A 57,671-nucleotide genomic window follows, 5' to 3' on the forward strand; every position below is an offset into this window, starting at 1 on the left:
GTCACAACAGAACAATTATCGGTAGCAGTTGAACCATCGACTAAGTTTGGAATAGTCACCAAGCAATTGGCATCCAGAGTTACATCCTGATTGGTTTCCGGAGTTAAAATTGGTTTTTCTATATCACTTATTGTCACCGTAAAACTACAGTTTACAGCCGCATTTACTCCGTCAGAAGCGGACCATGTTACAGTAGTTACCCCTTTGTTGAATACTACTCCGGCGAGAGAAGTTCCGCTTCCGGTAGTGTCTCCACTCAGAGCATAAGTTAAAGAAGTTACCGCACAATTATCTGTAGCAGTAGCGTTGAATTCAGTTTCATCAGCCGTATAGGTGCAAAGATTAGCATTGGTGTTTCTATTCGCATTAGAGGTAATCGGACAGTTAATAATTGGCGCCTGAGTATCTTCAATAATAACTAAATTAGTAACAGTATTAGAAAAGTTAATTCCGCTAATATCTGTGGAAACTGTAAATGATATTAAATAATTTCCGAAAATAGTTGGTGTAAATGAAGTTGAGGCTAAATCGGAATTATTTGATAAGATTCCGTTGGCAATTGTAATGGGATCTCCATTTGGATCTGTAGCAGTCCATTGATAGTTTACAGTGCTACCGGCCGCTCCTTCATAATGTCCTTCTAAAGTTATTGGTTGGTCTTTACAACTTGTAGCATTGGAAGGAGGTAAATTTATAACTGCATTTATTGTTCCTCCTGAGGTTGCTATTTCACCAAAGGTTACATAATCACTGGAACCTGTTGTTTTGCAAACAGCATATACATTATTACCTATTAAAATTTCATCGTTATGGGTACAGCTTCCGCCAATTGTCCCTCCGTTTTTTATCTCAATATACGGACTAGGGTTAGGAGAAGCTCTTAGTGGCAGATTTAAACTTATTTGTGGACCATTAAAATTTAATACTCCACCATCTATAAATAAATGTAATGTTGAAAGTGTAATATTAAAAGGGGATGGAGGATTTAAATCCAATGTACCATTAACAATTACACTACCCATTTCTGCTGTTGTCAGATTTGAAGTAATGGAAATAGTGTTTCCGTTGGAAATAGTTACCGTATTAGTAGTTCCTGTATTTTCTCCAGGATAAAAAGTAGCGGAATCCCAGTTTGAAGTAGTACCATTATAAACTTCCCATGACGAAAGTGATTCCCAATTTCCGTTTGCAATAGATCTAAAATCACCAGTATTTTGAGCGAAAATTTGGATGAAATTAAAAAACAGGTATAGAATGAATAAGTATTTTTGTTTCATAAGTTTAGTGATTTAGATTCAAAAAATAACTTTCAATTATTTTACAAGGCTCTTATTTTATTTGTTTTTTGAGCCGAAATATTTTTAGATAGAGACTTATAATTAAATGTTCTGTTCTTAGGAAAAGTCGAATGTTTTTAGAGTTTAAAAACTCAAAAACAGCAGGGATCATTTGTTCGGGAATTACCGTTTCGGTAATAGTGGTAAAATTAAAGAATAGCCATGTTTTATTATACTTTAATCGATGAGGTGTAGGATAACTCGATTAAGTACAGAAATTTAGAAGTCAGTAGATTTGAAAGTATTGTTTTACTTTATTTGAGTTGAAAAAAGAGATTTTTAATACTTAATAAATTGTTGGTTAATTTCAAATGAAGAGTTGAATGAAATTATTTTTTGAAGTAAAAATTTTTAGTTATCTGTATTTTTTTAACAGTCGTTTCGGGAAGTTTTTAGAGAAGATAGTTTTGCCCGAATCGGTAATCATCATAAAATAGTAATCCGGAAATTGATTTAAAAATGGAATAGCAGCTTTTTTGCCCAAAACCATAGCCGAAGTACTAAAACCGTTAGCAGTTTCAGCATTGGGGCCAAAAACAGTAACACTGCACAGTCCGGTTGAAGGATATCCGGTTGCGGGATTAATAATGTGCGAATAGCGTTTGCCGTTCAAAACAACAAATTTTTCGTAAGAACCCGACGTGGTAACTGCTCCTTGTTTTAAAGGCATTGTAGCCAGAATTTTATCGGGATGAAAAGGATTCGTAATACCAATGTTCCAATGTTTACCGTTAATTTGCGTTCCCCAAACACTCATATCGCCGGAGGCATTTATAATACCCGAATGGATTCCTTTAGTAAGCATCATTTCCTGGCATTTATTAGTTGCATAGCCTTCACCCAAAGCGCCAAAACCAATTTTCATTCCTTTTAGTTTTAGGAAAATTGTCGAATGAATGCTGTCGAGAATAATGTTTTTATAGCCCACTTTTGCAACCGATTTTTTGATAGCTTCCGGCGAGGGCATTTCGGTCATGGAACCGTCAAATTTCCAAATTCTGTCCATCGCAGCAAAACTAATATCAAATGCTCCTTTAGTAATTTCAGAAAGCTGCAAAGCTCTTTTGGTTAATTCGAATACTTCTTTATCTACTTTTACCGGACGGATTCCCGCATTTTGATTAACTTCAGAAACCTGAGAAGTTGGTTTCCAATCGGAAATCAGGTTTTCAATCCGACTGATTTCGGCAATGATACAATCTATGTTTTCTTCGGCGGTGAGCGAATCTTTTGCTACAATACTAATATCAAAGCGTCCGCCCATAAGTAAGGTGGTTTTTTTTCGTAAAATTTGAGCCTGACAAGTGAAACTAATTAATAAGTTTAAAAAGAAAATTATATTAAAGTGTTTTATTGTCATTGGAAATTAAAAAAAGAATTGCTTAATAACAATCGGTCAAAAGTTGTCCTTGTGTTTTGTAGTAACTAAGTGGTGTGTGGTTTATGGAAAGACAAATTTGGTCTAAAACTTTTTCAACGTCAAATAGCATGGCTAATGCACCGCAAATCATAATAATGCCACCGTTTTTTAATAAATCGGCAAAGAAATCAGCGTCCATCTGAATCAAATCCATTACATAATGTTTGTCTGCTTCACGAGAGTAAGCCAAATGGAAATTTTTCAGATGTTGTTTTTGCTGCATTTGCAAAGCAAAATCCTGATAATGTTGGGTGATTTCGGTTTTTTGGCGAAAGCCGGAATACAAATGAATTTCGGTTTTTTTCTTGTTTTGTTCAATCATTCCCAAAAAGGGAGCAATTCCGGTTCCGTTAGAAATCAGTGCTACTTTTGTCGCTTTTTTAGGGAAATGAAACGCATGATTGTTGATTATTTGTGTTTTGATAACTTCGCCCGCTTTTAAATTAGATAAAAAGCCGGAACCTAATCCATTCGGGTGTAATTTTACAGCCAGTTGAATGTTACCATTATGTTTCCCGATGGAATACAAACGTTCCTGATTGTCATTGGCAGGATAAATGGCTAATAAATCGCCGGAAGTAAATTGGCTTCGCATTCCAGCCCTTAGAGTCAATAAAAAAGTCTGTTCGTTTTCTAAAACCATGGTTTTGTCCAAAACCATGAGTTGTTGCAAACCTTTTGGAATATGATTATAAACGGATGGAGTAGTACTTAGCGAAATTTCGGTTTTAGCGCTCCACAATTTTACCCAGTTTACAAATTCTACAGCCGATTTATCATTTACAGTTTGTAATTCTAAAAAGCGATGAGCCCATTTTTGTTTTTCTAAAATCGAATCTATTTTTCGGGCAAAACCGCAAAAATCCGGATAGGATTTGGAACCAAAACCAATTACCGAATAATTTACAGCATTTGTTTGCGGATATTTGGCTAAAAGCGATTCAAATTTATTGGCATTCGAAGGCGCATCACCCAAACCGTAAGTCGAACTAAAAATCAATAAATGTTCGGCTTTTGGAAAGTTTTTATAATCGTTGAGTTGTGTCATAAAAGCTTTTTCACCTTGCTCGGTGAGTTGTTTCAAAATGGCATTGGCAAAACGCAGCGAACTTCCGTTTTCTGAACCCACTAGCAAAATATATTTACTTTCTTCGGCTTTGAATTTGTTTTTTATGCGGCTGGCTCTTCTTTTGAAAGTCATCGCAAAACCCGAATAGATAAAAAACAAAATGTTTAAAGAAGCTAATCCAAGTACAAAAGCCCAAAAAGAATTGGCTCTTCCGGTGTGTAAATCCAAACTTAATTCGGACAATATTTTTGTAGTCGGGAATAATTCTTCCGAAATTATTTTATTCGAATATTGTTCGACTTCTATTTTTCGGTCTTTTAATTCGAAAGTGTAATAATCTTCGGAATCATCCGAAAAAGGGAATTCTATTTTTGTGATTTCAGCAAAAGAAGTTTTTTTGAAATCAAAAGATTTTTGTTGTGGTTTCGAATTTTCTGTTTCAGTTTTATTTTCATTTTCAAAAAGATGAAAACGGTCCATAGATAAATAAGTCCCGGAAAGAGCCAAAATTAAAATGGGAATCAAAGCCAGTCTTCCAAAAACCACGTGGTAATATTGAGCAAAATAATCTTTGATGATTTTGGAGAAAAAATTACGGATTCCTTTTTGTCTTTTTAAGACTAATACAAAACCGGAAGTGGAAATAAGTAACAATAAAAAGGCGTTAATTCCAATAAAAAGACGTCCTGTTTCGTGCAGAAACAGCGAACGATGCAAACTGGTAATCCAGTTAATAAAATCGCTTTTTTTTTCGGGTTTACCAATTATTTTTCCGTTTGTTGGATTGATGTATGCATTAACATCGTTCCCGTTCTTATCAATAGCCTGTAAAGTAACAAACTGATTGTGGTCGATACTGATTTCGGTTATTTCTGGATATGTTTTTTTTAGAATTGGCAAAGTTTCTGCCAATGTTATATCGTTGAAATTAGTTACCCGATGAGACGGAATTTTCTCCTGAATAGCATCTACTGCGAGGATAATTCCTGTTGCGGCAGCCAGAAATAAAAATGCAGCAGAAAATACCGCCAAAGTAAGGTGGGCGTATCGCCAGACAGAAAGCGTCATTTAAATAATTTTGGATTATAATTTACTGAATCGTACATAACGAATATAGCCTTTTCCTTCCGTTTTGTCGGCTAAAGCCGCAGTGGTCAGAGGCATTTCTAAATCGGAAACATGGTATTTTTGGTCTTCCACTGCCGATTCAAAACGCAATTTATATCCGCTGTTGATTTTAGAATCCTCAATTTCGATAGTCGTAATGCTTCGGTCTCCTCCGGTTACTGAAGCTCCGGTAATGGCACTGATATTAGAAGGTTTTTTAGAATAAAATTTATGCCATTCTTTTAAGGTTTTGTACCATTTTTTATCGTCGCCCATAACGTAAAGTGTTTTTTCATAAGCACCTTTGGGATTGATTAATGAAACCACTACATAAGCGCCTTCACCCATGTAATTAGACATTTGCAACATGCATTTGTATTTGCTGCTTTGAGCGAAAGACTGGAAAGAAATAAGGCAGATAAAAGCACTCAAAAGCGCTGTCTTAAAAATTGAATTCATGGTATTATTTTAAAATTTCGATGGAAATATTGTTTTTAGATAAGGTTTCGTTTTCTTTGGCTAAGTCGTAAGCACTTTCGTCAAAATCGGTTTTGATATCTTTTTTGGCACCATTGGACAATAAATAGTTTAAAATGTTGTCGTTTTTTGCAATCATAGCAGCTTTGTGCAAAGCAGTTAAACCGTCTTTGTTTTTGGCGTTGATATCGATGTTAACGGCGGCTAATTTTTTCAGCAAAGTTATATCATTTTTCAGCACAGCAAAATGATATAAAGTATTTCCGTCCTGTTGAGGCTGAGAAAGATTCAGTCCATTTTGTTGCAACAGCTTTAATTTTTCTGTAAAAGGATCTTCTTTTGCAGCCGTTTCGCCTTGTGGTCCGCGTGCATTCATTTCACGATCCCCCATTTGTGGACGATAGGATTGAATTAAGTAATATCCTAAATTGTTGTTGTCTTTGTCGGTTACCTTGATATCTGCTTTTTGTTTTAACAAAAGTTCCACAGCTTTCGGACTTCCGTTTTGAATAGCTAATGATAATGCCGATTCTCCTTTGGCATTTTTAGCATTGATATCTTTGGCTTTTGGTAATAATAATTCTAAAGATTCGGTGTCTCTACCCGAAGCGGCGTTCATTAAAGCGGTGTTACCATCGTTATCCGCTTTATTTGCATCCACTCCTTTGCTTAAAAAATAATTGATAATCTCTGTTTGATTGGATTTACGAACCAGATTGTGTAAAACCGTTTCACCCTCTTTTGAAACCGCTTTAGGATTCAGTTTCAATTCGTCTATTAAATATTGGTACACTTCTAATGTATTTGCTTCACGACGAGAACCCTGTGAGGCGATAAGTAGTGCATTATCGGTATATTTTACTCCTTTTTGTACTAATGTTTTTAAAAGTTCGATATTTCCTGTTCGGGCGGCATAATCAAATGCGGTTGCTCCGTTGGCATCAGTGTCTTTCAAAGAAAGCCCTTTGGAAATAAAATAATTGGTTAATGTCAAATCTTTATCATTTGGGATTGCCAATAATAAAAGAGTTGTATTGTCTTTGTATTTTTTCTTTGGGTCTAAACCGGCTTTAAAAAAGGCTTCGTAAACGACCGTGTTTTTTTGACCATTATTTGCTGCAAAAGTAATTGGAGTTGTGCCATGACTGTCTTCCAGATTGATGTTAGATCCTTTGGCTATTAAGTAATTTACAACTTCAGCATTTCCTTTATTGGCGGCCCAATGCAGGTAAATACGATTGTCATGCGTTGGTTTATTAACGGTATTGCCGGGTTGGTCTAATAAAAATTTAATTGTTTCCGTTGGCGCATCGCTGTTTATAGCATAAACCACTGCGTCAAAGGCATTTCGTGTACTTTCGGAAGGATTATTTCCTTTGTCAATTTCTGTTTTTACAGCCTTAACATCCGGAGCAGATTTCCAGAAACTTTGTTCTAAAAGTGTATTTTTTTGTTGGGCTGTAGCCAAAAAAGTAGTAGCCAGCGCAAGGGATGCAAATAGATTTTTCTTCATTATTTAGACATTTTATCGATTAGATAATTATTAGTTGTTTTGGTTTAATTTAATTTTCTATTTAGAATAAATAAAAATAAGTAAAAGTAAAAATTAAAAGAGAATATTTGTTCCTGAAGGAAAGATTTTTTTATAAAATTTTTATAGTCATTTTTCAAATAGAAATAAGTACTATAAAAAAAAACGTTCTGATTTTATGGTCAGAACGTTTTGTAATTTTACGTTAATTATCAATTATTCGATAAGGATTTTTTTAGTGAATTCACCTCGGGTTGTTTCTACTTTTACGATATAAACCCCCATTTTTGTTTTCTTGATATGCATCTGGATGTTAGATTGATCTCTGTTTTCCTGAATTTTCCAGTTTTCAATTTCAATTCCGGAATCATCATAAAGGCGAACTTTAGTAACGCTGCAATCTTCAATACGATTATTGATATTGATGAGGTTTGTTTTTTGAATATGAATAATGTCAATTTTATTAGCTTTCAATTGTTTTTCCGTCAGTTTGTCTTCTTCCTCGGTTGTTTTGGAAAAACGTAAAGCAAATTGGCTGTTGTTAGTTCCTGTTGCTACATTGATTTCAAAAGGAGTGCTTCTGATATCATTGTAAGTGTTGGTGGTGGCATCGTAAATATAAACGCCTTGACTGCTGTCGAAATTTTCAATATCATCAATCATGAATTTGATGGTTCCTTCGGCATCTGTTTTAATACCAATCGGGTAGGAAGCATATTTGTTAAAAGAACCTACACCCTGAATGACAAATTGGTCTTCACCGATTAGGAAATACATATCATTTGGAATGTTGTCAAGGTTGTAGGCATCATAACCAAAATCCATTTGGTCTGTGGCTTTTTCATCCATAAAACCTAATAAAATTTGACGATGATAATCATTTCGGGAGTTAAAACCTAAACGGATTTTTTTGTGATTTTCATTTACAACTTCATCATTATTGTTGTTTTGCCACAATTGTTTGGTTTGAGTTGTAATTTTATACATCACGTTCGAATTTGCAGCATCGTTTTCTTTATGGAAACTTCTTTGATTGTTGTTGTAAGTAATAGTTCCGCTTCCGTCAGGTTTTCCAATGATAAAGAATGCCTGTCCAACAGGGATAAAACGATTAGGAATTCCGCGGGAAGGAGTGCCTAATTTGCTGATATAATCCACATTGGTGGAAGAAGGTGCTACCCCTCCGGTAAGGTTTCGGGTGGCATAACCGCCTTGGTAATCCCTTAAAATATGAGTATTGTTAGTCGCATAATGTTCCCAATAATAAATAGTTCCATTCATGGAATTCGCATTATCATTGATGAAAACTTCACTATCTAAAGAAGACGGATACGGATTTCCGGCTAATAATAATTGATTGGCAGAAACCGTGTTGGATGTGATCGCTCCATTGTTTGGTTTTCCAACAAAAGTATAGTTTTGCGTACTGCTTGCAGCTCCGCTTCCTTTCATGGTGTAACCCTGTCCGACTCTTATAGGAGAATTTTCGTTGAATTGCACCCAATTTGCGTAAGCATTGGTATAATTATCAAATTTGAAAAGCCAATATCGGGCAAGACTAATAGGAGTTGTTGGCGTACCATTATAACCGCCAATCCATTTGATATTTTGTGGCGTACTGGTGGTACCGTCTTTCATAACGCCACCTACTGTATAGGTTACATTATTGGTTGTGGTATTTATGGTTCCAACAGGTGAACTCCAATAATTGTAGTTGTACAAATTGGATTGTCCTTGTTGGTCTCGTTCTAGAGAACCAGAGCTGTTTACGTCTAAATCGCTGTCGAGAGTTTGAATTAATTGTGATTTTCCAACCAAATCAATTTTTCCGTCTAATTTTAAATAGCTCGAAATTTCAATTTTAGAATCATTGTTGGCACTAATAGTATTGCTGTTTACTAATAATCCTAAAACCGTTTTATTTCCCGTTGAACTAATATTGTGGGATGTTTTTACAATATTCCAGTCGATAGGAGTCGAATTGTCAATTCCTAGGCTATATGGAGGATCCCAAACCTCATAATTAGTCCAGGTTTCATCAGTTTCCCAGGCTCCATTTGCTCCGGATGTATAAGGAATTGGCGCAGTGTCCGGTTCCGGAAGATAAATTCCTTTGAGTTTTCCGTTATTATTGTTTCCTGATTTGTCAACCAAATAGCCATTGCCAATGTCGTCGCTATTGTTCATTTGATAATAACCTGAGAGATTACTCCAGTTTATACCGCTGATATTTTTGGGAACAATTACTCCTTTTACATCATTGCTGCCGTCATTTATAATTTCCTGATTCATCATACGACGAATTTGATCTTCGCTTAAAGTTGTATTCCATAAGCGAAGTTCGTCTATCCATCCGTTAAAATAATTATATGGAACATCTGTATTTTGACTCATTGCTCCAATAATGAAATCCACACTGTTAGTTGACGGATTGGAACCGGCAGCCGTTTTTTCTAAAATACCATCAATGTATAAATTGTAATTAGTTCCGTCAAAAGTAAGGGCAACATGGTACCATCTGTCCGTATCAACGCTGTTTGTGCTTGTAACAGCGTTGTTGTTCCAATAAAAAGCTACTTTGTTGTTTACAATTCTTAAATCATAACCATCCGTAGCTGTTGGACTAAGATGTTTGGAAAGAATGGTTTGGGTGTTGCTGTTAGCAGCATTGGATTTAATCCAACATTCGATACTGAAATTACCGCTGTCGAGATTGAATTTGTTTTTGAAATTAATATTGTCATCGACTCCGTCAAAATTTACCACATTACAAAGTTCAAAAGTAACTAAAGCATCATCGGTAGCGCCACAATTGGTTGTCCAGCGAAGGGTGTAAGTTCCAATGTTTGTACTGTAGAAAGTAGATGCAGGACTGTTGCTGTCAGAGAAAATTTCTCCTCCTCCCGCAGGACCGCTCACGATAGACCAGCTTCCTGTACTTCCTGATTTAGCGTTTAGTGTTACTGTTTCTCCGCCACAATAGGTATTTTGGTCAGGTCCGGCTAAACTTATCCAACACGAACTGGCATCGATAGCCACTTTTATCGAACCATCTATAGGCAAATGACAACTGGTTTCATCATAGCCCTGGAAGAAATAATTGGTAAACGAAGAACCCGAAGTAGCTCCGGTTCCGGTAATTGTTCCTGTTTCCAGAGAAACTTCAGGATTACATCCGGCACTTAACAGAATATCACAATCAGTAGTTACAACTAAGTCAAAACTTAAATCGGCATAGATGTATTCCGGATGTCCGGCAGTAATAGGTAGGGTTTCTAAATCCCAGATAATTGAATTAGTACCCGAATCATAATGAGGTATATTGCTAGTTGTAAATCCGTTATAGGTATTATAGGTAATATTAGTTCCGGTGCCAAAAATAGCTGTTGAAGGAATTGGAATGGAAACAATGGTATTGTTAGTTGCTTCTGTTCCTTCGTTTGTAATATTTAGCGAATAATTGATGGTCTGTCCTGGTAAAGCGTTTAAAACCGGAGGATTGGTAACATTGTTAATAGAGTTAACACTAATTAATCCTTGAGGGTCTGGTACATAGGAGTCCACCGACATAGCAAAACCAAAAATCGAAAATTTATCTAAACTGGAACCATATTTGAAATTAGTCGAAGTTTGACCATTAGCTATATTAGCATTTCCTGTATTTGGAATGTTGAACATACTTAAGTCGATTCCGGTATTGTTTTGTAAGTTTGGGTTTCTGGTATTTCCTCCGGTTAAAATGGAAGAGTTGTAGAAATTATTTGTTATATTTCCGGAATGTGATAAACTTACATAGTTTGTAGTGTTAAGTTGTTGTACTTGTAAATAATCCCCGGTTTTTGCAACGTCACCTTCACTAGCCATAACTCCCAGTTTCATATTTACCTGACCAGCATTTACCGCCACGAAACCTGAAATCGGAATATCACCCACAAATGATCCATTTTCATTGGCATACCCATCAAAAAGAGTGACTGCTCTACTGTTCATCAATGGGTTTTCATAAATAACAACCATTCCCCAACCTCCCGAATATCCAGGCGTAGGACCTGTTCCTGTTTTTAGGGCTATATCAGCGACTGTATAAGTTCCTAATCCATAAGTTTTTACGTAGTCGGTTATTTCTTTGTAACCAACATAAATTCCGTCATCACCGGAACCCGGATACCAAATATCAGATGAACTGGCTGTAATTGTCGTATAAGAAGCTGCTCCCGGTCCTTTTAATGAAACTATTTTTTTATCATAATTTTTTGTGGTTGTGGTATAAGTAGGGATTGTCCCAGAAACATTCACATAGGCTGATGAATAGGTTTGAGAATCCTGGTTGTTTAAATTGGTTGCAGTATTTCTAATTAATTGATTAATTGTGAGGTTAACAGTTCCATCGGTAATGATATATGGAGATGAAAGAGTAGCTGTAGCTGTTGATCCTGAAACAACAATGCTGACTGGATAATTTGTAGAAGAACCGCCATTTATAGAAAGAGTGACCGTCGATGAATTGGTATATTCAAATACATAGGTGTTTCCATTTCCTGAAAAAGTATATGAGGGGTATTTTCCTCCTGAATTCACAGATGCCACAGTCATATTGTAGTTTGTGTTTGCAATACTTTGATTATGCGTAACTGTCAAATTATTATTTATAGCTTGTGTGCCATTTTGAACTTGCTTAGAAACTGTAAAGGTATCTGCATCATCCGATTTTCCGGTCCAATACAATCCAGCGAATAAAATGGTAGAACATGCTGGGGTTGCGCCATTTTCTGTAGAAAGTTGTAAATCGGCAGAAGAAGAGTTCCAGGTGTTTGAATCTCCATCAACGTCCACGTAAATCATTTCCCCATCATTATCTGTTGTAACACCATAATTTTTCAGCGTTAGGTTAGTGTTTCCTAACATAGTAAAATCACCTTTTATATTATAAATGGTCTTTGTGGGTGTTGCTGAAGCTGTTCTCTGAGTAAAAGACTTTCTTACTTGAGCTACTGTTTTAGTTGATAAAACAGGGATTAATAATATCAATAAAAGAAGCAGTATATATATGTTTCTTTTGCTAGAGTAGTTTTTTTTCATAGTCGTATGGCAGATTTGGGGTTGCTATATTCTATATAAAATAGTTTTCTAAAAGTAGAGGGCTAATTCTCTAAAGGTAAAATTACTACAATTTTTCATAAATAAATCGATTAAGTGTAAAAAACATCGATTAAATGCGTTTTTTATATAAAAAGTAGGATTATAATTTCTTTTTTTTTGAATTGTTTGAGGTGATGTTGTCTTTAAGTTTAATAGTTGGAAATGAGTGGTTTATTTTTTTCTTGGATTTGTAGTTTGCTTATGAGAGTTAAAATATGATTTTGTACTAATTAGATGGGCAAAATGAGTTTTTAAAGAGGGGAGTTTTGCTAAGTGTTTTTGAGAGAGGAGTTTATATTTTAAGGTGTTTTTTTGAAAAAAAATGACGACTTAAAAGTCAGATGAAAGATTGTTTTTAGGAAAGTATTTTTCAATAAAAAAGCCTTAAACAATTGATGTTTAAGGCTTTGTTTTCGTAGCGAAGACGGGAGTTGAACCCGTGACCTCAGGGTTATGAATTCGATTAAAAAATCGAAAAATCCCATGAGATCTACACTCTTACAGCGCTTAAAATTTTATAAATCGTGTACGGAATAGTGCACGTTAATAATTAAAATTTTAAGCTAAATTAATAAAAATTAATGAATGTTAATTCACTTATTTTTGGTAAGTATAAATTTGATGTAAGTATTGATTGAAAAACGAAATTTGAGTTGAATTTATATAAAGAAGAGGATCTTGAATTCGGTAGAAATGGATTGTAAAAAGATAGAATTATACAAGAAAAGGGATGAGAAGCATATCTTTATCCTTGGATAAGGATATGCTTCTCAATGGTAAAAATCAAATTTATTTTGAAAATGTCCAGTTTTTTTTAAAATAAACTGGACAAATTAATTATATTTGTATTCTTAGTAAGTTATGAAAACATCTGAATATATATCGTTTACAGTAGATAGGCTTCCAAAAGGATATGTATTCACCTATTCTGATTTTGTTACTGAGGTGAATAAAAAGGAAGCAGTCATAAAAGCACTCAATAGAATGGCTGAATCGGGGAAAATAGCTAAACTGGCTAAGGGTAAATATTATAAGCCTGAAAATACTCCTTTTGGTAAGCTAGAACCTAATCAAGCTCAGATTGTAAAGGATTTGATGGAAAGCGATGGAAAATTAACAGGTTACTTAACGGGTTATAGTGTGTATAATCAATTAGGGCTTACAACACAGCTTAGTAATACCATTCAAATAGGAAAAAACGAAATTCGTTCTGCTTTTCAACGGGAACGTTATATGATTTCGTTTATTAAGCAAAAGAATACCATTACGAAGGAAAATATTCCATTGTTGCAATTGTTGGATGCTATTCGTTATATAAAGAAAATTCCAGATAGTAAACCCGAATTATCATGTAAAAGATTGTTGGTAATCATCAAAGCTTTGTCGGATAAGGATAAAAGTACAATGGTGCGTTTAGCTCTTAAATATCCACCTGCAACAAAAGCACTTTTGGGAGCAATGTTGGATGAATTGAACGAAAATACTCTTGCGGATGCACTTTATAAAACATTGAATCCTGTTACTAAATATAGATTATCAGTTGATAAAGTACTGACCCAAACTGAAAAATGGAATATTATATGAAACTACACGAGAACAAACAACTTTTTAGACAAGCCGTTCAGTTTACAGCGCAACAAATGAATATTCCGGAAATATATGTTGAAAAAGATTATTGGGTCACTTTTGCATTGCATACCATTTTTAATCATGACATAGGTAAAGACACTATTTTTAAAGGAGGAACAGCCCTGTCTAAATGTTTTAATTTAATAGAACGATTTTCGGAAGATATAGATCTTGTAGTATTAAGGCATGATGGAGAATCCAATAATAAGCTAACGAATAAAATTAAAAAGATTAGCGAAGTTATAAATACAGTGTTACCAGAAGTAGTAGTTGAGGAAGTTACCCATAAAATGGGAATGAATAGAAAAACAGCTCATACTTACGCAAAGGAATTTAATGGTAATTATGGTCAAGTAAGGGATGTTATTATAATTGAAGCTACTTGGTTGGGATATTTTGAACCCTATACAACAAAAAGCATCAATTCTTATGTAGGGAATATGATGATTACTAATGGACAATCTGAAATTGCTAAAGAAAACGGATTGTTGTCTTTTGAAGTATTGGTACTAGAATCGGTACGAACCCTTTGTGAAAAAATAATGAGTCTTGTACGCTTTTCCTATTCAGATAATCCTATTGAAGATTTAAAGAAAAAAATCAGGCATGCTTATGATCTACATCAATTGCTACAACAAAAAGAATTATTTGAGTTTTTTCATTCTGTAGATTTTGAAAAAATGTTGCTAACGGTAGCAAAAGATGATGTGATAAGTTTTAAAAACAATAATGAATGGTTAGTGAATCATCCTGTTGATGCAATTATTTTTAAAGAGTTGGATAGGGTATGGGATGAATTAAAGGTAACCTATACTTCTGATTTTAAAAATTTGGTTTATGGTGATTTACCAAATGAAAAGTATGTTCGAGAAAGTTTAAAAACGATTGAAGAACGATTAAGGATAGTCATTTGGGATGTTAAAATATAATTACTTTTTGGGTCAACCAATATTTATAATCTCATTATGCTCATTATCCAACAAGTCAAAAGACCTGATTAAAGTAATAATTTCAGGATTTATTTTAGCTAGTCTATGTACTTCAATTTCTGTTTTTGAATATTGTTTTGAGGAATAATTGACTTAGTTTTATTTCTACTTTCGATATAAATATCAGCTAAATCTGTGCCTTCTGGTAGATCTTTATCCTCGATAAACCGACTGCATTTAATTTTAAATCCCTCCTTTTGTAATTGTAATGCTGTTTTATTCCAATCATCAAATTCTGATTTGTCCGGATAAGCTAAAATGGAAAAACCTTTTATAGGCAAAAGCATTTTTTTACTAAAATTGCCTTTTCCGCCTGTTGCCATCCAAATGTAATTAGGTAAAAACATACTCATTATTAAAGCTGTTTTCTCAGCTTCGACAATAGCTATTTTTTTGATTGTGGAATTTGTTGTCAAGTGCAATCCAAAAAGACATTGTTCTAATTCATAGTTCTCTAATTTCAAAAGTTTATGAACCCACTGAATGTGACTGTAGGGTACTTTGATTCGTTTACCAGTTTTATCATCGTAAAGCATTACTTTTCCTGCCCTTATTTGGTTTTTAGAATCGATTTGCCAAAAAACAGTTGCACCTTTCCAGTACTTTGAAGTGCCAATTCTGTATTGTGTAATAGCTAACTGAATTTCCCCTTCGGAAAAGTAGTATTCCAAAAATTGAATCAAATTGTTTTCATCAAAATTCCTACTACTTAAATTCAAAAAATCGCTTTGTATAGTTGAAGCTGTTCTTTGGATTATTGGCGCTATAAATTCTGAAATCACTTGGTTTTTATTTGGAGATTTGTGGTTTTTGCAACTAGATGCTCTGTCACACCTACCGGATCCGTCTTCTAAATATTCTTTAGTCTCATTATCTACATATTTCACAAATCTTTTTTTGCCACATTTTGGGCAAATAAACTTTTTACTGGATTTGTCTAGTGAATATTTATACACTTTTTAATAAATTATTCGTAACGCTCGTAACATTCGTAAGAGCTACGAACTTTACGAATGTTACGAGTTTTTGAATTTGCTAAATTGAGTTTGGATTAAATAGGCAATCATTTCTCTTTTTTCAATTAGTTTTTGATGATCTTCGGATAATAGTTTGTCTAAGTCAAGTTTTTTGTTTTCTGCTGCTAACATATCTAATAGTAGTTCACGTTCCTTTTCAGGAAGTGCCATTATTATAGGATATATTAGTTTTGCAGTCATTATAGATTTTCAGCTTTTTTTATTTTGTTTCGAACAGTTCCTTCGCTTATTCCAAGTTTTTCAGCAATTTGAGTATTTGGTAAGCCTTGTTTTTTCAGAGCTAAAATATCATTCAATTGCTCTTCGTTATTTCTGGGTTTCAAATGATCCATTTCATTCTCAAAACCAACAAAAGCAAATTCTAAGAAGTTTGTTTCCTTCACAATCTTACACACAATTATGTTTTGGGTATCATATAGTAATTCAGTATTTCGTTGTTTTATTTGTTTGATATATCTCAATCCTGTTTCTTGTGCACTCTCGCCAATAGCAAAACAACTGTCACAAAAGTTCATTAACATTTTACTACCTGAGAGATCATTTTTTGTTAACGGTTTTGATGCATCTCGTTTGGGTGTATGAGCTAATACTAATATGGATAAATTGTATTTTTTCTTAATGCTATTTAAAAATTTCATTAGAGGTAAAGCATCTTTTGCTTTTTCGGTATCGGTTTTCAAATAGGTTAAATTGTCAATAACTATTATTTTGGCATTTTGGTCAATGATGGCTTTTTCTAGTGAATGACATAAAAACTCGTCAAAATATTTGAATTCAAGAGGGATTTCTTGTTCAGGATTTATCTCAACACGTAATAGATTTGAGCTAAAAATATAGTGCCCTGAATACTGGTCAGAATACCTGTTTTCAATTTGTTTGTCTGATAGTTCAAAATCAAAATACAAAACCTTTTGGGCAGTTATTTCCATTTTGAAACCTATGATACTAACCCCTTTACTTAGCATATTTGAAATTTGTAAAGCTAAAATTGATTTACCTAAGTTGGTATCAGCAAACAAAATACAGATTTCATTTTCATACCATAATTCGCTAAAAAGCATTTTAGGAATTGGACGGTTTTTTGCTTCCTCTATCCATTGATTCATTGGTTTTACGTTGAAGCAATTAGATGATGTAGTTGTTTTGAATTCAGGATTGTTCAAATCTTCTTCAAGGTCTTTTTTAAAAGCCTCTGTATGCTCGGATATAGGTATAATTTTAGTGTTCATGCCTCCTGTTTTGATGTATTACAGTTTGTATTATAATTTGTATGACAAACTGTAATACAAAGTGTATTACAAATAGATTTTGTTTTCAAATGCCTTGTTTCTGATAAAATCCTTTAAAATTTCATAGTCAAAAACGTCATTAGTACATAATTCACAAAACTTAAATTGATTATTAGGTGAATCAAATTCATTGATGTATCGTTGAATATCAACAAAAACTTTTTCAAATTCCTCTTTTAAGTCACTAGGGAAGAATTCATTTGCTATTGCTTTTAATACAATTTTTTTAATTTCCTCTAATTCGTTTTTAGTTCCAAAATGTTTTGGGGATCTAATTTTTTCAAACATCCAACTGATTAGGTAAATAAATTCGATACTAGTATAAAAATTGATGCCATGAAGGGTTTGATTGTCAATTTTGTTTCTATTTTGTTCTTCAAAATAAAGGCTTAGAATTTCTCTAGCATTATCGGACAACGATATCTCTTTTTGAGTAGAATCGTCGGTTAGCTTATCTCTCAATTTTTGAGAAATACGCACATTAAGAATAACTGATTTCATAATTATCGTTATTGATTTAGATAATTTAGAATATCACTTTTCTTAAATCGAATAGTTCTTTTGATTCTTGTAAATGGGATAATACCTTCCTTGCGAAGTTTCCATAATGTGACTTCACTACAATTTAATATTAAGCATGATTCTTTTACCGAAATCCAGTCTTCCAATAGGGTGGATTTTTCGGTAGTAATATGTCTGTTGCTTTCTAATAGCAGGAGAGTTCTTTGTTGAAGTGTTTTGAGTTCTTTTACCTCTGATTGAAGGTTCTCAAATGATTGTAAAAATTGCTGTGTTTTCATCATTAAGTTTATTTAAAGTTTCTTAATGCAAATTTTAGAAAACTAGAAATTTGTTTTGTCGGATTCCGTCGGATTCGGGAGGATTTTGTAAGATTCCGTCGGATTATTTTGAATTATATTTATAATTTATTATTGGAAAAGAAGTAATAAATATTATTAGATTAATTGTTTAGCATTAAGTTTGTTAAAATTAGATCTTTCTATAATAATCCTCTTTTAATTTATATTTTGTGTTTTTTTCGTAAATCTTTGGGAAATTTAAAAGATAGTTATCAAATCCAATCATTTTAAAAATCAAAACACTTAAAAGTGTATAAAGTCTAACACTAGCATAGTATAAATCGTAATCCTTTAATTCAATTGAGCGATTTGCACCTTGTTTTTTAAAATCTGGAACTCTACCGTGTAAAAAATCATTTCTCGACTTAATCACTTTCAAATCCTCATCTAGTAAAGTAATTCCTAATATTGAAAAAGGTTTCTTTAAACTTTCTAAATTAGTAATTTGGTTAATATTTTCAATCCTTACTTGTAACGTATTAATATCTTTAAATGATTCTTTAGTTGAATGCTTATTTAATACATTAATTAAGTCATTTTTAAACTCTTTAAAATCTTGCTTTGAATTTATTGGTGCTATTTTTTCCTTTTCTGCTCCAATTATAATATCCGATAGTGTTTCAAGTGCTATGGAATACCCACTTGGTCTAAAAATAAGACTAGCTTTTGTTGATTCAATAATTAACAGTATTGTAGCTGTAAAGTCATCATTTGTAATTAAGTGATTGCATAAAAATGAAAATTCACTAATTGTTAAAGGTCTAAATATTTTCAATTTATAATATTTTTCAGCAACCTTTTTGTAATCATTTAACCAAGAAAATGGATTTGTATTAATTGGATTCATTAATGTTTTTATCTCATCTCTTAATGAGCTAAAATAAAAATCATTGTAGTTTTCCATCTTTACATTTGAATAAGAAAAGAAATAACCTTTATTTCCTGCAAAATATCCAGAAACATAACCTAGAGCTATCCTTATAACAAATGTTTTATTACTAAATTCCTCATAAGTCTGTTTTTTCCGTGATTCAATAATAATGTATTTGTTTTTATCTTCATCCTTTTCCTCTAGTATGAAAATCTCTTCATCAATTAAATTTACTTTTGTTGCTATACTTGAACGAATGCCATAATCATTTTCAAATATTATATGGTCAATTTGAAAGTGAATATCTAATGATTTTGAGTGAGGAATAACAAATTTGAAATATTGCTTCTTTGATTTTGAAAACCCTTCAGAATATAACTGATAAATTGAGCCTTCTAAACTGTGGTTATTAGAACCTTTAGAAATTTGATTTGAAATTTTATTGATATAAACTCTATCAAAAATTAATGTTTTGTTATTAATATCAAATTTCACTTTTTTTACTATATCTCCAACACCAAGATTTTTGCTTTTTCTTGTATATCTATTAAAGTCAAATTCAACTTTAAATTCATTTCTTAAACTGGAAATTTCTACCTCATCAATTGCATCCAAAGAAGATTTTAACTTTCTAAAAACACCTTTTTTAGATATTTCAAAGTCATTGATAAAAGCTATAGGCTTTTTATTATAGAAAAAAGGTATTCTTTTTGAACTCATATTAAAATTTAATTTCTGGAAAAACAATTGAAACTATTTCATTGTATTTGGTATCTTGTTGGGGTTTCCAATTGTTTGTATTTAAAATTTTAGGTTTCAGCAAACCTTTTTTATCCTCACTACTGCAAAATTTATCAATTCCCCAATAGGTTTCAATTGCTTTTACAATAACATCAAAGAATACAACTCTATCATTTTTCAAATTAGTATAATGATTAACAACTTGAATTAAATTTGAAAAATTATTTCCTATAACTTTTTTCATATTAATTGATAAAATTGCAAAAAGTAACTGTTGAATTGATACATTATAATTATTATATAATTCTTTGTAATTAGTCAATCTACTCAAAAAAATACTTATTGAAATATAGTAGATAATTGTATTTTCGTTTAGTTTATCTGAACTTTGAAATTTTCTATTAAATTCATTATTAATAAACTCCTTATCTTCTTTTGTAAAAGTGTACACATCCTTGAAAAACTCAAAAATCTTATTATACATTTCACCCTGTTGCATTAAAAACAATCGCTGATAATTAGTTAAAGAAAATCCGTTTCTTAAATCAATTATTGTACTTCTATTATTCTCATCAAAAGCAATATTTCTATCTCGAATTAGTTTTTGGCTTGTTGTTAATTCTAGTATTCTAACTTCCTCCTCAATCACATCTTCATAGTATGAATAATTGTAATCTTCATAATCATACTCAATATTTTTCTTTTTCTCTTTTTGAAGTTTTAAAGCATTCTCTTTGACTTTTTGTTGCTCTTTTAGTTCCTTTTCTCTTAATTCTTTTTCAGTGGCTGAAATCTCATTATTTAACTTTTCTTCTTCTTTGGTAACATCAAAATAAAAAAATTTGTAATTGATCTCATCAAAAGTTAGTTGATTGAAGCAAACATATTCAAATCCCCAATCATATTTAATTTTTAAGTTTTCGATATAGGGTTTCTGATAGAAGCAAAGTATATATAAATCGTTGTTTTGTTCGGATAAATCTATTGCCTTATCATCTAATACGAATGCATTTCTATTGTTGGAATAGAAAACATCTTTTTCTGTGAAACGCTGTTTGAACTCTTCAATTTCAAAATTTTTAAAAACCCATAAAATGTAAGTTTGATTTTCTTTATAAAAATATTCTCTATCGACTATCACACTTAAAAAGGTAGTTGATAATTGTATTTCAAAGACTACATTGGCATTTTTATAAATTGCTGAAATATCTGGTTTTTTCCATTCAAGATAATTAGTGTTGCTCTTAACGACCTTTTCAACCTTAATCTCTGAAAAATCATTATTTAATTCAAGAAACTCTTTGATTAAGTTTTTCGTTTTAAAGTGGAGATTACTTTCTTTTGCACCATTGTATTTAAGCCTTTTTATTTCTAGTAGTGAATAATTTGTATCTGTTTTGAGATGGCAAAAATCACTATCTTTTTTATGTGCAAAATGAAGGACTTTCTTTTTTTGACCACCACCATTGATTTTAACATTCTGACCACAATAATAGCATACAAATAAAGGTTCTCTAATTCCTTTAATTGCTTTTTGTAATTCGGTTCTATAATTGAAAATCTCATTCTCTTCTTTCAAGAAAAAACTATTGGCATAAACTGTTGAACCGTCATCTTTATTTAGTACAAATTCAATTGTTCTTTTATTTGGCAAATCGCTCATTTCATCTAATTCTTTTTTATTTGCTCAATAGTAAACTTCAATCTGTTTAATAAATCATCATAACTGATAATATCAATTACATTCTTATATTTTCTCTTTACTACTTCAAAGTCTTTTTTTTGCTCGATTGATAAATTATTTTCTCTCCCCATTATTATGAAGCCTTTTGGGTTTGTAATACTAATTTCAAACCCTTCAGGAATTTCAGCTTTATATTTATTTGTCAAAAACTCTTCTCCATTTTCTCCCCATCTATTTAAGTAATAAATATATTTTTCAATTTGCATTACAGTGCCAGATAATTCTCTTAGAGGTATATGATTGCTCCTGTATTGCCCTTTTGTCATTAATGAAGAATCTGAGGGCTTTTTTATTTCAATTAAATCTATATTCCCATCAGAATCAACTAAGAGTATATCAATGAATTTTTCATCTCTAATGCTTTTCTCTTTATCATAACTAGCTTTAATGGGAGCTTCTTTAAATACCAAAAAATATTTTGGATACAGTAATAAAATTATCTGCAAAATTTCATCCTGCCAATCATTTTCAGAATAGGAAATTTCACTTGATAGCATTTTTTCAAGTTTTTCCAATATCGTTTGATATTTTATTAATTCAACATCACTAAAAAGCTTAATTAGATTTTCGCCTTTGTTAGTTGCTTTTTTGTCAATGTATTTTTCAAATTTCTTTTCTGCATTAATTGTACTTGCAAAAAATTCTTTTATTACATTGGTTAATCTTGCCTCGGAGTATAATTTCTTTTCGTATTTACTTGGAAAGTCATTTATAATACCTCTAAAATCAATTTCAGAAATTGCATTTGAATTACTACCTCCAATATATATATATCTTCATCTATTATTTGCTCAATCTTTTTAAAAATTGAAATGTCACTCTCAGCAATAAAAAAATCTTTGATTAACTCAATTTCTTTGTGAAAAAAAACATCAAATTTTTCAATTAAAATACTCTTTTCAACTTTGTAATAATCTCCTTCTAATTTTGCGAAAATAAAATCGATTGCCTCATTTTTACCAATGCTAAAAATATCTTCAATCTTTTTTTCTTTCTTACTTTTTAGTTTATCTTTTAAATTCTCTTTTTTAAAATTATATACTTTATTAAAAGTTACTTCGTCATCTTGTTCAAACCTGTCAAAAATCCAATCTGTACTAGAATTTTCGTAAGGTATATAGGTGGCTATAATTCTTTTTTTCTCTTTTGTGAACTTTATCATTCCTTAAATTTTATAATTCAATTACTTCCCATTTGTTTCTATCTATAGTAGATAAACAGGAATTAAATCTACTTTTATGAATTGCTACACAGAGAAAATTAGTTGGTCTTGAAAATCCAACGTATGCCATTTTTGCGGATTGTATTATTTTATCATGGCTGTTTGGAACGACGGCAAGAGTTTGAGATATTGTCTGTGTCCCTAAAAATTGATTCTTTAGCCTTTCAGATTCGTAATTTCCATAGCCTCTGTCAAAGAAAGATTCTAAATATAAGGTTGCGCAGTGTGTTTGTCCTTTTACCGCATGTACACTCGTTACTTCAATCTCCAATCCGTCTTCTTTATAAATGTTTGTAGTTTCAGGTTCTTCCTCAATTTCAATTATAATACCCCCAACATCAGTGGTTATGAAATTTAAGCTAGTCGAAAGTTGAGAATCTGAAAAAAGATTAAAAAAAACCGGAACATATTCTTTCATCTCATCCCAAATCTCATTTGTTTTTCCCTTTATTAGACCAATAGACCAATTGTAGATATTTAAACTAAATTCTTCATGTGAGCTAAAATCTTTTTGTTTTATAAAATCTATTAACTTCTTCTTTGTGAAGGTTCTCCCATCTTCACCATTTATATTTTCGAGGCGCAATATCTTTAAAAAAGCATTTAATATGTTTTTTCGAATTGGCTCTAGTGTTAGTTTGTTCTTATCATAAAATAGGAGATAGCTTTTTAAGCAATTATAGTCTTGTTTAGGTTTTTGTTTATCTTTTTTAAAACCATTAAAATAATCAACAAGTCTAAGTTTAGAAATATTATCTCTATCAGCTTGGACTTTCCATTCAGTATTCCATGCTACTACTTTAGCAGGATATTTATCAAAATCAATTAAACTGCCATCTTCTTTGAAATTTCTTACGAGTTGTGTGAAATGTGGAATAATATTATTAATTGATGAATTTTCAAAAATTATAATATGAGGTTTTATTTCACAGTCATTTAATCCGACGATTTCAAAATCATCATTGGAATGTAATGCAAATTCACAGACAATATCTGCTATTGCTTTGCTAAGTCTTTGACTTCCACTTAGTCTTAAAATTTCTGCTCTATCATTCCAGATTTCATTGACTTTTACTGAATTATAAATAGCTTGATTTTTATCACCAATTCGCTGAAAATTTGAGAGACTATTTCCTTCGTCAAAAAATAATTTTTCTAATAAATTATATTGATGAGTGTCCATGTCTTGCATTTCATCCACAAAGACATTAGAAAAACGTTTTTGTAAAATATTCTTTATCTCAGGGTAGTGTTTTAAATATTGTTCTGCCAAGAAATATGCATCATCATAATTTAGAAACCCAGATTTTAATATCTGAGATTTAATTGTTGAGAATGTTTTATATGTTGCTGAGTTAGTATCGCTTCTTAAACAAATATCTCCATTCATTCCTTTTAATAAATTTAAGTTAACATCAAATCTTAAATTTTTAAAGAAGTTTTCGGGGTCGTGTTGTCTTAATAACCAAGATTTTGCACCGGAATTTGGTAAATTTTGAAAACGAATGCTTGCTATTTCATCAAAAATCTCACTATCTATTCTAATTGGCTTTTTCTTAAATTTAGAAGTGTAGAAAGGAATTGCTAAAAATTCATCTACAAAACTTTGAATTGTACCAATAAAATTTGGGTAAGAAAATAATTTTGGACAATGCTTTTGTATCTTATGTTTTATTTCATCAATTGCAGTATTTGTATGAGATAACACGAGGATTCCAGACCCATCAGAAAATGGTAATTTATTCTCTAGTATTAAAAGCTTTGCTAATAGTGTGGTAGTTTTTCCACTTCCTGGAACAGCTTGTAAATCTAATGTATTAAAATTACGAATAAACTCTTTTCTTTCATCATCAAAGGTTTTGCCTTCAGGTAGAAGAATCTTTTCAGAATAAAGTATGTCTTCGTCAGTTATATTAATTTCCTGTAACATAGTTTATGGCTTTTACTAGATAATTAATACTGTCCGTTTCATCATTAGTCACAATATTTATAGTTTTTACATCTATCTTTCCTTCTTCATAGTTTTTTAAGTCCTCATCAATAGTATTAGCAATTCTATAAGCAATCTCTGTTTTTTTTAAACCTTTATTAATAAGTTTTTCGGCTAATGATTTTTCAAAATCTGTTTCCCAATCTGTTCCTGTATGAATAGATTTAGTATTGAGTTGTAATGTATTTGTTAAACTATTTGATTTGAATAATGAATATTCTAAAGTCCAATTTGGAGCTATGAAATACTGTACATTATTTTCTGATTTAGCTTCTAAATCAGAAATTTTTTGGTCTGTTTCTGCCTTTATTGTTGCTAAATCTCTTTTTTGATATACAGATTCACCTCCAACTTGCACCTTTTCGTATTCCCTAATATCGGAATCTGTAAGAATAGCTATTGGTATGGTCATTAATGGGGCTTCTTTTCTAAGAAAAATATTCGCATATCTACTGTATGCAAGACTACCAACATTAACAATTGAAATTCCTTTCTCAGTTAAATTAATACCTATGTTTTTTGAAATACTAGGAATTAGTATTTCTTCTGCCCATCCTTCGACTAAAATAATTCCTTTTGCAAAAAATAAATTAGCCTTTGTTGTATCAAGAAACTTTTCTAAAAACTTATAATCATCGGGGTCTAGTTTTGTATAGTCAGACCCCATTGGAAAAGCATTACCATTATTACAAATAATTAAATTTTCGAGTTTTAATTTAGATGCTAGATTAGGACTATGTGTGGTTAGAATTAATTGTATTGCATTCTGCTTTTGAAGAGACTCTATAACTTGCATTTGGGCTTGTGGGTGAAGATGGGCTTCCAATTCTTCTACCAAACCTAATCTTAAACCACTCCAATTTGATTTGTTCAAGTGAAGTAATTCAGCAGCCATAAATAACCTGTTAAGTGTTCCCAGTCCAGGATTTAATTCATCTTTTAAGAATAAGGTTAGTTTTTCAAGAATACTTTTTATATCATTTGATGATGCTTTAAATTCAGCTTCATATTCATTGCTATAAAACCCTTTAATATATCCATCAATTTTGTCTTTAATAACCTTTCCTTCTTGTGGTGAAATAGTTACTTCTTCACCTTTTTCATTCGTTGTTGAAATTTCAAATTGACCTTTAAAATATTTATCAATTTCTCTACTTAAATTTTCAAATATAGTTACAAGTTCATGGTCAGTTTCTTTCCCTTTAAATGCAGAATCTCCTAAAAGAATTTGAGATAATCTTGAATTGCGTTTCGCAATTAATTCGTTTTCCGCATCTCTTAGCGGTTTCAAATATGTAGCTTTAAGATATTCTCTTGCTTCAGCTGTTAATTGATAACCATCCTCATCCGCACCAGCTTTTAAATCAGACGGTAATATTTTTTTACCTTGTCTTTTTACGTCATAATTTATTTTCAAATATGGCACAACATTTTCTCCCGAGCCATTCCACCCAAGCCATTCAGTAAAGTTTTTAGCCTCCTCTGCAATTAGTCCACTAAAAACAAATTCAATTCTAAATCGATTTGAATTGTTATAAAAGTCTTTATCTTCAACCCTAATATAATCGTAACTATGTGTTTTAAGAGCAAGTTTTATAGCATCAATTATTGCGGTCTTTCCCGAATCATTTTCACCAATAATTACATTTAATCCCTTATTAAGATTTAAATTTAAATCTGGATTATCAATATTGAATTCTCCATCAGAACCAAATCGTCTAAAATTCCAGAGTTTTATATTTTGTAAATACATAAAAAATAATTTTGTTCAACTGTTTTTATTCTCTTTAAATATAAATTAAATAAATCTTTGGAGTTATTTCTTATCCTTAGGTTTGATTACGACCTTTGGTTTTAATTTGTTTGATGGTGTAGGAACAATTCTTCCAGCAATAATATTTACTCCAGATTGGTCTATTTTTTCAACTTCTTTAAGTACATCATTTAAGAGTTTATTTATTTTTTTGTCCATTATCTTATTTTTTAGGATTATTTGAAGGTCTGGGAGGTGGAGGAGTAGCTCTCCCTCTTTTTTCTTCAGTTAAAGGCTTTGGTGGTTGTTGTGGTCTTGGCTTATTGCTTTGATTTGAATTATCCATGTTGTAAATATTTATTGTTACAAAAGTTATTAAAGAAAGTATACCAATGATTAGTGCCCAAATGGATACACTATTTAGTATATTTATTGTTTTATTTCGTTTATTTATATTTTTAAAAATCTTATCATATTGTTTTTCATCTATTTCTTTAATTGTTAAATCCGAATCTAGTATAGACTTATGATGTGAGTAGAGATTAGAGAGTAGCGTTACAACCATTAGAAACATTCCTGCTATTACAAATGGTTTGCAGACTGCTTTATCTAGTGGGACTATTTTTTCAAAAAATGTTAACGAAAGAACTAAACCTCCTGAAGCAAGAAGATTAATATATTTCTCAAAATCATCTTGGCTCTTACTTTTATTTTCTGTTACGGAATTTCTATATTCAACCCATTCTTGACGAATTATTTCATCATTAATTTTTTCTTTCTCCTTTCCCATATTCTAATTTGTTTAACTCTTATCAATAAATTCGATCTCTTTTTCATTTAATTTATTAGTCAGTCTATATTTAAAAGTGGTATTTGAAAACCCAGATAAAAATTAAACTATAAGGTTTATAAAAATACACAATATAAGATTGATGAAGGAATTTTATTGTTAACAATTATGAGTTAATAAAATGAAATATGGAGTAGTTTTAAAAGATTTTTTAATTTATTTCAACAAATGCGAATAATCATCAGGTAATTCAGCATCAATATCACGGAGGTATTTTTCTAATGCTTCGATAGTTTGATGACCTGTTATTCCCATTAAAACACTTTTAGCTTCATGTGGAGTTTTTGTTTTTCTAATTTCTCTATATAGGTTGGTTATTGCAGTATGTCGAAAACTATACAAACCATAATCCTTATTCAAATTGAAATGATCTTTTACTACCTTGAATTTTTTAGAAAAGTTATCTCTTCGGTTGTTTTCTTCGGCTTCCCATTCTGCCCCAATCGCATTAGGAGTAAATAGAAAGTGCTCAGGATTCATATTTGATAAATCAGGTAGAAGATTAATAATTTTTTGAGGGATGATTTTTACTTTGACAGCTTTGTTTTTAGCTCTAACAAATAATTTTTTTCCTTCAAGATCCAAATCTCCTATTTTCAGTCGGTTTACTTCAACGGGTCTTAAAAAATTGTAGGTAATAAATTGGATATATAATAAGAGGACAGGGTCGTTGTCTTGAACATATTTAAGTATGTCGGTTTCTTGTGTGATAGAATAGGTTTTATTTCTTTCCGGTGCTGATTTGAGGACATTAATGCTTTTTAGGTAGTTGTCCGTCATGATTTCGTTATCAACTAATGTTTGAACAATAGAACTTAGGTCAGTTCTTGTATTGTTTCGATTGCTCGCACTGGTGTTTTCCAATACATAGTTCAAGTAATTGATAAAGGTCTTTTTGTCTAAAGTTGAAATTTTATCGGAACTATTTCCATTCTGATCAAGCCAATGCAGGAATCGATTTATTCTGCCTTGAAAACCACTATATGAAGTAGCGCCTAAAACATTTTGTTTGATTTTCAATCCAAATTGAAATGCTTCTTTGATTGTTTTTTCCTTTTTAGATTCAGGTGTAGTTTTCTTTGTTTTTATAATAGGAGTAGTCTCGGAATTCTTTTTTGTTGGGATAATAGTAGCAGTTGTTGATCTATTAATTTCTGTGTCTAATTTTTGTAGTGTATTTTTTTCTAAAACGGAATTGTCAGCATAAGGGTTAAATCCTTTTTTTAACAGGAAAAGAAGACTATCTTTTATTTGTGTCAATTTTTCATAACGTTCCTGTTTAGTCTTAAGGCTGTTAACTCCTGTTTTTATATTGCTTTGACGAACCAATTTACCTGTTAAGGGATTTCTAAACGAATAATAAACATACCATTCTTTTGATAAAGCTTCTTCTTGTTCTAATTTAGAAAGTTTAGACCAAGCTTTTATGTTGATATTTCCAGTGTAAATATGTGGTCCAGAGTAGTTAGATTTCATGGGTAAATCGTGTACGATATCGTGTACGTTTTGTAAAAGTACTAAAAGTTTAGACATAAAAAAACGGATTAGTTTGCACTAATCCGTGATTTTCAAAACGTTAAGTCTGTAGCGAAGACGGGAGTTGAACCCGTGACCTCAGGGTTATGAATCCTGCGCTCTAACCAACTGAGCTACCTCGCCAATTACTCAGGGATTTTCTGTTCCTGATTGCGGGTGCAAAGATAGGAATAAAAATAAATCGTGCAAGTAAAAAATGAAGAAAAAAAATATTTTTCAAAACGTTTTTTTTTAGACATTATATTCTATATATTCGAAAAAAAATAAATTGACCTTTATGGATGTTAAAGTACGTTACGAAATTGAATTTCCTATAAATTCTTCCCCGCAATTATTGTATCAATATATTTCTACTCCTTCCGGTTTGTCGGAATGGTTTGCTGATGATGTAAATTCCAGAGGAGAGTTTTTTACTTTTATATGGAATGATTCTGAAGAAAAAGCCAGATTAGCTTCTAAAAAATCAGGAGAAAAAGTAAAGTTTAAATGGGTGGATTCGGCTAATAAAGATACCGATTATTTTTTTGAATTGCATATTTTGGAAGATGAGTTGACCAAAGATGTTTCTCTAATGATTGTTGATTTTGCTGAAGAAAACGAAATTGATGAGGCTAAACAATTATGGGAAAACCAAATTTCAGATTTAAAACATCTCTTAGGTTCTGTATAGTAAATTCTATTTTTTAAAGCTTATATTTGCCCTGAACAAAATTCAGGGCTTTTTTTTATGATTAATTTCAACGGAACTTTAGTAACTCAGGGATCAAATATATTAACGCAAAACAGAGGTTTTTTGTATGGTGATGCTGTTTTTGAAACAGTAAAAATTGTAAATTCTCAGGTGTTGTATTTAGAGGATCATTATTTTAGATTAATGGCTTCGATGCGTGTGGTTCGGATGGAGATTCCGATGAATTTTACAATGGAATATTTTGAAGAACAAATTCTTACGTTAACTAATAAACTGGGGATTTCTAATGTGGCACGCGTTCGTGTTACGGTTTTTAGAAATGACGGAGGTTATTATTTGCCAATAGACAAAACGGTTTCCTTTTTAATTCATGCCATAGCTTTGGATTCGACTTTGTATGCAATTGACGAAAAAGAATATGAGGTTGACTTGTTTAAAGATTTTTATGTGACCAAGCAGTTGTTGTCTTCAATAAAATCAACCAATCGATTGCTGAATGTTACGGCTAGTATTTTTGCCAGTGAAAATGGGCTTGATAATTGTTTGTTGTTGAATGATAGTAAAAATGTGGTAGAGGCCATTCAGGGGAATATTTTTATGCTTGTAGGAAATAAGCTGGTAACTCCTCCTGTTTCAGAAGGTTGTGTGAAGGGTGTGCTGCGTAAACAACTTTTGAAATTAGCAAAAACAATTGAAGGTTTGGAAGTGACTGAAGAAGTAATTTCTCCGTTTGATCTTCAAAAAGCAGATGAATTATTTATTACCAATGTTATAAAAGGAATTCAGCCGATAACTAAATACAGAAAAAAAACTTTTAAAACAGATTTGTCTCAAAAGTTAGTTTCTAAATTAAACGAAGTTGTTAGTGTAACTTTTAGTTAAGATAGGGATTTTCAGGAGCGTTCGACCAAATTAAATAGTCGCCTCCTAATTCTAAAATTTGTTCTTTCCAGAAATGAGCAGATGATTTTCCTATAATTTTATTTTTATAACTGTTAGAGGTTATGATCCAGGAATTATTGTCCATTTCATTCTGCAATTGGCTTTCGGACCAGCCAGTGTAACCCAAAAAGAAACGAATGTTGTTTTTGTTTATTTTTCCGCTGTTGATGAGTGATTTAGTAGATTCAAAATCACCTCCCCAGTAAATTCCGTTGGAAATTTCAATGCTGTTAGGAATTAAATCCGGAACATTGTGAATAAAATACAGATTGTCTTGTTCTACCGGACCTCCGTTGTATATTTTTAAATGGGAATTAATTTCCGGAATTAAGTCTTGAATGGTGTATTTCAACGGCTTATTAATGATAAAACCAACTGATCCGTCTTTGTCATGATCAGCTAGTAAAATCACAGATCGATTGAATGATAAATCTCCAATTATTGAAGGTTCAGCAATAAGTAATTGTCCTTTTATTAATGGTTCTGAAATCATGACTTGGTGTGTTTATTTATTAAATTTAAGAAAAAAAAATAAAAAAATCCAAACATAATCGGTAAAATGCATAAAAAAACCCTCAATTGAGGGTTTTTTATATTGACTAGGTTTTAGAAACAAATCCTTAGTTAACAGCTCCATCTAATTCAGCTCCAGCTTTGAATTTTACAACATTTTTAGCTGCAATTTGAATTGTTTTTCCAGTTTGAGGATTTCTTCCGTCTCTGGCAGCTCTTGAAGAAACTGACCAAGATCCAAATCCTACAAGAGAAACTTTTCCACCTTTTTTCAAAGTGTCACCTACATTACCTAAAAAAGACTCTAAAGCTAATTTTGCAGCTGCTTTAGTAATTCCTGCGTCAGCAGCGATAGCATCGATTAATTCTGATTTGTTCATAATAAGAGTTATTAATTGTTGGTTAAAATAAATTGTTACTACAACAAATTTAGCAGTAAATACAGACCTCACAAGTGTTTTGACGGATTTTACCTTGTTTTGTTAATAACTTGTTTTTTTTGTTCATAACATAGTGCATTTTGACGATTTTTTTAGCTCTTTTAGCCTGTTTTTATTGAGTTTAAAGCGCTTTTGCTTCCTCCGAAAAAGAGATTCCGTTGAGTAATTCGGCGGTTGTCATTTTCTTTTTTCCCGGAAATTGCAAACTTAATATTTGTATAAAACCCTCTTTTACGGCAATTTTTAATTCTTTTTTTGAACTAATAATTGTCCCGGCAGTATAGTTGTGAGAGTCTTTAATTATTTTGGAATCATAAATTTTTACATTCCATTCCTGATTTTTGTCGGTAAAAAAACACCAGGAAGCCGGATAAGGACTTAATCCTCTTATTAGATTGTTAATTTCCGTAGCCGATTTATTCCAGTCAATCTTGCAGTTTTCTTTGTTGAGTTTATAGGCTGTTTTAATATCAGCATCATCAGTTTGCATCGTTGTTTTAACTTCTCCTTTTCCAATTAAGGTTAAGGTGTCAATTACAGTGCTACTTCCAATATTCATTAATCGGTCGTGAAGTTGTCCGGCATTTTCATTCGGATCAATTTCGGTTTCTTTGCTCAGAATCATCGCTCCGGTGTCTATTTTATCATCAATAAAGAAAGTTGTAACTCCGGTTTTAGATTCTCCGTTAATAATTGCCCAGTTAATGGGGGCGGCTCCTCTGTAATTAGGTAGCAGTGAAGCGTGCAGGTTGAAAGTGCCTAGTTTTGGCATTTCCCAAACTGCTTTAGGCAACATTCTAAAGGCAACCACTACTTGTAAATTGGCATTAAGCGCTTTCAATTCGGCAAGAAAAGATTCGTCTTTTAAGTTAGTTGGCTGAAGTAAATTTAAATTGTTTGCTAAAGCGTATTCTTTAACAGCTGAATATTTTATTTTTTGTCCGCGACCGGCGGGTTTGTCGGCTGCGGTGATAACAGCAGCTATTTCGTAGTTGTTTTTTAAAATACTGTCAAGGATTCCTACTGCAAAATCAGGGGTTCCCATGAATACAATTCGTAATTTTTCCATTATTGTTTCAGGCTATATTTATTGTTTGGTTTTATCAGAATGTTTTCAGATTCTAATAATTCTTGTAATGCAAAGATAACATCGTTTGAAGGATTATCGAGTTTAAGTTGGATTTCTCTGGAACTTAAATCAGCTGTTTCTAGTAATTCGAGTATTTTTTTTGAAAGAGAACTATTGGTTTCTTTTTTCTTTTTTTGTTGAATACAATAAGTACAAATGCCGCAATTAGTAGTCTGTTTTTCTCCAAAATAAGCTAAGAGCAGCTGACTTTTGCAGCGATCATCTGTTTTTATATAGTGTAAAACCGCTTCAAACTGTTCTTTTTTTAACTGATTTTGGTTTTCAAGATATTTTGAAACGCGGTTAATTGTTCTGTCGTCTTCGCGAATTTCATTAAAAATTAGAGTTGTATCATTATTTTTGGAATGATACGCTACAATTTGTTTTTCTTGTAGTTTTTCTAAAACAGTAACTACTTCGGCTTCCGTGTGATTGGATTTTTTAGCGATAAACGGAAGATTCAGCTTGATTTGCATATCGTAAATTCCGGGATAAGCTCTTAAAATTGCCAAAATAATTTCCTCGTCATTTGGACTCAGGCTGATGTAGCGGATGACTTCTTTAGAAGAAATAATAAATTGCAGACTTATTTTTTCTGAAAATTCCTGTGATAAACTAATGATTCCCTGACGGTCCAAAAACTGAATGGCATTGAAAGTTTTTAAAACCGGAAATTGGTAACGAATACAAAATTGGTTCAGATTAAAGGAAAATTGTTCATTGATGCCTTCGCCGTAAGCAATTTGAAAATAGTTGCAAATTTTGATAAAAACCTCTTTTAAGAATTTTTTATCCGGTAAAATATTTAAAAATTGATTCTCGGTTTGAGCAATATCCGACGGGCTGCTGAGTAAAATAGCAAAAGCTTTTTCGTTATTTCTTCCGGCCCGACCCGCTTCCTGATAATAGTTTTCAAGATTGTCGGGCAGTTGAATGTGGATGACGGTTTTAACATTGGCTTTGTCAATTCCCATTCCAAAAGCATTCGTAGCTACCATAACCTGAACTTCTTCGTTCATCCAGCGTTCCATGTTTTTGGTTTTCTCCTTGGTAGGCAAGCCTCCGTGGTAAAAAGTGGCTTTGAAACCCAGTGAATTGAGTTGTGCTGCAGTATCAGTGCAGGCTCTTCGATTTCTAACGTAAATGATAGAAGGCTGGAGGTTTTTCTTTAAAATTTGTTGAATTCTGAAAAGTTTATCCTCGATTTCAAAAACCATATAAGCAATGTTTTTTCTTTCGAATGATTTTTCAAAACATTGCGGATGTTGTAATCCCAGTTCTGTAATAATGTCTTCTTTTACTCTGGGAGTGGCTGTGGCAGTTAATGCCAGAAAAGGGACTTTAGGAAAATGTATTTTTAAATTGGAAATTTTTAGATAAGCAGGACGAAAATCATGTCCCCATTGCGAAACACAATGCGCTTCGTCAATAGCAATTAAATTAATCGGCAGATTTTTAATGCGTTCTAAAATCCAGTCCGATTGCAGTCGTTCCGGAGAAAGATATAGGAATTTGTAATTTCCGTATTGACAATTGTCTAAAAGATCAATAATTTCGTCTGATTTAATTCCGCCGGTAAGTGCAATGGCTTTGATGTCGCGTTTTTGTAAATTGGCAATCTGATCTTTCATTAAAGCGATTAAAGGCGAAATGACTAAGCAAATTCCTTTTTGCATTAGTGCCGGAATTTGGAAACAGATGGATTTTCCGCCGCCGGTAGGCATGAGTGCAAAAGTATCCTTTCCGTTTAAAACCGAATTGATAATTTCTTCCTGTGGAGTTCTAAAACTGCTGTGATTCCAGTATTTTTGTAGGATTTGTAAAGCTTCAGACATGCAATTGCAAAAATATTAATTCGTTTTTTGAATGCTAAAAATTAAATAGCAGCCTATTTTTTCGGGGCTAAAAAACAGAATTTAAAGCAAACTTACTCAAACTAATTTAGAAATTTTAAAATAAGAGGAATCAAAATCACGAATTTGCTAAAAATCATATTGGAGAATTTATATTTTAGAATTGAAACCGTATATTTGCTTTATTTTTTAAAGACAAGATGGATAAGAAAACGGAGGAATTTTTCGATAGATTAAAAGCCGAATTAGAAAAAAGTAATACCTGGCCGGCTATATATTTGTTTAAATTTATTGTACCAACAGACAACGAAAAAATTAAACAGGTGGAACAGGCTTTTGACGGTATGGGAGCGGTTATTAAAACTACGCAGTCTAAAACCGGAAAGTTTACCAGTGTTTCCATTGATGTTCAGATGGAAAGTCCTCAGGCAGTTATTGATAAGTATCTTGAAGTATCCGTTATTGAGGGAATAATTTCGTTGTAATTTTGTCAGGAAAGACTATTTTGGAGTCTTTTTTCTGCAAAAGTTTTAAATCAATCCAAAAATATGAATCAGAAATATATAAAAGAAAATGCGAATGATGTGGTGCATCATTTGGAGTATAATGCCGAGCGTCCGCATTTGATTATTCCTGAGTACGGACGTCATTTGCAAAAACTGATTGACCAGGCTACCGAAATTGAAGATGCTGAAACCAGAAATAAAGCAGCCAAATATATCATTCAGGTTATGGGGAGTTTAAATCCGCATTTGAGAGATGTTCCTGATTTTCAGCATAAACTTTGGGATCAGCTTTTTATCATGTCAGATTTTAAATTGGATGTCGAATCACCGTATCCAATTCCTTCCAGAGAGGTTTTGCAACTCAAACCGGAAGTTTTAAAATATCCTCAAAATTTCCCAAAATACCGTTATTACGGAAACAATATCAAATATATGATTGATGTTGCTAATAAGTGGGAGGAAGGCGAGATGAAAAGTGCTTTGGTAAAAGTAATTGCCAATCACATGAAAAAATCTTATTTAAGCTGGAACAAAGACACGGTGAAAGATGATGTGATTTTTGAACATCTTTACGAGTTGTCAGGGGGAAAATTGAATTTATTACAAAGTTCTGAAGAGCTTATTAATACAACTGATTTATTGCGTACCAATAAGAGAATGTCTAATAAAGTTTCTTCTCAGGGACAGTCTAATAAAAATCAGAATAATAAAAATAATAAAGGACAGGGAAAACAAAAGTCTTTTCAAAAAAATAACAATCAAAAAAATCAATAAAGTTGCTAGGTCTTTTTTGAAGAAAAACTTAGAATCTCAGTAACTCAGAAAAACTAAAAAAAGAATATGGGAATTTTTAAAATTGAAGGAGGAATCCGTTTAAAAGGAGAAATTACTCCACAAGGCGCAAAAAATGAAGCCTTACAGATTTTGTGTGCTGTACTTTTAACTCCGGAAAAAGTAACCATTAACAATATTCCCGATATTATTGATATCAATAAACTGATTACCCTTTTAGGTAATTTAGGTGTAAAAATAACTAAGAACGGTTCAGGTACTTATACTTTCCAAGCGGATGAAGTAAATGTGGGTTATCTTGAAACAGAAGCTTTCAAAAAAGAAGGTGGCGCTTTAAGAGGTTCGATTATGATTGTAGGACCACTTTTGGCACGTTTTGGTAAAGGTTATATTCCAAAACCGGGAGGAGATAAAATTGGAAGAAGAAGATTGGATACTCACTTTGAAGGGTTTATCAATTTAGGTGCAAAATTCCGCTACAACCGCGAAGATCACTTTTACGGAGTAGAATCTCCGGAAGAAGGTCTTCAAGGAACCGATATGCTTTTAGACGAAGCTTCGGTAACCGGAACTGCTAATATTGTAATGGCAGCTGTTTTAGCAAAAGGAAAAACAACGGTTTATAATGCTGCCTGCGAGCCTTATTTGCAACAGCTTTGTAAAATGTTGAATTCTATGGGAGCCAAAATTACTGGTGTTGGTTCGAATTTGTTAACTATTGAAGGAGTTGAGAAATTAGGCGGTTGCGAACACCGTATTCTTCCGGATATGATTGAAATTGGTTCCTGGATTGGTCTTGCTGCAATGACCAGAAGTGAAATTACCATCAAAAATGTTAGCTGGGAAAATTTAGGATTAATCCCGAATACTTTTAGAAAATTAGGAATTACTTTAGAGCGTCGTGGTGATGATATTTATATCCCAACTCATGAAAATGGGTATGAAGTAAAAACCGATATCGACGGATCTATTCTTACTATTGCCGATGCACCTTGGCCGGGCTTTACTCCGGATTTGTTGAGTATTGTTTTGGTAGTGGCTACTCAGGCTAAAGGAGATGTGTTGATTCATCAAAAAATGTTTGAAAGCCGATTGTTCTTCGTAGATAAATTAATTGATATGGGAGCCAAAATTATGTTGTGTGATCCACACAGAGCAGTGGTAATCGGGCATGATTTTAAATCAACTTTAAAAGCAACTACCATGTCTTCTCCTGATATTCGTGCGGGAATTTCTTTATTGATTGCAGCGCTTTCTGCCAAAGGAACCAGTACAATTCAGAATATCGAACAAATTGACCGCGGTTATGAGCGTATCGATGAACGATTAAGAGCTATTGGAGCTAAAATTGTTCGTGTTGAATAAATAATATGAGTAAACAACAACAAGCAGCCGTAGAGGCAACTTACTTTAGTATAATAGGAAATACCTGCTTAGCAATTATAAAAGGCTTAGCAGGTTTTTTTGGCAATTCTTATGCCTTAATTGCTGACGGAATTGAATCTACCACTGATATTTTTGCTTCGCTTTTAGTGTTGTTTGGAATAAAATATTCTAACCGTCCGGCAGATGAAAATCATCCGTATGGACATGGACGTGCCGAGCCTTTGATTACTTTTTTGGTGGTTGGTTTTTTAATCACTTCGGCTACTGTTATTGCTTATGAAAGTATCGCTAATATTCAGGCGCCACATGATTTGCCTAAATCCTGGACTTTGTTTGTGTTAGGAGCCATTATTATTTGGAAAGAGTATTCTTTTCAAAAAGTAATGAAGCGAAGTATTGAAACCAATAGTTCTTCTTTAAAGGCTGATGCCTGGCATCATCGTAGTGACGCTATTACTTCGGTTGCTGCTTTTATAGGGATTTCTATTGCTTTAATTTTAGGTAAAGGTTATGAGTCGGCTGATGATTGGGCGGCACTTTTTGCTTCCTGCTTTATTTTTTATAACAGTTACTTGATTTTTCGTCCTGCTTTGGGTGAAATTATGGACGAACATTTGTATGATGATTTAATCGAGCATATTCGAAAAGAGGCTGTAAAAGTCGATGGGATAATGGGGACTGAAAAATGTTTTATCAGGAAATCAGGGATGAAATATCATGTAGATTTGCATGCGATTGTAAAAGCTGAAATTTCGGTAAAACAGGGACATCAATTGGCGCATATTTTAAAAGATACGTTGCGAAAAGAAATTCCGGAGTTGGGTCATGTTTTGATTCATATTGAACCGGATGATGAGTAGTTTGTTGTGACAAATAATAAAAAAACTTCCTAAGATTAAGATTTCAGGAAGTTTTTTCTGATAATTATATTAAAGAATATTCGGTGGCTTTGTTGGAAAGTTCCATTAAGTTTTTGACTTTCAGTTTTTTCATCAGGTTAAAACGGTGTACTTCGGCGGTACGTTTACTAATTTCGAGAGCTTCGGCAATTTCTTTATTTCCTTTTCCGGACAATAATAAAGTAAGGATTTCTTTTTCTCTTTTGGTAATTGTTAAATCTTCAGCCAGAGCCGGTTTAGGCTCTAAAGAAGCCGTCGTATTCGTTAATTGATTAATTAAAATAGAGGAGATGTCTCCGGTAAAATATTTTCCTCCGTTGGCTACAGCATGCAGTGCTTTCAAAAATTCTTCTTTGCTGGAACCTTTTAATAAGTAACCGTCGGCACCTGCTTTAATTGATTTTAAAACATACTCTTCCGATTCGTGCATCGACAGTACAATGATTTTTACGGGATTATTTTGATTGCGTAATTTTTCAACCACTTCAATTCCTGTGTGATGTGGCATTCTGATATCAACAATTAATAAGTCAGGGTTAGTAGTTGCAACCACTTCTAAAGCCTCCTGTCCATCAGTTGCTTCTCCAACAACAGCAATGTTTTTTTCGCTTTCTAAAAGTGATTTGATACCATCTCTTACAAAAAAATGATCATCAGCAAGGACAACTCGAATGGTTTGATTCATAACTTACTTATTTTTAAGAATATAAAATTTACGTATTTAGTCAAAAGTAGTGCAATATACGTATTTTTTACGTATTTTTTCTAGTGTTATATCGGAATATTGAAAGTAATTCGGGTTCCTTCTCCGGGAATAGAGTTGATAAATACTCTTCCGTTGATGTATTGCACGCGTTCTTTCATGAATAATAAGCCCATTCCGGACTCGCTATTGCGCTTTTTTTCTACGGTATTAATGTCAAATCCTTTTCCGTTATCATCTATGGTAATACTAAGTATTTTGTTGCTGTGGGAAAGTTGCACAATAATATGTGACGAGTTGGCATATTTTATAGCATTGTTTATCGCTTCCTGAGTTAAACGGTAAATGTTGATTTCGATTAATGAATCTAGTCTTTGATCAAAATCAGTTTTGTTGTAAAACTGAACATTTTTACCGGTTAATTTGGCTAATTCCAAAGTTAGTTTGGCTATCGAGGAAACAATTCCATGATCGCTCAATTCTGGAGGCATCAGGTTGAAAGTTGCGGTACGAACTCCTTTGATAATATCGAGCGAAAGTTTTTTTAGATATTCGATTTTCTGAATCGATTTTTCTTTGTCATCCAAATTAATACTTTCTAAACTAAACTTCAATCCGGTAAGCATTTGTCCGATTCCATCGTGAATTTCGCGTGCAATTCGGTTTTGTTCGTTTTCCTGGTTTTCAACAATTTTACTTGAAATAATTTTTTGTTGATTTACCTTTTCAATGATGTTCTCTCTGTTAAGGCGTTCTACTTCCAGTTCGGCATTTTTACGAACGGTAATATTAAAACAAATCACTAGTAATTCGGATTCTTCTTTGCGAATGCGAACCGGAATCATAGACATGTCGAGCCATAGTTTGTTGCCGTATCTGTCGGTGGTGTTGAGTTCTCCCTGCCAGCCGCTTCTTTGTTTGTCGGCAATAATGCGGTCGATTTCCAGTTGCTCTTTTTCTACGGCCGTGAGTGCTTTTGCAAAGCTTTTGTCGGAATCAAAAGAGGGGTTGTATTGCAATAATTTGGAGAATTTTTCACCCATGTGGATGATTTTTCCCTGCGGACTGATGCGGCAATACAATAAAGTGTTTTCCATTGCAAAATTCAGCGATTTCAATTCTTTTACTGAATTTTCTTTGATAATACTAATAGCTTCGGTGTCGCGTGCCAGTTTGATAGCTCTTTTTTCTGAAATTAATAATTTAGAAATTAAGAGTTCAATTTTTTTATTAGTAGGCTTAAAAATATACAGAAATTCTAAAAGCAAAACCAATAAAGTAAAGCTTAAAATGCCATATTCAATGTTGCGTTGGCGGGTTACTTTTTCTAAGGCTTCGTGCTCATATTGTCCTACAATAACATTCATTTTGTCCAAAAATACGGCAACATTGTCCAAAATGGTTTTTACTTCAGCCTGATTTGTATTCTCGTTACCATTGCGGCTGCTGTTGTTTAAATAGTTTCGGGTGGCTTTGTCAATGTTGAGGACATTCGGTTTGATGTCTTTGAATAAAGCTAAAAGCATCGGACTTTTTTCGCTGGGAAAATGAAGACTGTCGTTTCCTTTTTCTAAAGCCAAATGGGTTGATTTCCAAAGTTCCAGTGTTTTTCGGATGTTTGAAATTGCTGCTTCTTTATTCGAATCAATACTGGAAGAATTCAGAATAAGAATTTCTTTGGCTAATTTTTGACTCAGCATACGTTGTTTTCCCGAGATATTTATCAGTCGGGAATCATTAAGCTGGCTGCTAATGTTATGCTGAATGAGCAACTGACTCAAAAGAATCGTAATGGCAATAGTAATTAAAGCAAACAGATACATTTGCTTTAATTTTTTAAAATTTAGATTTTCAGAAAACGCTTTGGCTTCTTTTATCATACTAATGTTTAATTACAATCCCAGCGCGTCTTTTATTAATTGCAGATTTTCAGGGCTGTAGTTGATTTGTAAAGCCGCCTGATGTCCTTTGTCAGACATTTTGTTCCATGTCTTAAGGATGATGTTTTTAAGTTTTTCGGTGTCGTGTTTTTCAACAAAAGGAGCTAAATAGTATTCCAGAAAAACTAAACAAATAACATCTTCTAATAGTTGGGTTTCTTCGTCTTTTTTAAGTAGTTTTTTTTCGATTAAGAAAGAAACTCTGGCTATAAAATCCTCGTCATAACCTGCTTTTTCCAGAATGGTTGCAGTAGTTTTGGCGTGGAATTTTTTTAACTCTTCGCGCCATTTTAAGTAACCTACACGATCCATTGGGTAGGATTCGCGGGCTATTTTCCATCGGCAAATGTGTTGTGCTTTAGCCGCGATTTGGACTGCTTCGGAAGCATTAGGAGAAAAATCCATAAGTTTTGCATACATTCTATCAGAGTATAATAGTTCTTTTGGAAAACTTACGGATTCGTGTATTTCTGCGTTTGGATCTTGTGCGTTTTCGGCATCAATCCATTCGATGGCTTTTTGGAATTTTGAGGCTGTCATTTGTCGTATTTATTTAATACTTCAAAGATACATATTTAATTTAATCAATAAAGCCTACAAATACCTCGTCGCCTACTATTTTTACAGGGTAAGTGGCAATTGAGTAATCTTCTCCGCTCAAACAGGAACCATCAACCAATGAAAAGGTTTTTTTGTGCATTGGGCAGGCAATTTTTGGAGTTTCTTCGGCTGAACCAAGCATTCCTCTTGAAAGCAACATTTCCATTTTGTGAGGACAGGCATTTTGGCAGGCATACCAGGTATTTCGGCGGGTAAAATTAAATACGGCAATTTGTTTGTTTTTGTATTTAATACAACCACCTCGGTTAGTTGGGAAATCTTCAACGGTTCCTGCTTTAAACCAAATTTTTACATCTTCCGGTAGTACTGTTTTATATTCGCTTAAGATATTTTCCATGGTGTTATTTTTTATTTTATGTACCTATCCTCAGTGTAAATTATAATTGTGTTGTGAGTTTTGTGTAATACTTACAATGAGCAACAAAGAGGATAGGGAACATAGAAGTTGATATTTTAAATTCTTTTGATTTGATAATTACCAGGCTTTTGGCATTTTTTGACCTCTTAACGGAACGAATTCGATGTTGTCATCTTTTTCGTCACTGTTAACAAAATGGCTGAAACGTTTCAATAATCTAGGTTTTTCCAATACTTGTTTCCATTCGCATTCATAAGTGCCAACCAGTTTTTCCATTTCTTTTTCTAAAGTTTCACAAAGGCCTAAGCTGTCTTCGATAATTACTTCTTTTAAGTAATCCATTCCGCCTTCCAGTTTTTCTAACCAGGTTGCTGTTCTTACTAATGGTCCAGCTGTTCGGATGTAGTACATTAAGAAACGATCTAAATATTTGATTACGGTTTCACGATCAATTTGTTCAGCTAAAAGTACCGCGTGTTTCGGATTTGCTCCTCCGTTTCCACAGATGTATAAATTCCATCCGCCTTCTACGGCAATTACTCCAAAATCTTTTCCTCTGGCTTCGGCACATTCACGAATACAAGCAGAAACTCCTCCTTTTAATTTGTGCGGGGAACGGATTCCTTTGTAGCGGTTTTCCAGTTCGATGGCAAATCCGGCGCTATCGTCCATTCCGTAACGACACCAGGCGTTTCCTACGCAGCTTTTTACCGCTCTTAATGATTTTCCGTAAGCGTGACCACTTTCAAAACCGTTTTCGATTAGGATTTTCCAAATTTGTGGCAAATCACTTAAATGAGCTCCGAATAAATCTACACGTTGTGCTCCGGTAATTTTGGTATATAAGTCGAATTGTTTAGCAACTTCACCAATAACGATTAGCTTTTCAGGAGTAATTTCTCCACCGGCTACCCTTGGTACAACCGAATAAGTTCCGTTACGTTGAATGTTAGCTAAGAATCGGTCGTTAGTGTCCTGAGTGGTTACGTGTTTGTTAGCCGTGTCGTTATAAATACTGGAGAAAATTGAAGCGACAACTGGTTTACAAATTTCACAACCGTCTCCGGAACCATGATGGTCAATTACATCAAAGAAATTAGTGTGTTTGTTAATTTTAACTAAGTCAAATAATTCCTGACGGGTGTAAGCAAAGTGTTCGCAAATTACATCTTTAACTTCTTTACCCATACTGATTTGGGTTTCTTTTACCAAATCAATGACCATTGGTTTACATCCGCCGCAACCTGTCCCGGCTTTGGTGCATTTGATAACATCCGATAATGAATCGCAACCTTCTTCTGTGATGGATTTGCAGATAGTTCCTTTAGTTACATTTTCACAAGAACAGATAACTGCGGTATCCGGTAAATCCATTACGCTTCCTAATGAAGTGCTTTCGCCGCCTCTTGCTCCTAAAATAAGGTCTTCAGGATTTTTAGGAATAGCCATTCCGTTAATGTAAATTTGATATAAGCTATTATAATCGCTGGAATCACCTACCAAGATTCCTCCTAACAATTTTTTCCCGTCTTTAGAAATGTTGATTCTTTTGTAAATTCCGGTTAGTTTGTTTTCGTAAACAATTGGGGTGCCATCCTGATGCTCGATAAAAGGATCTCCGAAACTGGCTACTTCAACTCCAATTAGTTTTAATTGAGTGGACATGTCGATAGACTCTCTCATAGTTTTTTCGCCTTGCATAATTTGCTCGGCAGCCACATCGGCCATTTCGTAACCCGGAGCCACTAATCCGTAAATCATGTGATTGTACAGTGCTACTTCTCCGATAGCGAAGATATTTGGGTCAGAAGTTTGCATTTTGTTGTTCACTACAATTCCGCCGCGAACACCCACTTCAAGACCTGCACTTCTTCCTAGTTCGTCTCTTGGTTTAATCCCGGCCGAAATAACCAGCATATCTACTTTTAGTAATTCTTCTTCTTCAAACATCATTCCGGTAATTGCATTATCACCATCAATGAATTGCGTTGATTTACTTAAGTGAATTTTAATGTTTAATTCTTCAATTTTAGAACGAAGCATGTTGCTTGCGCCTTTGTCTAACTGTCTTGGCATTAAACGCGGAGCAAATTCTATTACGTGAGGATTTAGTCCTAAATCGCGAACTGCTTTTGCGGCCTCAAGACCTAATAATCCACCACCTAATACGGCAGCTTCGGTAGCGCTATTCTTTTTTATTTTTGAAGCATAAGCCATGATGGCGTCAAGGTCTTCAATGGTTCTGTAAACAAAAACACCTTCTTTTTCTACCCCTTCGATTGGTGGTACAAAAGCAGACGAACCTGTTGCTAAAACTAAATAATCGTAAGAATGGATTTTATCCAAATGTGTTGTAATTGTCTTGTTTTCTTTGTTGATGTCAATTACTAATTCGGAAGTGTTTAGTATGATATTATTTTCCTCGTACCATGTTGCTGTTGACATGGATAAATCTTCAGCTGTTTTTCCTGCAAAATATTCGCTTAGGTGAACGCGATCATAAGCGCGTCTTGGCTCTTCTCCAAATACGGTAATTTGATATTTTTCCTGTCCTTGTTTCGAAATAAATTTTTCACAAAATTTGAAACCTACCATGCCGTTTCCGACTACAATTATTTTAATCATAATATCATTATTAAGTATTACGAAGCAAATGTACGTATAAATACTTATTTTTTATACTTAATTTTTGTTTTTTTGAGAGGATTTGAGAAATTATGAAAAGGAAGAAGATAAAATATAGATTATGTAAAAAAACGGCATCTGATTTTTTTATTTTTAATCAAAAGATAAGTTTGGGGTGTTTTTTTAAGCTTGTGTTTTTTGATTTTAGATAAGTAATCAATGTTTGGCCGATTTTTTTAGGGGGGTAATAATAAAAAAGCATCAAAACTTTAAAATGGTTTTGATGCTTTTGTTTTAAGAAATAGTTTGATTGGGTTAAGTAGTATTACTTAATTTTTTATAAAATATTTTTTTTGAAACCAAAAAGCCAAATTCACCAGAGCTATCAAAGCAGGAACTTCGACTAAAGGACCAATTACGCCTGCAAATGCCTGTCCGCTATTGATGCCAAAAACACCGATGGCTACCGCAATAGCTAATTCAAAATTATTTCCGGTGGCAGTAAAAGCAATGGCGGTACTTTTAGAATAATCAGTGCCAAAATATTTACCAATAAAAAAACTAACAACAAACATGATGGTAAAGTAAATAACAAGAGGAATGGCTATTCGAACAACATCCATTGGAATTTGAACAATCAAGGCGCCTTTCAGACTGAACATTATAATAATAGTGAATAATAATGCAATTAGAGTGATAGGAGAAATAATAGGTACGTATTTCTTTTGAAACCATTCTTCTCCTTTGATGTAAATCAAAAGGTATCTGCTGATAATGCCTAAAGCAAAAGGAATTCCTAAATAGATGCCCACGCTTTCGGCTATTTGAGCAATACTAATGTGGACTTCAAAACCTTTGTATCCAAAATAAGGAGGAAGTATGGTGATGAAAATATAAGCATATACACTATATAAAAGTACCTGAAAAATACTGTTTAAGGCAATGAGTCCGGCGGCATATTCGCGGTTTCCATCGGCAAGATCGTTCCAGACTACTACCATAGCAATACATCGGGCTAATCCAATTAAAATTACGCCAATCATGTATTCGGGATAGTTATTTAGAAAAGTTAGCGCTAAAAAGAACATCAGGACAGGTCCGATAATCCAATTTAATAATAAAGAAGCGCTTAAAACTTTGGTATTTTTAAATACGGAGCTCATTTGTTCGTATTTTACTTTGGCTAAAGGCGGATACATCATTAATATAAGTCCTATGGCTAAGGGAATATTGGTTGTTCCGCTTGAAAAGGAATTGATGAAACCACTACTTGATGGAATAAAATTCCCGATGGTGACTCCTAAAGCCATAGCAGTGAATATCCAAAGTGTTAAATAGCGATCCAGAAAACTGAGCTGTTTTCGGTGAGCTGTGGGTGTGCAATTATTGGCTGACATATCTATTTTTGAATTTTTGAAAAAACATAAAATAATTCATTGGCAATTTGAGTACTTCTTTCCTCATATTTTTCTGCTTGTTGAGGTGTATTGTCAAATGCTTTTGGGTCTTCAAATGTAATAGGGATGCGTTTTTCAGCACCGGCAATAAAAGGACAGCCTCCATCGGCTTGAGAACAAGTCATTATGGCTGCAAACTCAGATTTTGGATTGAAATCGTCATCAAAAGTTTTGGAAAAGCCTATAATTGGATGTGTATTTTCGTTGGGTTTTATACTGTAAACAGGATTGTTTCCCTGTGAGATGGTTTCAATTTGGAATCCTTGTTTGCTTAAAGTTTGTGCGGCCATTGGAAAAAGAGCTGTAGCTTCTGTTCCTCCGGAATAGCAAAAAGTATTTTTAATGTCATAAAAAGCAGCCGCAGTCTGCGCCCAAACCTGAGATAAATGACTTCTTCTGGAATTGTGTGTGCAGATAAAATTAAGTCTTATTTCCTGTTGGGTTGTGACTTTTAACTGGATATAGTCAATTAATGGTTGTAAAATAATTTTGCGTTCGGCTGTTATGCTTTCGAAATTTAGCTGTTGTATTGTTTTTTCGATTTCGGGAAATAATCTTGCTTGTGTCAGGTTCATTTTAATGTGATTTAGTGTTTTGTAATTTAGCAACAACCTCCACCCGGAGTACAGCAGCTGTTTTGTGACTGGATTTCAGAAAGTTTGATTCTTGGTTTAGTAGCCGGGATTCCGCATTGGTCTTCGGCTAAGCAGGCTGTTTTTTTGTTTAACAAAAGAAAATCTTTTCCGTTAAATCCTAAGTTATATTTTCCAATGGTTTCTGATTGGTATTCTACTTCAATTTCGAAATCGCCAATTCCCAGTGTCTTTTCGGATAATGCGATAATGTCTAAAAGTTTTTTTGGTTTTAAACGATGATCAAAGTCGTTAGCATTCCACAATTGAAAATTGACAACTTTTTCGTTACGAACAGTACCGCCGCAATCAATAAAGTTTTTGATGATGAGTCCAATTTCGGTTACGTGGAAGTGTTCCGGAACCGGAGTTCCGTTTTCTAATACAAAAGCAACATTTTCGATGTTGTTTAAAACGGTTTTGATTTCTGAGAGTTTCATGATTTTGTGTTTTTAAATTAGCAACATTGATTTTTTTGATTTTCCAAATGTTTATCGACGTACTGGAAAAAGTTTTTTATTTTGTTAAAACCATTTTCATCCAGACAATAACAAATAGCGTTTCCTTCAAAACTACCTTTGATTAAACCGGCATTTTTTAGTTCTTTAAGGTGTTGAGAAACCGTTGGTTGCGCCAGAGGTAGTTCGTTTACAATGTCTCCGCAAATACAACTGTTGACTTTGATAAGATGTTGGATAATGGCTATTCGCGCCGGATGACCAATTGCTTTAGCCAGTATTGCCAGTTCATTTTGCTCGTCTGTAAAATGGATTGTTTTAGTTGTCCCCATTGTTATATATTTATATTGCAATATTACGATAATAAATTGAAAGTAAGTGTTTATTTTATATAAAAAAATAAGCCTCTTAGGAAAATTTTCTGAGAGACTTGTTGTTTAATCGTTTGATTTTTATATCATTGCTTTAGGGATAGCGTGGTAACCAATAGATTTTACTGCTTTTTCTATATCTTCAATACTGATGACTTTGTTGGTGAAAACAGTAAATTCTTTCGGAAAAATGGAATTGTTAATTTGGACATCGTTTATACCGTCTATTTTTAAGAGTTTGCTTTTGATTTCAATTAATTCAGTTTCTTCAATAGCATTGGTGCCAAAAGTTTTTCCATGTTCACCAGGTATGATGTTTTCGTTCAATAAGCTCATAATGTATATATTTTAAATTGATATTAATTGTGATAGCAATAGCTTTTCTACGTTAAATTTAAGCATTTATCTTGTATTTTGTCGTAAATGAAGTCTCAATTTTTTGTGAATTTTGAACTAATGTTGTTGGTTTGGTCTATTGGTTATGAAAAAAAAAAATAGAAAATATAAAAAGCCACAACGGTGAAGTTGTGGCTTTCAAGTAATGAATAAGTTTTGTATTTATTTAGTCATTGTAAACGTTAGAACCGTGTTCGTGGATGTCTAGTCCGTCGATTTCTTCTTCTTTAGTAACTCTGATTCCCATAACTTTCTTAAGGATGAAAAGCACTACGAAAGAAGCAGTCATAGCCCAAGCTCCAATAGCAACTACTCCAGTGATTTGAACAATTAATTTGTCAAACCCACCTCCGTAAAGTAATCCACCATCAGTAGCGAAAACTCCAACTAAGATTGTTCCTAAAGCTCCACATACCCCGTGTACAGAAACAGCTCCAACTGGATCATCAATTTTAAGTTTTTTGTCGATGAATTCGATTGAGAATACCACAGCAATACCGCAGATTAATCCAATCCAGAAAGCTCCCATTGGACTTACAGCAGCACAACCAGCGGTAACACCTACTAAACCAGCTAACACACCGTTTAATGTCATAGAGATATCTGGTTTTTTGTAGATAATCCAAGTCACAAACATTGCAGCTAATGCACCAATCGCTCCTGCTAAGTTAGTTGTGATAAAGATTCCGGCTACTGCAATTGCATTGTCTCCAGAAATAGCTAATTGAGATCCAGGATTAAATCCGAACCAACCCATCCATAAAACGAATACCCCTAAAGCTCCTAACATAATGTTGTGTCCGGGAATTGCATTTGAGGTTCCGTCAGCGTTATATTTTCCAATTCTAGGTCCTACCATTGCAGCAGCAACTAAAGAAGCCCATCCTCCCACAGAGTGCACTACAGTTGAACCGGCAAAATCAGTAAAGCCCATTCCGGCTAACCATCCACCGCCATTCCATACCCAGCTTCCTGAGATAGGGTAAATTACTAATGTCATTAATAATGAAAATATCAAATAGGTAGTAAATTTTGTTCTTTCAGCGATAGCTCCTGAAACGATTGTTGCAGCAGTTGCAGCAAATACCGTTTGGAAAAATAAACTGTGCATGTCAGCAGCTGAGTCAAATAATAAACTTGGTGTTCCAATCAAACCTCCAATTGAATCTCCGTACATTAAAGAGTATCCTATCACCCAGAAAGCGATACTACCAATACAGAAATCCATTAAGTTTTTCATGATAATATTTCCAGTGTTTTTTGATCTGGTGAAACCTGCTTCTACTAAAGTAAAACCAGCTTGCATGAAAAATACTAAAATTCCGCAGATCAATACCCACATTAAGTCTAATACAGCATTCGTATCCATAATATATATTTTATAAGTTAATTATTGCTTTTGAGTGTTTTTTAGTTTACAGCGTCTGTTCCTTTTTCTTTAGTTCTGATACGGTAAGTTTCAATGATGTCAGAAACGAAGATTTTTCCATCTCCTACCATTCCTGTTCCGGCTGCATTTAAAATTGCGTCAACAGTTCTTTCTAAAAAAGGATCAGAAACTACTATTGAAATATATCTTCTTTGAATGTCTGTAGTGCTATAAGTGATTCCTCTGTATACGTGTCCTTCTTTTTCGTTACCAACTCCAGTAACATCCCAATAGGTAAAAAAGTTAACCTCAATTTGGTGCAAAGCTTTTTTTACTTCTTCAAATCTTGATTTGCGTATCACTGCTTCGATTTTTTTCATAATAAATGGGTTTTAAATTGATTTATAGTAAAAGTTTTGTATGTTATTCGGTTTTTAAAGATTTCTAATTGGATTACGGAATCGTTTGGTTATGATTCTTAAAGTTTTTTTGTTTTTTCATTTCCAAGATTATTATTGTTATTAAAAGTTAGCTTCTTTAAGTCGTTAATTTTATTTTGAAAATTAAAGATTCTTAATAATTTCTTGTTTTGTTGTTGATAATGGCGAATTTATTAACTTTTAGTTTAAAAAAGATAAAGAATTTGCATTATTTGATAAAAAACGTGAATAATTGTCAATTACCGAAAATCGAATAGAATTATATGGATTATTTTTAATTTGAGCTCTTTAATTTTGATTAATTCATAATTTAATTTTTGATATACCTATGAAAAAATAGGGGTATTGTGTGTTTTTTAAGTTTTATTTTTGATTTTTATTTGATTTTCATTTGTTTTGTTTGGTTTTTGCATCAAAAAAATAGGGGTGTTTGGTTTTTGTTTGTGTTTTTGTTTGTGGTGAAGTGCTTGAAGATTGAACCTTTATTTGGAAAATGTAGATTTTGATTTGAAATAGCTAAAGTTTGGGGTTTGTTAGTTCTTTTTTAGAGGGATTGAAATGCTTAAAAAATCGTTTAGCAGATAATTTTGAATAAAAGGAAATTTCTAAATACCGCTTTTAGGATTAGCTAATTTTAGAAAAGAAAAGGGAATGGAGTATAAAAGAAAACCCCTTTTAGGAGAACCTAAAAGGGGTTGTTAAGTATTGTTTAGAAAAGTAAAAACTACAGTTTTGGCATATTGGTCGCAAGAGTTTCAATAAACTTTCCAATAGGACCTTTTACCATCATCGCCATCATGGGATTGAAGCTACCTTCAAAATCCAGTTTTACACTGCAGGAATTTGTAGCAACACTTTCAATATTTGTGATAAGTGTAAATGGAACTTTATCACTTGCTGCGCCAAATACAATTTTGTTAGGAGCTGTTTTTTCTTTGAGTTTTAATTGAATTTCAGGCATTCCTTTTAAACCAAAAAGAAAAGAATCTTCTCCGATAACTTCAAACTTAGCAATGTTTTCAGGCATTAATTTTTCGAAATTTTTCATGTCGGTCAATAAATCAAACAATTCCTGCGCCGATTTTTCAACACTTACCTTTGGACTTTCTAAGTTCATGTTATCTTTTTTTGATTAATTTTTATACTGCTTGACCCCAAGTAGAAGGAGTTACGCTCCATTCTCTTAAAGTACTTTCTTCTTTTTCTGTAATGTATTTTTTAGCTACGGCAAGATTTAGAAGATTTTGGTAGTTGCTCAAAGTGTATAAATCCAGTTTGGCTTTTTTAAAGTTTTCTTCGGCTACATCAAATCCATAAGTAAAAATAGCGGCCATACCTTTAATATTAGCGCCGGCAGCACGCAAAGCTTCTACAGCTAACAAACTACTGTTTCCGGTACTGATTAAATCTTCAACAACAACTACATTTTGTCCTTTTTGAAGAAAACCTTCCACCTGATTTTGGCGACCGTGTTTTTTTGCTTCCGGACGCACATAAACAAATGGCAATCCCATGCTTTCGGCAACAAGCATTCCTATTCCGATAGCTCCGGTTGCTACTCCGGCAATAACATCTGGTTTCCCGAATTGTTTCTCAATATTTTTTGCAAATTCATCTCTCACATAATTTCTTATGGCAGGAAATGAAAGTATTAGACGGTTATCACAATATATAGGTGATTTCCATCCGGAAGCCCATGTAAAAGAATTTTCAGGATTCAATTTAATTGCATTTATTTGTAAAAGCAATTCGGCTGTTTTTTCGGCTGTATCTTTATTAAAAATCATAGTACAAATGTATAAAGTTTTTGTAAACGACAAACCACTTTTTTTGACAAATAAAATCTCTAAAGAGACCGATTTTCAATTGTTTTTGTTGGAAAGTATTGATATAAAGCAAATTATAGTTAAAATTTTTCAAAATAAAATTCAAAAGGCCTATCTCTATCATCCTGATGAAAAGGAGATTATGAAAACTTTGAAAGCTAAAATTCCTGTAAATAAAGCAGGCGGCGGATTGGTTTACAATAAAAAGGGAGAGGTGCTGTTTATTTTTAGAAACGGGAAGTGGGATTTGCCAAAAGGAGGTGTCGAAAAAAAGGAAGAAATTGAGCAAACGGCTATTCGCGAAGTAGAAGAAGAAACCGGAGTAACGAATTTGAAAATTACTAATAAACTCCAAAAAACGTATCATATTTTTAAACGAAACGGGGTTTATAAGCTGAAAATTACGCATTGGTTTGAAATGCAAACCGATTTTGAGGGAACGCCTCAGGGACAATTAGAAGAAGGAATTGAAAAAGTAGCCTGGATTCCTCCTAATAAAATTTCGGAAGTTCTAAAAAATTCCTACGAAAACATCAAATTGTTATTTGAAGAAGAGAATATTATAAAAAGTTAGAAGTCAGAAGCGGGAAGTTAGAAGTACAAGTTGAACACAGAATTTAGAAAGCAGATTTCAGATTAAGAATGTAAAATTCTAATCTGAAATCTGCTTTTTTGTCATCTGTAGATTGTATTCTAAATTCTGCTTTCTGACGACTGAAAACTGCGGACTAAAACACTACCTTTGCCGTATGAAAAATCATTATCCTAAAAATATACTTTCTAATTTGGGTTTCGAAAACCTGAATGAAATGCAACAAACAGCTCATGATGTAATCTTAAATGATGCGAATGTGTTGTTATTATCGCCTACAGGTTCCGGAAAAACACTGGCATTTTTATTGCCAATATTGGAAATGCTTCAGCCTGAAATCCTTTCGTTACAATGTTTAATTATCGTTCCATCACGAGAATTGGGTTTACAAATTGAACAGGTTTGGAAAAAAATGGGAACGGCTTACAAGGTAAACGTATGTTACGGAGGGCATTCGATGGAAACTGAAATTAAAAATTTAAGTAATCCACCGGCTGTTTTAATTGGAACTCCGGGACGAATTGCCGATCATATTGAAAGAGGAACTTTCCGTTTGGATAAAATTCAGACTTTAATTTTGGACGAATTTGACAAGTCACTCCAATTGGGTTTTCATGAGCAAATGTCTTTTGTGATTGGTAAATTAGCAAAGGTAAATAAGCGGATTCTGGTTTCAGCAACTTCTGATATTGAGATTCCAAAATATACCCGCGTGGTGAATCCTACGGTTTTGGATTTTATTCCGGAAACCGAAGCAGCGTCTAATCTTTCTACGAAACTGGTTGTTTCCAAAGAGAAAGATAAATTAAATACCTTGTTTCAGTTACTTTGTTCGTTGCAATCCGAATCGGCAATTGTTTTTTGCAACTACCGTGATGCAGCCGAACGCATTAGTGATTCTTTGAACGAAAAAGGAATTTATTCGACCTATTATCATGGCGGAATGGATCAGGAAGAACGCGAACGCGCTTTGATTCAGTTTAGAAACGGAAGTATGAGTTATTTGGTAACCACTGATTTAGCTGCCCGCGGCCTTGATATCCCCGAAATGAATCACGTTATTCATTATCATTTGCCATTAAAAGAAGATGAATTTACCCATAGAAACGGTCGTACGGCGCGTATGACGGCTACCGGAACGGCATATATTATTGCACACGAATCGGAGAAAAAAATGGATTATGTGGATTATGAAAATCTGGAGGTTTTTTCCGTTGAAAATGCAAAATCCCTACCGAAGCCACCACAATTTCAAACGATTTATATTAGTGGCGGAAAAAAGAATAAGTTGAATAAGGTGGATATTGTAGGCTTCTTTTCTCAAAAAGGGAAATTGGAAAAATCTGATCTGGGATTAATTGAAGTGAAAGATTTTGTGTCTTTTGCTGCTGTGAAATATTCAAAAGTCAAAGATTTATTACATCGTCTTAAAGACGAAAAAATGAAAGGTAAGAAATTTAAAATTCAGGTAGCTCGTAATGTGATTAAGAAAGTAGAAGAGTAGTACTCAGTTTGCAGAAGGCAGTGTGCAGAATGCAGAATGCAGTCAGCAGAAAAAAAGCAGATTTCAGATTAAATATTTTTTATCTGAAATCTGCTTTCTAATTTAAGAAATAGAATCTGCGTTTTGCCTTCTGCCTTCTGCCTTCTGAAATCTGCTGACTGCAGACTGAAAATTATATCTTCTTCACGTATTGTGTAATAATCACAATTTGTTGTCCGTCTACTTTTCCTTCAATATATTCGGCATTTTCGTGGTCAAGGCGAATGTTTCTCACGGCTGTTCCCTGTTTGGCAACCATGCTGGAGCCTTTTACTTTTAAGTCTTTGATTAAAACTACCGAGTCACCGTGTTCCAAAATTACTCCGTTGCTATCACGGTGAATGATTTTGTTTTCATCGTCTTCGCCTTCTCCGGTTGCTTTTGCCCATTCCAGAACATCGTCTTCCAGATACATCATGTCCAGTAATTCCTGAGGCCAACCCGCAGCACGCATGCGGCTTAACATTCTCCAGGCTACCACCTGAACCGTAGTGTGCTCACTCCACATACTGTCATTCAAACATCTCCAGTGATTCAAATCTTCATTACCCGGATTTTCGATTTGGTCTTTGCAAGTAGGACAAACAAAGATGGCTTCGTCAATTCCGCCTTTTTTGGTTGGAAGGACCTCGTATACTTTTAAGTTTTCTGTTGCACCACAAAGTTCACATTTTCCTCCGCTGCGTTTATTTAATTCTCTGTCTAAGCTCATTTTTTATTATTTTTTGCGAATGTACAGTTATTGAGTACTTTTTGCAAATTTGGTTTAAGGTTTGTGATTTTGTCTTAAAGGAAAGTCATTAACCGCAAAGGGAATGAGTTTTCGCAAAGTTTTAAAGAATTTATAAACTTCTGTTTTTTGCGTTAAATGTTTTACCGCAAATTATTTTTCGTTTTCTAAAATTTTAATTAACCTTCTGCTTTCTGATTACTGAACACTGAATACTGCAAACAGAAACTATTTTACTCTAACCGCTTTAGGAACTAATAATTCATACTCCCCACCATGACGCAATACATCGCGTACAATGCTGGAACTGATATAAGAAGTACTGGCAGCTGTTAATAAGAACACCGTTTCTATTTTAGATAAATGTCTGTTGGTGTGAGCAATGGCTTTTTCAAATTCGAAATCGGCAGGGTTACGCAGACCACGCAGAATGAAATTAGCGCCAATTCTTTTGCATAAATCAATTGTTAGCCCTTCATAAGTAATCACCGAAACTTTAGGTTCGTTTTTGAAAGTTTCTTCAATAAAGCGTTTGCGTTCTTCCAAAGGAAACATGTATTTTTTTTCGGCATTGACCCCAATGGCAATCACGATTTCATCAAATAACGGAATCCCTCTTTTGATAATATCTTCATGACCTAAGGTAATAGGATCAAAAGATCCCGGGAATATGGCTTTTCGCATTTATTTTGAGTTTCTAAGATTCTGAGTTGCTAAGGTACAAAGTTTTTTATTTTGGATGTGTATTACTCATTAGTAGGAATGGTAAAGAGAAGATGATTTTCTTAATAAATAAAAGCTATGAAATTTCGTAGATTTTGTGTTTATTTTATTTCCAAGCAGGCTATTTCTTTAAAGTTTTCATCATAAATAAAATCCTCAATTATTTGTTTTCTTGAATTAATAATTTCAGCCAGAAAGTCTGTTTTTGTATTGCCAAAGCGAAACTAAATTATTTTAGGAGGATGTCCTTTGAAATTTGATAAATCAAAAAAATCAGCATCGAATGTTATAATGGTATATTGATTCTTTTTTGCAAATTCCCAAATTTCTATATCGGAGTAATTTTCAATTCCAAGTTGTCTGACTTGTTTTGCTTCGGGAAAATTAGTTTCAATTTTGGAAATAATTCTAAAAGAAATATTTTGATCGAATAATAATTTCACGATGCAATTTGAATTTTGTGTTCTCTGTCGGCGGCATAGGAAAGACATGCTCTAATTTGGTTTTCGTTAAGTTCCGGAAAATCTTCAATAATATCTTCAAAAGACATTCCGTTTGCTAACCAATTTAAAACATCAAAAACGGTAATTCTGGTACCGATGATTGTGGGTTTCCCAAATCGGGTTTCAGAATTTATGGTGATATATTGTTTGTAATCAATCATATTGCATTGTTTTTTACAAAGTTAATGAAATAATTAGTTAGTTGACCACAGTTGGAGTTTGCTAATTGTAGAAGAACAACCACAGATTTAAAAGTTAATCCTTCAAATCTGTGGTTAAAAATATTAAGCTAATGCCAATTCAATCGCATTGGTAAATAAATCCTGAAGAGAAATGCCGGCTGCAGCTGCCTGTTGCGGAATTAAACTTTCGGTGGTTAATCCCGGAATGGTGTTCATTTCCAGCATGTGTGGTTCGCCATCAACAATGATGAATTCTGAACGGGAGAAACCTTTCATTTTCAATACTTCATAAGCACGTTTTGCGATAGCACCTACTTTTTGAGTCATTTCGTCAGAAAGCCTTGCCGGAGTGATTTCCTGAGATTTTCCCTGATATTTGGCTTCGTAATCAAAGAAATCATTTTCCGAAACGATTTCTGTAATTGGTAAAACAATCATTTCGCCTTTGTAATTGATAACTCCTACCGATACTTCAGTACCGTCCAAGAAGCTTTCAATGATGATTTCGTTGTCTTCTTTGTAAGCAGTTTCAATAGCTACAGGCAATTCGGCTTCGGTTCTTACTTTTGAAATTCCAAAACTCGAACCGGCTTTGTTTGGTTTTACAAAACAAGGCAAACCTACTTTGTTGATGATTTCGGTAGTGTTGATTTCATCGCCTTGATTTAGGTAATAAGAAACCGCTGTTTTAATTCCGTATGGTTTTAAAACGGATAATAAATCTCTTTTGTTGAAAGTCAATGCTGCCTGATAATAATTGCATGAAGTTTGCGGAATGCCTAATAATTCAAAATAAGCCTGCATCAATCCGTCTTCGCCCGGAGTTCCGTGGATGGCGTTGAAAACACAGTCAAAACTGATTTTTTTGCCTTCAACCGTTACTGAAAAATCGTTTTTGTCAATTGGAAATTCATTGTTGGCATCGTCCACATAAACCCATTTTTCTTTGAAAATATGGATGCGAAAACCTTTGTATTGGGTTTGGTCTAAAAATTTGTAAACTACGTTACCGCTAATCAATGAAATTTTGTATTCACTGGAATAGCCGCCCATGATGATGGCAATGTTTTTCATTTAGTTTCGTTTGTATGATAAATATCGATTTTTTAGCCCCGATAGCTATCGGGAAAGCTCCTAATCTTGGCTATGGCTCAGGTTAAGGCGCATAAAACAAAATTATCATTTTTTTTGAAACGAAATAGCTTTATCTTTGACACCTATAAAAATTATTCTATGAGTTTACGTAAATACTTAACAAGTCGCGTTTTTTTTACACAAGTCTTTTTGGCCGCTTTAATTATTGCCGTTTTAGGTTATCTTTTTATGCATTGGCTGACTTTTACCACCGATCACGGACATGAAATTACGGTTCCGGATTTAAGAAAATTAACCGAAGAACAAGTGGAAGAGAAGTTGGACGAATTAGACTTAGACTATGTTTTGTTGGACAGCGTAGATTACCGAAGTGATTATCCAAAATTTAGTGTGGTACAGCAGGATCCTTTACCGGGCGAAAAAGTAAAAGAAGGGCGTAAAGTATATATTAAAATTAACAGTTCCGGTTTTTCATCGGTAAAAGTACCTGATTTGATTGAGAAAACGTATCGTGAAGCAGTACCCACTTTAAGAGCTTTAGGACTGGAAGAAGGAACAATTACGTATATTCCAAATCTTGGAAAAGATATGGTTTTGGAAATGCGTTACAAAGGAAGAAATATAAAACCGGGTGACCGTGTTTTGAAATCTTCTAAAATTGATTTGGTTTTAGGAGACGGAAAAGCGAGTTATGAAGAAGATATTGTAACCGATACGATTGCCAACCCTACAGAAGAATTGCCGAATGAACAATAATATTGAGCCGATTGATTTAGAGGAAGACGAATTATTTGAACATTATAAATTTGAAGTTCCTAAAGGGCAGGCCTTTTTGCGGATTGACAAATATTTGATGGGATTGATTCCTAATGCTACCCGAAATAAAATTCAAAATGCGGCTACCGAAGGGAATATCTATGTTAATAATGTGCAGGTAAAATCCAATTATAAGGTGAAGCCTTTTGATATTATTACCATCATGTTGACGCATCCGCCCTTTGAGAATCATGTGTTGCCTGAAAATATTCCGTTAAATATAGTTTATGAAGATGAAGCTTTGCTTTTGATTAATAAAGAACCGGGATTGGTGGTGCACCCGGGACATGGAAATTACACTGGGACTTTAGTAAATGCTTTGGCTTTTCATTTTGAGAATTTACCAATGAACAGCAGTGAGCGTCCGGGATTGGTACATAGAATTGATAAAGATACTTCGGGCTTGTTGGTTATTGCCAAAACTGAGGCGGCTATGACGCATTTGGCCAAACAATTTGAAGCCAAAACTACCGAAAGAGAATATGTTGCCTTAGTTTGGGGAAATGTCAAAGAAGACAGTGGTACGATTGAAGGGAATTTAGCCCGTCA

The 57,671-nt window shown here is 33.3% G+C and carries 55 protein-coding genes and 1 tRNA gene (1 of these 56 running past the window's edge); 12 read left to right on the plus strand and 44 right to left on the minus strand.

Annotated elements, in window-relative coordinates; translation table 11 throughout:
- The 6 genes from H599_RS19700 to H599_RS20370 form a co-directional block, all read right to left on the minus strand.
- A partial coding sequence (locus tag H599_RS19700; RefSeq protein ID WP_035141591.1) for a hypothetical protein occupies positions 1-1,277 on the minus strand: 1,277 nt, incomplete at its 3' end.
- 415 nt (positions 1,278-1,692) lie between these two features.
- Positions 1,693-2,697 (minus strand): FAD:protein FMN transferase, encoded by a 1,005-nt coding sequence (locus H599_RS0112525; protein ID WP_026714449.1) that lies wholly within the window; start codon positions 2,695-2,697, stop codon positions 1,693-1,695.
- A gap of 22 nt (positions 2,698-2,719) precedes the next feature.
- Positions 2,720-4,894: a PepSY domain-containing protein gene (locus tag H599_RS0112530; protein WP_026714450.1), complete on the minus strand. Its 2,175-nt coding sequence runs from the start codon at positions 4,892-4,894 to the stop codon at positions 2,720-2,722.
- Positions 4,895-4,909: 15 nt separating this feature from the next.
- Positions 4,910-5,392: a DUF2271 domain-containing protein gene (locus tag H599_RS0112535; protein ID WP_026714451.1), complete on the minus strand. Its 483-nt coding sequence runs from the start codon at positions 5,390-5,392 to the stop codon at positions 4,910-4,912.
- A 4-nt stretch (positions 5,393-5,396) separates the two neighbouring features.
- Positions 5,397-6,923, minus strand: a complete 1,527-nt coding sequence (locus H599_RS0112540; RefSeq protein WP_026714452.1) for an ankyrin repeat domain-containing protein — start codon at positions 6,921-6,923, stop codon at positions 5,397-5,399.
- Between the two features lie 234 nt (positions 6,924-7,157).
- Positions 7,158-11,846 carry a LamG-like jellyroll fold domain-containing protein gene (locus tag H599_RS20370; RefSeq protein WP_051590740.1) on the minus strand — a complete coding sequence of 1,563 codons (4,689 nt, stop codon included), beginning with the start codon at positions 11,844-11,846 and terminating at the stop codon, positions 7,158-7,160.
- Positions 11,847-12,941: 1,095 nt separating this feature from the next.
- Here H599_RS20370 and H599_RS0112555 point away from each other — a divergent pair.
- Positions 12,942-13,664, plus strand: coding sequence for a DUF6088 family protein (locus tag H599_RS0112555; RefSeq protein ID WP_026714453.1), 723 nt, complete (start codon positions 12,942-12,944; stop codon positions 13,662-13,664).
- Positions 13,661-14,638 (plus strand): nucleotidyl transferase AbiEii/AbiGii toxin family protein, encoded by a 978-nt coding sequence (locus H599_RS0112560; protein ID WP_026714454.1) that lies wholly within the window; start codon positions 13,661-13,663, stop codon positions 14,636-14,638. Before H599_RS0112555 ends, H599_RS0112560 begins: the two co-directional genes overlap by 4 nt.
- 98 nt (positions 14,639-14,736) lie before the next feature.
- Here the strand turns inward: H599_RS0112560 and H599_RS19715 are convergent, their stop codons facing one another.
- The 15 genes from H599_RS19715 to H599_RS0112630 form a co-directional block, all read right to left on the minus strand.
- The gene (locus H599_RS19715) at positions 14,737-15,654 is read right to left on the minus strand and encodes a DUF6371 domain-containing protein (RefSeq protein ID WP_262493892.1); all 918 of its coding nucleotides are present in this window, start codon (positions 15,652-15,654) and stop codon (positions 14,737-14,739) included.
- A gap of 60 nt (positions 15,655-15,714) precedes the next feature.
- Positions 15,715-15,915: a hypothetical protein gene (locus H599_RS0112570; RefSeq protein ID WP_026714455.1), complete on the minus strand. Its 201-nt coding sequence runs from the start codon at positions 15,913-15,915 to the stop codon at positions 15,715-15,717.
- A complete protein-coding gene (locus H599_RS0112575; RefSeq protein WP_245600520.1) occupies positions 15,915-16,841 on the minus strand; it encodes an AAA family ATPase in 927 nt (308 codons plus the stop codon). Before H599_RS0112575 ends, H599_RS0112570 begins: the two co-directional genes overlap by 1 nt.
- Positions 16,842-17,030: 189 nt before the next feature.
- Positions 17,031-17,525: a hypothetical protein gene (locus H599_RS0112580; RefSeq protein ID WP_026714457.1), complete on the minus strand. Its 495-nt coding sequence runs from the start codon at positions 17,523-17,525 to the stop codon at positions 17,031-17,033.
- An 8-nt stretch (positions 17,526-17,533) separates the two neighbouring features.
- Positions 17,534-17,827 carry a helix-turn-helix domain-containing protein gene (locus H599_RS21425; protein WP_035141595.1) on the minus strand — a complete coding sequence of 98 codons (294 nt, stop codon included), beginning with the start codon at positions 17,825-17,827 and terminating at the stop codon, positions 17,534-17,536.
- A gap of 187 nt (positions 17,828-18,014) precedes the next feature.
- Positions 18,015-19,475 (minus strand): hypothetical protein, encoded by a 1,461-nt coding sequence (locus H599_RS0112590; RefSeq protein ID WP_035141596.1) that lies wholly within the window; start codon positions 19,473-19,475, stop codon positions 18,015-18,017.
- A gap of 1 nt (position 19,476) precedes the next feature.
- On the minus strand, positions 19,477-21,159 hold the full coding sequence (locus H599_RS0112595) for a DUF6035 family protein (RefSeq protein WP_026714460.1): 1,683 nt from the start codon (positions 21,157-21,159) through the stop codon (positions 19,477-19,479).
- 5 nt (positions 21,160-21,164) lie between these two features.
- Positions 21,165-21,755 (minus strand): Shedu immune nuclease family protein, encoded by a 591-nt coding sequence (locus tag H599_RS19725; protein ID WP_035141598.1) that lies wholly within the window; start codon positions 21,753-21,755, stop codon positions 21,165-21,167.
- Positions 21,756-21,949: 194 nt separating this feature from the next.
- Positions 21,950-22,402: a hypothetical protein gene (locus H599_RS19730; protein WP_035141599.1), complete on the minus strand. Its 453-nt coding sequence runs from the start codon at positions 22,400-22,402 to the stop codon at positions 21,950-21,952.
- Between the two features lie 10 nt (positions 22,403-22,412).
- A complete protein-coding gene (locus H599_RS0112605) occupies positions 22,413-24,392 on the minus strand; it encodes a UvrD-helicase domain-containing protein (protein WP_026714461.1) in 1,980 nt (659 codons plus the stop codon).
- Complete coding sequence (locus H599_RS0112610; protein ID WP_026714462.1) at positions 24,376-26,205, minus strand: ATP-dependent nuclease; 1,830 nt, start codon at positions 26,203-26,205, stop codon at positions 24,376-24,378. Before H599_RS0112610 ends, H599_RS0112605 begins: the two co-directional genes overlap by 17 nt.
- A 63-nt stretch (positions 26,206-26,268) precedes the next feature.
- On the minus strand, positions 26,269-26,424 hold the full coding sequence (locus H599_RS20795) for a hypothetical protein (protein WP_155960784.1): 156 nt from the start codon (positions 26,422-26,424) through the stop codon (positions 26,269-26,271).
- A gap of 4 nt (positions 26,425-26,428) precedes the next feature.
- Positions 26,429-26,995: a hypothetical protein gene (locus H599_RS0112620; protein WP_026714463.1), complete on the minus strand. Its 567-nt coding sequence runs from the start codon at positions 26,993-26,995 to the stop codon at positions 26,429-26,431.
- A gap of 216 nt (positions 26,996-27,211) precedes the next feature.
- Positions 27,212-28,588: a tyrosine-type recombinase/integrase gene (locus tag H599_RS0112625; RefSeq protein WP_026714464.1), complete on the minus strand. Its 1,377-nt coding sequence runs from the start codon at positions 28,586-28,588 to the stop codon at positions 27,212-27,214.
- Between the two features lie 52 nt (positions 28,589-28,640).
- A tRNA-Met gene (locus tag H599_RS0112630) sits at positions 28,641-28,714 on the minus strand.
- 154 nt (positions 28,715-28,868) lie between these two features.
- Here H599_RS0112630 and H599_RS0112635 point away from each other — a divergent pair.
- Both H599_RS0112635 and H599_RS0112640 read left to right on the plus strand, forming a co-directional pair.
- Positions 28,869-29,261, plus strand: coding sequence for an START-like domain-containing protein (locus H599_RS0112635; protein ID WP_026714465.1), 393 nt, complete (start codon positions 28,869-28,871; stop codon positions 29,259-29,261).
- Positions 29,262-29,318: 57 nt separating this feature from the next.
- Positions 29,319-30,164: an aminotransferase class IV gene (locus H599_RS0112640; protein ID WP_026714466.1), complete on the plus strand. Its 846-nt coding sequence runs from the start codon at positions 29,319-29,321 to the stop codon at positions 30,162-30,164.
- Here the strand turns inward: H599_RS0112640 and H599_RS0112645 are convergent.
- The 4 genes from H599_RS0112645 to H599_RS0112665 form a co-directional block, all read right to left on the minus strand.
- Positions 30,157-30,717 (minus strand): YqgE/AlgH family protein, encoded by a 561-nt coding sequence (locus H599_RS0112645; protein ID WP_026714467.1) that lies wholly within the window; start codon positions 30,715-30,717, stop codon positions 30,157-30,159. The genes H599_RS0112640 and H599_RS0112645 overlap by 8 nt on opposite strands.
- A 127-nt stretch (positions 30,718-30,844) precedes the next feature.
- Entirely contained in the window at positions 30,845-31,117 is a 273-nt protein-coding gene (locus tag H599_RS0112655; protein WP_026714468.1) for an HU family DNA-binding protein, read from the minus strand.
- A gap of 181 nt (positions 31,118-31,298) precedes the next feature.
- Positions 31,299-32,246 carry a methionyl-tRNA formyltransferase gene (fmt, locus tag H599_RS0112660; RefSeq protein ID WP_026714469.1) on the minus strand — a complete coding sequence of 316 codons (948 nt, stop codon included), beginning with the start codon at positions 32,244-32,246 and terminating at the stop codon, positions 31,299-31,301.
- Positions 32,246-34,141: a RecQ family ATP-dependent DNA helicase gene (locus H599_RS0112665; RefSeq protein ID WP_026714470.1), complete on the minus strand. Its 1,896-nt coding sequence runs from the start codon at positions 34,139-34,141 to the stop codon at positions 32,246-32,248. The genes fmt and H599_RS0112665 overlap by 1 nt, the downstream gene beginning before the upstream one ends.
- A 218-nt stretch (positions 34,142-34,359) precedes the next feature.
- On the opposite strand from H599_RS0112665, the gene H599_RS0112670 reads away from it, so the two are divergent.
- The 4 genes from H599_RS0112670 to H599_RS0112685 all read left to right on the plus strand — a co-directional run bounded on the left by H599_RS0112670 (position 34,360) and on the right by H599_RS0112685 (position 37,703).
- Positions 34,360-34,644 (plus strand): DUF493 family protein, encoded by a 285-nt coding sequence (locus H599_RS0112670; RefSeq protein WP_026714471.1) that lies wholly within the window; start codon positions 34,360-34,362, stop codon positions 34,642-34,644.
- Between the two features lie 63 nt (positions 34,645-34,707).
- Positions 34,708-35,439 (plus strand): DUF4290 domain-containing protein, encoded by a 732-nt coding sequence (locus H599_RS0112675; protein ID WP_026714472.1) that lies wholly within the window; start codon positions 34,708-34,710, stop codon positions 35,437-35,439.
- A 66-nt stretch (positions 35,440-35,505) separates the two neighbouring features.
- Positions 35,506-36,822, plus strand: coding sequence for a UDP-N-acetylglucosamine 1-carboxyvinyltransferase (murA, locus tag H599_RS0112680; RefSeq protein ID WP_026714473.1), 1,317 nt, complete (start codon positions 35,506-35,508; stop codon positions 36,820-36,822).
- Between the two features lie 5 nt (positions 36,823-36,827).
- On the plus strand, positions 36,828-37,703 hold the full coding sequence (locus H599_RS0112685; RefSeq protein ID WP_035141602.1) for a cation diffusion facilitator family transporter: 876 nt from the start codon (positions 36,828-36,830) through the stop codon (positions 37,701-37,703).
- A 64-nt stretch (positions 37,704-37,767) separates the two neighbouring features.
- On the opposite strand, the gene H599_RS0112690 is transcribed toward H599_RS0112685, so the two are convergent.
- The 14 genes from H599_RS0112690 to pyrE form a co-directional block, all read right to left on the minus strand.
- On the minus strand, positions 37,768-38,427 hold the full coding sequence (locus tag H599_RS0112690; protein ID WP_026714475.1) for a response regulator transcription factor: 660 nt from the start codon (positions 38,425-38,427) through the stop codon (positions 37,768-37,770).
- A gap of 86 nt (positions 38,428-38,513) precedes the next feature.
- Positions 38,514-40,325: a sensor histidine kinase gene (locus tag H599_RS0112695; protein ID WP_026714476.1), complete on the minus strand. Its 1,812-nt coding sequence runs from the start codon at positions 40,323-40,325 to the stop codon at positions 38,514-38,516.
- A 12-nt stretch (positions 40,326-40,337) separates the two neighbouring features.
- The gene (locus H599_RS0112700; protein WP_026714477.1) at positions 40,338-40,925 is read right to left on the minus strand and encodes a DUF4202 domain-containing protein; all 588 of its coding nucleotides are present in this window, start codon (positions 40,923-40,925) and stop codon (positions 40,338-40,340) included.
- A 40-nt stretch (positions 40,926-40,965) separates the two neighbouring features.
- Positions 40,966-41,343, minus strand: coding sequence for a nitrite reductase small subunit NirD (gene nirD / locus H599_RS0112705; RefSeq protein ID WP_026714478.1), 378 nt, complete (start codon positions 41,341-41,343; stop codon positions 40,966-40,968).
- A gap of 138 nt (positions 41,344-41,481) precedes the next feature.
- Entirely contained in the window at positions 41,482-43,989 is a 2,508-nt protein-coding gene (gene nirB / locus H599_RS0112710) for a nitrite reductase large subunit NirB (protein WP_026714479.1), read from the minus strand.
- A gap of 329 nt (positions 43,990-44,318) precedes the next feature.
- Positions 44,319-45,386, minus strand: a complete 1,068-nt coding sequence (arsB, locus tag H599_RS0112715; protein WP_026714480.1) for an ACR3 family arsenite efflux transporter — start codon at positions 45,384-45,386, stop codon at positions 44,319-44,321.
- 2 nt (positions 45,387-45,388) lie between these two features.
- Positions 45,389-46,021, minus strand: coding sequence for an arsenate-mycothiol transferase ArsC (locus tag H599_RS0112720; protein WP_026714481.1), 633 nt, complete (start codon positions 46,019-46,021; stop codon positions 45,389-45,391).
- Between the two features lie 26 nt (positions 46,022-46,047).
- Complete coding sequence (locus tag H599_RS0112725; RefSeq protein ID WP_026714482.1) at positions 46,048-46,518, minus strand: DUF6428 family protein; 471 nt, start codon at positions 46,516-46,518, stop codon at positions 46,048-46,050.
- A 17-nt stretch (positions 46,519-46,535) separates the two neighbouring features.
- Complete coding sequence (locus H599_RS0112730; protein ID WP_026714483.1) at positions 46,536-46,868, minus strand: ArsR/SmtB family transcription factor; 333 nt, start codon at positions 46,866-46,868, stop codon at positions 46,536-46,538.
- A 120-nt stretch (positions 46,869-46,988) separates the two neighbouring features.
- Positions 46,989-47,243 carry a heavy-metal-associated domain-containing protein gene (locus H599_RS0112735; RefSeq protein ID WP_026714484.1) on the minus strand — a complete coding sequence of 85 codons (255 nt, stop codon included), beginning with the start codon at positions 47,241-47,243 and terminating at the stop codon, positions 46,989-46,991.
- Between the two features lie 226 nt (positions 47,244-47,469).
- Positions 47,470-48,672, minus strand: coding sequence for an ammonium transporter (locus tag H599_RS0112740; RefSeq protein WP_026714485.1), 1,203 nt, complete (start codon positions 48,670-48,672; stop codon positions 47,470-47,472).
- Positions 48,673-48,713: 41 nt separating this feature from the next.
- Complete coding sequence (locus tag H599_RS0112745) at positions 48,714-49,052, minus strand: P-II family nitrogen regulator (protein WP_026714486.1); 339 nt, start codon at positions 49,050-49,052, stop codon at positions 48,714-48,716.
- 784 nt (positions 49,053-49,836) lie between these two features.
- The gene (locus H599_RS0112750) at positions 49,837-50,229 is read right to left on the minus strand and encodes an SRPBCC family protein (RefSeq protein WP_026714487.1); all 393 of its coding nucleotides are present in this window, start codon (positions 50,227-50,229) and stop codon (positions 49,837-49,839) included.
- Between the two features lie 22 nt (positions 50,230-50,251).
- The gene (gene pyrE / locus H599_RS0112755; protein WP_026714488.1) at positions 50,252-50,899 is read right to left on the minus strand and encodes an orotate phosphoribosyltransferase; all 648 of its coding nucleotides are present in this window, start codon (positions 50,897-50,899) and stop codon (positions 50,252-50,254) included.
- A 7-nt stretch (positions 50,900-50,906) separates the two neighbouring features.
- Here pyrE and H599_RS0112760 point away from each other — a divergent pair, with 7 nt between their 5' ends.
- Positions 50,907-51,512, plus strand: a complete 606-nt coding sequence (locus H599_RS0112760; RefSeq protein WP_026714489.1) for an NUDIX hydrolase — start codon at positions 50,907-50,909, stop codon at positions 51,510-51,512.
- 175 nt (positions 51,513-51,687) lie between these two features.
- Complete coding sequence (locus tag H599_RS0112765; RefSeq protein ID WP_026714490.1) at positions 51,688-53,034, plus strand: DEAD/DEAH box helicase; 1,347 nt, start codon at positions 51,688-51,690, stop codon at positions 53,032-53,034.
- A gap of 172 nt (positions 53,035-53,206) precedes the next feature.
- Here the strand turns inward: H599_RS0112765 and H599_RS0112770 are convergent, their stop codons facing one another.
- The 5 genes from H599_RS0112770 to H599_RS0112790 all read right to left on the minus strand — a co-directional run bounded on the left by H599_RS0112770 (position 53,207) and on the right by H599_RS0112790 (position 56,285).
- A complete protein-coding gene (locus H599_RS0112770) occupies positions 53,207-53,785 on the minus strand; it encodes a PhnA domain-containing protein (protein WP_026714491.1) in 579 nt (192 codons plus the stop codon).
- A 246-nt stretch (positions 53,786-54,031) separates the two neighbouring features.
- Positions 54,032-54,487 carry a pantetheine-phosphate adenylyltransferase gene (gene coaD / locus H599_RS0112775; RefSeq protein ID WP_026714492.1) on the minus strand — a complete coding sequence of 152 codons (456 nt, stop codon included), beginning with the start codon at positions 54,485-54,487 and terminating at the stop codon, positions 54,032-54,034.
- A gap of 263 nt (positions 54,488-54,750) precedes the next feature.
- A complete protein-coding gene (locus H599_RS21230) occupies positions 54,751-54,969 on the minus strand; it encodes a DUF5615 family PIN-like protein (protein ID WP_035141603.1) in 219 nt (72 codons plus the stop codon).
- Positions 54,966-55,190, minus strand: coding sequence for a DUF433 domain-containing protein (locus H599_RS0112785; protein WP_026714493.1), 225 nt, complete (start codon positions 55,188-55,190; stop codon positions 54,966-54,968). Before H599_RS0112785 ends, H599_RS21230 begins: the two co-directional genes overlap by 4 nt.
- 123 nt (positions 55,191-55,313) lie before the next feature.
- Entirely contained in the window at positions 55,314-56,285 is a 972-nt protein-coding gene (locus H599_RS0112790; protein WP_026714494.1) for a D-alanine--D-alanine ligase, read from the minus strand.
- Positions 56,286-56,444: 159 nt separating this feature from the next.
- On the opposite strand from H599_RS0112790, the gene H599_RS0112795 reads away from it, so the two are divergent.
- Together H599_RS0112795 and H599_RS0112800 are read left to right on the plus strand one after the other, a co-directional pair.
- Positions 56,445-57,062: a PASTA domain-containing protein gene (locus H599_RS0112795; protein ID WP_026714495.1), complete on the plus strand. Its 618-nt coding sequence runs from the start codon at positions 56,445-56,447 to the stop codon at positions 57,060-57,062.
- On the plus strand, positions 57,052-57,671 hold the 5' portion of the coding sequence (locus H599_RS0112800) for an RluA family pseudouridine synthase (RefSeq protein WP_026714496.1). 424 nt of this gene lie beyond the right edge of the window; 620 of the gene's 1,044 nt are visible here — the first part of the coding sequence; its start codon is at positions 57,052-57,054; its stop codon lies beyond the right edge, outside the window. The genes H599_RS0112795 and H599_RS0112800 overlap by 11 nt, the downstream gene beginning before the upstream one ends.

Origin of the sequence: Flavobacterium daejeonense DSM 17708 (assembly GCF_000425425.1) — a bacterium.
In the GTDB taxonomy this organism is placed as follows: Bacteria; Bacteroidota; Bacteroidia; order Flavobacteriales; family Flavobacteriaceae; genus Flavobacterium; species Flavobacterium daejeonense.

Coding starts and splice junctions, on each gene's coding strand:
- H599_RS0112525 (WP_026714449.1), bottom strand. CDS start 2,697: ATGACAATAAAACACTTTAATATAATTTTCTTTTTAAACTTATTAATT.
- H599_RS0112530 (WP_026714450.1), bottom strand. CDS start 4,894: ATGACGCTTTCTGTCTGGCGATACGCCCACCTTACTTTGGCGGTATTT.
- H599_RS0112535 (WP_026714451.1), bottom strand. CDS start 5,392: ATGAATTCAATTTTTAAGACAGCGCTTTTGAGTGCTTTTATCTGCCTT.
- H599_RS0112540 (WP_026714452.1), bottom strand. CDS start 6,923: ATGAAGAAAAATCTATTTGCATCCCTTGCGCTGGCTACTACTTTTTTG.
- H599_RS20370 (WP_051590740.1), bottom strand. CDS start 11,846: ATGTTAGGAAACACTAACCTAACGCTGAAAAATTATGGTGTTACAACA.
- H599_RS0112555 (WP_026714453.1), top strand. CDS start 12,942: ATGAAAACATCTGAATATATATCGTTTACAGTAGATAGGCTTCCAAAA.
- H599_RS0112560 (WP_026714454.1), top strand. CDS start 13,661: ATGAAACTACACGAGAACAAACAACTTTTTAGACAAGCCGTTCAGTTT.
- H599_RS0112570 (WP_026714455.1), bottom strand. CDS start 15,915: ATGACTGCAAAACTAATATATCCTATAATAATGGCACTTCCTGAAAAG.
- H599_RS0112575 (WP_245600520.1), bottom strand. CDS start 16,841: ATGAATCAATGGATAGAGGAAGCAAAAAACCGTCCAATTCCTAAAATG.
- H599_RS0112580 (WP_026714457.1), bottom strand. CDS start 17,525: ATGAAATCAGTTATTCTTAATGTGCGTATTTCTCAAAAATTGAGAGAT.
- H599_RS21425 (WP_035141595.1), bottom strand. CDS start 17,827: ATGATGAAAACACAGCAATTTTTACAATCATTTGAGAACCTTCAATCA.
- H599_RS0112590 (WP_035141596.1), bottom strand. CDS start 19,475: ATGAGTTCAAAAAGAATACCTTTTTTCTATAATAAAAAGCCTATAGCT.
- H599_RS0112595 (WP_026714460.1), bottom strand. CDS start 21,159: ATGAGCGATTTGCCAAATAAAAGAACAATTGAATTTGTACTAAATAAA.
- H599_RS19730 (WP_035141599.1), bottom strand. CDS start 22,402: ATGATAAAGTTCACAAAAGAGAAAAAAAGAATTATAGCCACCTATATA.
- H599_RS0112605 (WP_026714461.1), bottom strand. CDS start 24,392: ATGTTACAGGAAATTAATATAACTGACGAAGACATACTTTATTCTGAA.
- H599_RS0112610 (WP_026714462.1), bottom strand. CDS start 26,205: ATGTATTTACAAAATATAAAACTCTGGAATTTTAGACGATTTGGTTCT.
- H599_RS20795 (WP_155960784.1), bottom strand. CDS start 26,424: ATGGACAAAAAAATAAATAAACTCTTAAATGATGTACTTAAAGAAGTT.
- H599_RS0112620 (WP_026714463.1), bottom strand. CDS start 26,995: ATGGGAAAGGAGAAAGAAAAAATTAATGATGAAATAATTCGTCAAGAA.
- H599_RS0112625 (WP_026714464.1), bottom strand. CDS start 28,588: ATGTCTAAACTTTTAGTACTTTTACAAAACGTACACGATATCGTACAC.
- H599_RS0112635 (WP_026714465.1), top strand. CDS start 28,869: ATGGATGTTAAAGTACGTTACGAAATTGAATTTCCTATAAATTCTTCC.
- H599_RS0112640 (WP_026714466.1), top strand. CDS start 29,319: ATGATTAATTTCAACGGAACTTTAGTAACTCAGGGATCAAATATATTA.
- H599_RS0112645 (WP_026714467.1), bottom strand. CDS start 30,717: ATGATTTCAGAACCATTAATAAAAGGACAATTACTTATTGCTGAACCT.
- H599_RS0112655 (WP_026714468.1), bottom strand. CDS start 31,117: ATGAACAAATCAGAATTAATCGATGCTATCGCTGCTGACGCAGGAATT.
- fmt (WP_026714469.1), bottom strand. CDS start 32,246: ATGGAAAAATTACGAATTGTATTCATGGGAACCCCTGATTTTGCAGTA.
- H599_RS0112665 (WP_026714470.1), bottom strand. CDS start 34,141: ATGTCTGAAGCTTTACAAATCCTACAAAAATACTGGAATCACAGCAGT.
- H599_RS0112670 (WP_026714471.1), top strand. CDS start 34,360: ATGGATAAGAAAACGGAGGAATTTTTCGATAGATTAAAAGCCGAATTA.
- H599_RS0112675 (WP_026714472.1), top strand. CDS start 34,708: ATGAATCAGAAATATATAAAAGAAAATGCGAATGATGTGGTGCATCAT.
- murA (WP_026714473.1), top strand. CDS start 35,506: ATGGGAATTTTTAAAATTGAAGGAGGAATCCGTTTAAAAGGAGAAATT.
- H599_RS0112685 (WP_035141602.1), top strand. CDS start 36,828: ATGAGTAAACAACAACAAGCAGCCGTAGAGGCAACTTACTTTAGTATA.
- H599_RS0112690 (WP_026714475.1), bottom strand. CDS start 38,427: ATGAATCAAACCATTCGAGTTGTCCTTGCTGATGATCATTTTTTTGTA.
- H599_RS0112695 (WP_026714476.1), bottom strand. CDS start 40,325: ATGATAAAAGAAGCCAAAGCGTTTTCTGAAAATCTAAATTTTAAAAAA.
- H599_RS0112700 (WP_026714477.1), bottom strand. CDS start 40,925: ATGACAGCCTCAAAATTCCAAAAAGCCATCGAATGGATTGATGCCGAA.
- nirD (WP_026714478.1), bottom strand. CDS start 41,343: ATGGAAAATATCTTAAGCGAATATAAAACAGTACTACCGGAAGATGTA.
- nirB (WP_026714479.1), bottom strand. CDS start 43,989: ATGATTAAAATAATTGTAGTCGGAAACGGCATGGTAGGTTTCAAATTT.
- arsB (WP_026714480.1), bottom strand. CDS start 45,386: ATGTCAGCCAATAATTGCACACCCACAGCTCACCGAAAACAGCTCAGT.
- H599_RS0112720 (WP_026714481.1), bottom strand. CDS start 46,021: ATGAACCTGACACAAGCAAGATTATTTCCCGAAATCGAAAAAACAATA.
- H599_RS0112725 (WP_026714482.1), bottom strand. CDS start 46,518: ATGAAACTCTCAGAAATCAAAACCGTTTTAAACAACATCGAAAATGTT.
- H599_RS0112730 (WP_026714483.1), bottom strand. CDS start 46,868: ATGGGGACAACTAAAACAATCCATTTTACAGACGAGCAAAATGAACTG.
- H599_RS0112735 (WP_026714484.1), bottom strand. CDS start 47,243: ATGAGCTTATTGAACGAAAACATCATACCTGGTGAACATGGAAAAACT.
- H599_RS0112740 (WP_026714485.1), bottom strand. CDS start 48,672: ATGGATACGAATGCTGTATTAGACTTAATGTGGGTATTGATCTGCGGA.
- H599_RS0112745 (WP_026714486.1), bottom strand. CDS start 49,052: ATGAAAAAAATCGAAGCAGTGATACGCAAATCAAGATTTGAAGAAGTA.
- H599_RS0112750 (WP_026714487.1), bottom strand. CDS start 50,229: ATGAACTTAGAAAGTCCAAAGGTAAGTGTTGAAAAATCGGCGCAGGAA.
- pyrE (WP_026714488.1), bottom strand. CDS start 50,899: ATGATTTTTAATAAAGATACAGCCGAAAAAACAGCCGAATTGCTTTTA.
- H599_RS0112760 (WP_026714489.1), top strand. CDS start 50,907: ATGTATAAAGTTTTTGTAAACGACAAACCACTTTTTTTGACAAATAAA.
- H599_RS0112765 (WP_026714490.1), top strand. CDS start 51,688: ATGAAAAATCATTATCCTAAAAATATACTTTCTAATTTGGGTTTCGAA.
- H599_RS0112770 (WP_026714491.1), bottom strand. CDS start 53,785: ATGAGCTTAGACAGAGAATTAAATAAACGCAGCGGAGGAAAATGTGAA.
- coaD (WP_026714492.1), bottom strand. CDS start 54,487: ATGCGAAAAGCCATATTCCCGGGATCTTTTGATCCTATTACCTTAGGT.
- H599_RS0112785 (WP_026714493.1), bottom strand. CDS start 55,190: ATGATTGATTACAAACAATATATCACCATAAATTCTGAAACCCGATTT.
- H599_RS0112790 (WP_026714494.1), bottom strand. CDS start 56,285: ATGAAAAACATTGCCATCATCATGGGCGGCTATTCCAGTGAATACAAA.
- H599_RS0112795 (WP_026714495.1), top strand. CDS start 56,445: ATGAGTTTACGTAAATACTTAACAAGTCGCGTTTTTTTTACACAAGTC.